This is a genomic window from Collinsella sp. CLA-ER-H2, assembly GCF_040092405.1.
In the GTDB taxonomy this organism is placed as follows: Bacteria; Actinomycetota; Coriobacteriia; order Coriobacteriales; family Coriobacteriaceae; genus Collinsella.
This window is the reverse complement of sequence record NZ_JBBNLO010000017.1, coordinates 1-53,509: the sequence shown is the minus strand read 5'-3', so window position 1 is coordinate 53,509 and position 53,509 is coordinate 1. Positions and strand designations below refer to the sequence as shown.

50 protein-coding genes and 1 tRNA gene are annotated in these 53,509 nt (G+C 60.9%); 12 read left to right on the top strand and 39 right to left on the bottom strand.

Translation table 11 applies throughout. From position 1 onward, the window contains the following. Nucleotides 1-427 (top strand): IS3 family transposase (locus AAAX59_RS06365; protein ID WP_349071160.1); only part of this gene is annotated, 427 nt, incomplete at its 5' end. A gap of 131 nt (nucleotides 428-558) precedes the next feature. On the opposite strand, the gene AAAX59_RS06360 is transcribed toward AAAX59_RS06365, so the two are convergent. The 6 genes from AAAX59_RS06360 to larC form a co-directional block, all read right to left on the bottom strand. Beyond that, nucleotides 559-1,560: a hypothetical protein gene (locus AAAX59_RS06360; RefSeq protein WP_349071158.1), complete on the bottom strand. Its 1,002-nt coding sequence runs from the start codon at nucleotides 1,558-1,560 to the stop codon at nucleotides 559-561. Between the two features lie 20 nt (nucleotides 1,561-1,580). Further along, nucleotides 1,581-2,342: a hypothetical protein gene (locus AAAX59_RS06355; protein ID WP_229028219.1), complete on the bottom strand. Its 762-nt coding sequence runs from the start codon at nucleotides 2,340-2,342 to the stop codon at nucleotides 1,581-1,583. 196 nt (nucleotides 2,343-2,538) lie between these two features. Next, complete coding sequence (gene eno, locus AAAX59_RS06350) at nucleotides 2,539-3,828, bottom strand: phosphopyruvate hydratase (protein WP_161144569.1); 1,290 nt, start codon at nucleotides 3,826-3,828, stop codon at nucleotides 2,539-2,541. Nucleotides 3,829-4,017: 189 nt separating this feature from the next. After that, on the bottom strand, nucleotides 4,018-4,878 hold the full coding sequence (mazG, locus tag AAAX59_RS06345) for a nucleoside triphosphate pyrophosphohydrolase (RefSeq protein WP_349071157.1): 861 nt from the start codon (nucleotides 4,876-4,878) through the stop codon (nucleotides 4,018-4,020). 2 nt (nucleotides 4,879-4,880) lie between these two features. Next, nucleotides 4,881-5,429 carry a phosphodiesterase gene (yfcE, locus tag AAAX59_RS06340; protein ID WP_195622297.1) on the bottom strand — a complete coding sequence of 183 codons (549 nt, stop codon included), beginning with the start codon at nucleotides 5,427-5,429 and terminating at the stop codon, nucleotides 4,881-4,883. Between the two features lie 60 nt (nucleotides 5,430-5,489). Continuing rightward, nucleotides 5,490-5,975: a nickel insertion protein gene (gene larC / locus AAAX59_RS06335; RefSeq protein WP_349071155.1), complete on the bottom strand. Its 486-nt coding sequence runs from the start codon at nucleotides 5,973-5,975 to the stop codon at nucleotides 5,490-5,492. A 382-nt stretch (nucleotides 5,976-6,357) separates the two neighbouring features. Here larC and AAAX59_RS06330 point away from each other — a divergent pair, with 382 nt between their 5' ends. The 3 genes from AAAX59_RS06330 (at nucleotide 6,358) to AAAX59_RS06320 (ending at nucleotide 11,376) form a co-directional block, all read left to right on the top strand. Further along, entirely contained in the window at nucleotides 6,358-9,924 is a 3,567-nt protein-coding gene (locus AAAX59_RS06330; RefSeq protein WP_349071153.1) for an ATP-binding cassette domain-containing protein, read from the top strand. Next, nucleotides 9,925-10,344 carry a nitrous oxide-stimulated promoter family protein gene (locus AAAX59_RS06325; RefSeq protein ID WP_349071151.1) on the top strand — a complete coding sequence of 140 codons (420 nt, stop codon included), beginning with the start codon at nucleotides 9,925-9,927 and terminating at the stop codon, nucleotides 10,342-10,344. It begins immediately after the preceding gene. A gap of 120 nt (nucleotides 10,345-10,464) precedes the next feature. Beyond that, the gene (locus tag AAAX59_RS06320) at nucleotides 10,465-11,376 is read left to right on the top strand and encodes a PHP domain-containing protein (protein ID WP_349071150.1); all 912 of its coding nucleotides are present in this window, start codon (nucleotides 10,465-10,467) and stop codon (nucleotides 11,374-11,376) included. Between the two features lie 29 nt (nucleotides 11,377-11,405). Here the strand turns inward: AAAX59_RS06320 and hisE are convergent, their stop codons facing one another. The 27 genes from hisE to AAAX59_RS06185 all read right to left on the bottom strand — a co-directional run bounded on the left by hisE (nucleotide 11,406) and on the right by AAAX59_RS06185 (nucleotide 34,339). Beyond that, nucleotides 11,406-11,723: a phosphoribosyl-ATP diphosphatase gene (hisE, locus tag AAAX59_RS06315; RefSeq protein WP_117583614.1), complete on the bottom strand. Its 318-nt coding sequence runs from the start codon at nucleotides 11,721-11,723 to the stop codon at nucleotides 11,406-11,408. Between the two features lie 15 nt (nucleotides 11,724-11,738). After that, nucleotides 11,739-11,966: a hypothetical protein gene (locus tag AAAX59_RS06310; protein WP_349071148.1), complete on the bottom strand. Its 228-nt coding sequence runs from the start codon at nucleotides 11,964-11,966 to the stop codon at nucleotides 11,739-11,741. Then, nucleotides 11,963-12,304 carry a phosphoribosyl-AMP cyclohydrolase gene (gene hisI, locus AAAX59_RS06305; RefSeq protein ID WP_349071147.1) on the bottom strand — a complete coding sequence of 114 codons (342 nt, stop codon included), beginning with the start codon at nucleotides 12,302-12,304 and terminating at the stop codon, nucleotides 11,963-11,965. Before hisI ends, AAAX59_RS06310 begins: the two co-directional genes overlap by 4 nt. Before the next feature lie 149 nt (nucleotides 12,305-12,453). After that, the gene (gene hisF, locus AAAX59_RS06300) at nucleotides 12,454-13,236 is read right to left on the bottom strand and encodes an imidazole glycerol phosphate synthase subunit HisF (RefSeq protein ID WP_349071146.1); all 783 of its coding nucleotides are present in this window, start codon (nucleotides 13,234-13,236) and stop codon (nucleotides 12,454-12,456) included. A gap of 3 nt (nucleotides 13,237-13,239) precedes the next feature. Beyond that, entirely contained in the window at nucleotides 13,240-13,983 is a 744-nt protein-coding gene (locus tag AAAX59_RS06295) for a HisA/HisF-related TIM barrel protein (protein WP_349071145.1), read from the bottom strand. Next, on the bottom strand, nucleotides 13,980-14,699 hold the full coding sequence (locus AAAX59_RS06290; protein ID WP_349071144.1) for an imidazole glycerol phosphate synthase subunit HisH: 720 nt from the start codon (nucleotides 14,697-14,699) through the stop codon (nucleotides 13,980-13,982). The genes AAAX59_RS06295 and AAAX59_RS06290 overlap by 4 nt, the downstream gene beginning before the upstream one ends. Before the next feature lie 79 nt (nucleotides 14,700-14,778). After that, nucleotides 14,779-15,366: an imidazoleglycerol-phosphate dehydratase HisB gene (hisB, locus tag AAAX59_RS06285; protein WP_117736027.1), complete on the bottom strand. Its 588-nt coding sequence runs from the start codon at nucleotides 15,364-15,366 to the stop codon at nucleotides 14,779-14,781. Beyond that, nucleotides 15,367-16,482, bottom strand: a complete 1,116-nt coding sequence (gene hisC, locus AAAX59_RS06280; RefSeq protein ID WP_349071143.1) for a histidinol-phosphate transaminase — start codon at nucleotides 16,480-16,482, stop codon at nucleotides 15,367-15,369. 1 nt (nucleotide 16,483) lies between these two features. Beyond that, nucleotides 16,484-17,920 carry a histidinol dehydrogenase gene (hisD, locus tag AAAX59_RS06275; RefSeq protein ID WP_349071142.1) on the bottom strand — a complete coding sequence of 479 codons (1,437 nt, stop codon included), beginning with the start codon at nucleotides 17,918-17,920 and terminating at the stop codon, nucleotides 16,484-16,486. Between the two features lie 105 nt (nucleotides 17,921-18,025). Then, nucleotides 18,026-19,741: an ATP phosphoribosyltransferase gene (gene hisG / locus AAAX59_RS06270; protein ID WP_349071141.1), complete on the bottom strand. Its 1,716-nt coding sequence runs from the start codon at nucleotides 19,739-19,741 to the stop codon at nucleotides 18,026-18,028. 169 nt (nucleotides 19,742-19,910) lie between these two features. Further along, nucleotides 19,911-20,747 carry a sugar phosphate isomerase/epimerase gene (locus tag AAAX59_RS06265; RefSeq protein WP_349071140.1) on the bottom strand — a complete coding sequence of 279 codons (837 nt, stop codon included), beginning with the start codon at nucleotides 20,745-20,747 and terminating at the stop codon, nucleotides 19,911-19,913. A gap of 83 nt (nucleotides 20,748-20,830) precedes the next feature. Beyond that, nucleotides 20,831-21,667, bottom strand: coding sequence for a PTS system mannose/fructose/sorbose family transporter subunit IID (locus tag AAAX59_RS06260; protein ID WP_117564887.1), 837 nt, complete (start codon nucleotides 21,665-21,667; stop codon nucleotides 20,831-20,833). Continuing rightward, nucleotides 21,657-22,448: a PTS sugar transporter subunit IIC gene (locus tag AAAX59_RS06255; protein ID WP_349071139.1), complete on the bottom strand. Its 792-nt coding sequence runs from the start codon at nucleotides 22,446-22,448 to the stop codon at nucleotides 21,657-21,659. Before AAAX59_RS06255 ends, AAAX59_RS06260 begins: the two co-directional genes overlap by 11 nt. Nucleotides 22,449-22,456: 8 nt before the next feature. Next, nucleotides 22,457-22,927 (bottom strand): PTS sugar transporter subunit IIB, encoded by a 471-nt coding sequence (locus tag AAAX59_RS06250; protein ID WP_117564885.1) that lies wholly within the window; start codon nucleotides 22,925-22,927, stop codon nucleotides 22,457-22,459. Between the two features lie 17 nt (nucleotides 22,928-22,944). After that, nucleotides 22,945-23,361, bottom strand: a complete 417-nt coding sequence (locus AAAX59_RS06245) for a PTS fructose transporter subunit IIA (protein ID WP_117743676.1) — start codon at nucleotides 23,359-23,361, stop codon at nucleotides 22,945-22,947. A gap of 87 nt (nucleotides 23,362-23,448) precedes the next feature. Next, nucleotides 23,449-24,510, bottom strand: coding sequence for an SIS domain-containing protein (locus tag AAAX59_RS06240; protein ID WP_349071138.1), 1,062 nt, complete (start codon nucleotides 24,508-24,510; stop codon nucleotides 23,449-23,451). 170 nt (nucleotides 24,511-24,680) lie between these two features. Then, nucleotides 24,681-25,895, bottom strand: coding sequence for an MFS transporter (locus tag AAAX59_RS06235; protein ID WP_349071137.1), 1,215 nt, complete (start codon nucleotides 25,893-25,895; stop codon nucleotides 24,681-24,683). Nucleotides 25,896-25,986: 91 nt separating this feature from the next. Next, nucleotides 25,987-26,820, bottom strand: a complete 834-nt coding sequence (locus tag AAAX59_RS06230; protein ID WP_195622533.1) for a PTS system mannose/fructose/sorbose family transporter subunit IID — start codon at nucleotides 26,818-26,820, stop codon at nucleotides 25,987-25,989. After that, a complete protein-coding gene (locus tag AAAX59_RS06225) occupies nucleotides 26,801-27,574 on the bottom strand; it encodes a PTS sugar transporter subunit IIC (RefSeq protein ID WP_349071136.1) in 774 nt (257 codons plus the stop codon). Before AAAX59_RS06225 ends, AAAX59_RS06230 begins: the two co-directional genes overlap by 20 nt. A 58-nt stretch (nucleotides 27,575-27,632) precedes the next feature. Next, nucleotides 27,633-28,115: a PTS sugar transporter subunit IIB gene (locus AAAX59_RS06220; RefSeq protein ID WP_099432286.1), complete on the bottom strand. Its 483-nt coding sequence runs from the start codon at nucleotides 28,113-28,115 to the stop codon at nucleotides 27,633-27,635. 57 nt (nucleotides 28,116-28,172) lie between these two features. Next, a complete protein-coding gene (locus tag AAAX59_RS06215; RefSeq protein ID WP_035137739.1) occupies nucleotides 28,173-28,592 on the bottom strand; it encodes a PTS fructose transporter subunit IIA in 420 nt (139 codons plus the stop codon). A 46-nt stretch (nucleotides 28,593-28,638) separates the two neighbouring features. Then, nucleotides 28,639-29,700: an SIS domain-containing protein gene (locus AAAX59_RS06210; protein WP_271747061.1), complete on the bottom strand. Its 1,062-nt coding sequence runs from the start codon at nucleotides 29,698-29,700 to the stop codon at nucleotides 28,639-28,641. 60 nt (nucleotides 29,701-29,760) lie between these two features. Further along, entirely contained in the window at nucleotides 29,761-30,876 is a 1,116-nt protein-coding gene (locus AAAX59_RS06205; protein WP_349071134.1) for an SIS domain-containing protein, read from the bottom strand. 193 nt (nucleotides 30,877-31,069) lie between these two features. Continuing rightward, complete coding sequence (locus AAAX59_RS06200) at nucleotides 31,070-31,750, bottom strand: GntR family transcriptional regulator (RefSeq protein WP_349071164.1); 681 nt, start codon at nucleotides 31,748-31,750, stop codon at nucleotides 31,070-31,072. 17 nt (nucleotides 31,751-31,767) lie between these two features. After that, the gene (locus AAAX59_RS06195) at nucleotides 31,768-32,535 is read right to left on the bottom strand and encodes a GntR family transcriptional regulator (RefSeq protein WP_349071132.1); all 768 of its coding nucleotides are present in this window, start codon (nucleotides 32,533-32,535) and stop codon (nucleotides 31,768-31,770) included. 38 nt (nucleotides 32,536-32,573) lie between these two features. Beyond that, nucleotides 32,574-33,062, bottom strand: coding sequence for a hypothetical protein (locus AAAX59_RS06190; RefSeq protein ID WP_138374554.1), 489 nt, complete (start codon nucleotides 33,060-33,062; stop codon nucleotides 32,574-32,576). Between the two features lie 248 nt (nucleotides 33,063-33,310). Then, nucleotides 33,311-34,339: a LacI family DNA-binding transcriptional regulator gene (locus AAAX59_RS06185; protein WP_117584258.1), complete on the bottom strand. Its 1,029-nt coding sequence runs from the start codon at nucleotides 34,337-34,339 to the stop codon at nucleotides 33,311-33,313. A gap of 183 nt (nucleotides 34,340-34,522) precedes the next feature. Here AAAX59_RS06185 and murB point away from each other — a divergent pair, with 183 nt between their 5' ends. Continuing rightward, on the top strand, nucleotides 34,523-35,485 hold the full coding sequence (gene murB, locus AAAX59_RS06180) for a UDP-N-acetylmuramate dehydrogenase (protein ID WP_349071162.1): 963 nt from the start codon (nucleotides 34,523-34,525) through the stop codon (nucleotides 35,483-35,485). A gap of 231 nt (nucleotides 35,486-35,716) precedes the next feature. Here the strand turns inward: murB and AAAX59_RS06175 are convergent, their stop codons facing one another. Continuing rightward, a complete protein-coding gene (locus AAAX59_RS06175) occupies nucleotides 35,717-36,922 on the bottom strand; it encodes a hypothetical protein (protein ID WP_349071130.1) in 1,206 nt (401 codons plus the stop codon). A gap of 265 nt (nucleotides 36,923-37,187) precedes the next feature. On the opposite strand from AAAX59_RS06175, the gene galE reads away from it, so the two are divergent. The 3 genes from galE (at nucleotide 37,188) to glgP (ending at nucleotide 42,372) form a co-directional block, all read left to right on the top strand. Beyond that, nucleotides 37,188-38,249: a UDP-glucose 4-epimerase GalE gene (gene galE / locus AAAX59_RS06170; protein ID WP_006235870.1), complete on the top strand. Its 1,062-nt coding sequence runs from the start codon at nucleotides 37,188-37,190 to the stop codon at nucleotides 38,247-38,249. A 208-nt stretch (nucleotides 38,250-38,457) separates the two neighbouring features. Continuing rightward, nucleotides 38,458-39,975 (top strand): 4-alpha-glucanotransferase, encoded by a 1,518-nt coding sequence (malQ, locus tag AAAX59_RS06165; RefSeq protein WP_349071128.1) that lies wholly within the window; start codon nucleotides 38,458-38,460, stop codon nucleotides 39,973-39,975. A gap of 129 nt (nucleotides 39,976-40,104) precedes the next feature. Then, the gene (gene glgP / locus AAAX59_RS06160; RefSeq protein ID WP_349071127.1) at nucleotides 40,105-42,372 is read left to right on the top strand and encodes a glycogen/starch/alpha-glucan family phosphorylase; all 2,268 of its coding nucleotides are present in this window, start codon (nucleotides 40,105-40,107) and stop codon (nucleotides 42,370-42,372) included. Nucleotides 42,373-42,668: 296 nt separating this feature from the next. Here glgP and ugpC read toward each other — a convergent pair whose 3' ends face one another. The 5 genes from ugpC to AAAX59_RS06135 form a co-directional block, all read right to left on the bottom strand. Next, nucleotides 42,669-43,868, bottom strand: a complete 1,200-nt coding sequence (gene ugpC / locus AAAX59_RS06155) for a sn-glycerol-3-phosphate ABC transporter ATP-binding protein UgpC (RefSeq protein ID WP_320677966.1) — start codon at nucleotides 43,866-43,868, stop codon at nucleotides 42,669-42,671. Nucleotides 43,869-43,936: 68 nt separating this feature from the next. Next, on the bottom strand, nucleotides 43,937-44,776 hold the full coding sequence (locus AAAX59_RS06150; protein ID WP_022095055.1) for a carbohydrate ABC transporter permease: 840 nt from the start codon (nucleotides 44,774-44,776) through the stop codon (nucleotides 43,937-43,939). Then, nucleotides 44,776-45,630, bottom strand: coding sequence for a sugar ABC transporter permease (locus AAAX59_RS06145; RefSeq protein WP_055285610.1), 855 nt, complete (start codon nucleotides 45,628-45,630; stop codon nucleotides 44,776-44,778). The genes AAAX59_RS06150 and AAAX59_RS06145 overlap by 1 nt, the downstream gene beginning before the upstream one ends. 87 nt (nucleotides 45,631-45,717) lie before the next feature. Continuing rightward, complete coding sequence (locus AAAX59_RS06140) at nucleotides 45,718-47,034, bottom strand: ABC transporter substrate-binding protein (protein WP_195568732.1); 1,317 nt, start codon at nucleotides 47,032-47,034, stop codon at nucleotides 45,718-45,720. Nucleotides 47,035-47,340: 306 nt separating this feature from the next. After that, nucleotides 47,341-48,060: a GntR family transcriptional regulator gene (locus tag AAAX59_RS06135; protein ID WP_349071126.1), complete on the bottom strand. Its 720-nt coding sequence runs from the start codon at nucleotides 48,058-48,060 to the stop codon at nucleotides 47,341-47,343. Nucleotides 48,061-48,289: 229 nt separating this feature from the next. Here AAAX59_RS06135 and AAAX59_RS06130 point away from each other — a divergent pair, with 229 nt between their 5' ends. From AAAX59_RS06130 to AAAX59_RS06115, 4 genes are all read left to right on the top strand, one after another. Then, nucleotides 48,290-50,740 carry a PTS transporter subunit EIIC gene (locus AAAX59_RS06130; RefSeq protein ID WP_349071125.1) on the top strand — a complete coding sequence of 817 codons (2,451 nt, stop codon included), beginning with the start codon at nucleotides 48,290-48,292 and terminating at the stop codon, nucleotides 50,738-50,740. 125 nt (nucleotides 50,741-50,865) lie between these two features. Further along, entirely contained in the window at nucleotides 50,866-51,879 is a 1,014-nt protein-coding gene (locus tag AAAX59_RS06125) for a polyprenyl synthetase family protein (RefSeq protein ID WP_349071124.1), read from the top strand. Nucleotides 51,880-52,017: 138 nt separating this feature from the next. Then, nucleotides 52,018-52,923, top strand: a complete 906-nt coding sequence (locus tag AAAX59_RS06120; protein ID WP_022094145.1) for a peptidoglycan-binding protein — start codon at nucleotides 52,018-52,020, stop codon at nucleotides 52,921-52,923. Between the two features lie 38 nt (nucleotides 52,924-52,961). After that, nucleotides 52,962-53,036 (top strand) — tRNA-Gln (locus AAAX59_RS06115). Nucleotides 53,037-53,509: the final 473 nt, after the last annotated feature.

Genomic DNA, 53,509 nt, shown 5'->3' with positions numbered 1-53,509 from the left:
CGCAGCCGTGATAGACGCCTTCTCCCGCAAGGTCGTGGGCTGGTCGATGTCCGAGCGCATCACCGAGAAGGTCGCGATCGACGCGATGGAGCAGGCGGTCGGCAGGGAGGGTCCGCCAGATGACGGCAGCCTCGTCTTCCATGACGATCAGGGCGCGCAGTACACCTCCCGTTCCTTCCAGCGGTGTCTGGACTCGCATGGCATAGTCCAGTCGGTATCAAGGCCCGGCACGCCGCTGGACAACGCGGTGGCCGAGTCGTTCTTCAAGACGCTGAAAAGGGAATTGGTGAAAGAGAGGAGCTATGGGACGAGGGACGAGGCCAAGCAGGACATCTTCAAGTACATAGAGCTCTATTACAATAGGGTGCGCATGCATTCCACCCTGGGCTACATGTCTCCAGTGGAATACGAGCGGCAATACGCTTGAGGATCCTTAAAAGAAAGTCCAGTTTATCCTTCCCACTCCATGGATACGCCTAGGCGCGGTCCAAGAAATCGTCCGCACCCCCTTTACCAGCTTATTTAGGAACTATTTCACCGCAACTCAGAGGAAGACGGTTAAAGAGCACTCAGGCTCGGGGTCCAGCCGATGGTGGGAGTCGCGCCGTCGAGGGTTTCGTTGATAGTGGCGGCCATGCCGGCGAGGAGGCTGTTCTCGCTTACGGTGAGCGCATCGTAGCCGCCGGCACGCATGAGCTCGCGGATCACCACGGCGCCGGCCAGAATCACGCCCGCGCGCTTGGGCTGCACGCCCGGCAACGCGGCAATGCCTGCAACATCCAACGCAGACATGCGCTCGATAGCGGCCGAAACCTGATCCAGCGAAAGCTCGCGCAGGTGCACAAAGCTCGAATCGTACGGTTCCAGCTCATGAACGAGCGCCACGGATGTGGAGACGGTGCCACCCACTGCGACCAAGCGTTCGGCGCGCTCAAAATTGCTCGGCAGGCCCTCAAAATAGGCAGCGAACTGCTCGCCCGCCCACGCGGCAGCGGCAGTAAGCTCGCCGCGTGCGGGCGGCAGTGCCGAGAAAAATCGCTCCGTCACACGGCGACAACCGATGTCCAGCGAACGCGTGCCCTCCAGCGCAAAGACCCCACGCTCCGGCGCATAGACGCCCGTCGCGAGCTCCGTGGATCCGCCGCCCGAATCGGCAACAATGATGCGCTCGCCGGCAAAGTCGTGCGCCACGCCAAAAAACGTCAGGCGCGCCTCGACCTCGCCCGGAATCACCTGCGGTTCGAGCCCCAGCTCACGCAGACCGTCCAGCAGCAGTGCGGCATTGGATGCATCGCGCGCGGCGCTCGTGCATGTGGTGCAAATGCACGCGGCCCCAAAGGCACGCGCCTCGTCCACAAACATGCGGCATGCAGCGAGCACGCGCTCGACCGCCGCCTCGCAAAAGCGACCCGTCGCGTCCACACCCTCGCCCAGGTCGGTAATCTCGGTATGCTTGGACGATTCCACGATCGCCCCGCCCTCGACCTGCGCCAGCACCAGTCGCGACGACACCGTTCCCAGATCGATCGCCGCCACCTTATATCGTTTGCAATCTGCCATTGCGGGCTCCCCTCCGGGCGCTATTTGCCGTTGGACACGACCGTCTGGCCCTCGACACCGTTAAACCCAAACAGCATGTCGAGCGCCTGGATGTACCACGGGGCGTCCTTACCGACTTCTTCGATTTCCTTGGCAACTTCGCTGGCCTTCTTGGCGTTCGACGACTTCTTGCTCGAAGACGAATCCGAATCGTCGTCCAGGCCCTGCACTTCAACCCTCTTCTCGCCGGGCATCACCAGGCCCAGATCCTCGGACGCCGCATCCTTAATGCCCTCCTCCGAGAGCAGTTTGTCGACGCTTTTTTGCAGCTCATCATTGTATTGCTGACGAATCTCGACCTGCTTGGCCAAGATATCGCTCGAACGCTTTGCCACGTACAGATCGCGCACGGGGAAATACAGGCTCACGAGCACCAGGGCAACGACAATGCCGATGAATAGCCCTCGCTGAGGACCGTGGGTAAAGTCGTAGATCGCCTTGACCACCGCGTTGTCGTTGGCGTAGTGCATAAAGTCCGAGCCCGAAAAACGGTTCGAAGGCCTGCTCGACCTATCGTGCGTTTGAGCCGACGAGCGCTGAGCATGCGACGAACGTGCCGGGCGCACTGGTCCATCTGTCGAAGTATTCACTTGAGCATTGGGGCGCGAGGTACTTGTCGGGCGCTGCATGGAGCGGTCGGCGCCGGCGTAGGCGGACCCACCGAGCTGCACCGTGCGCGCACGGCGAGGCGACGGCTCACGCGAACCGGCGGAATAGTACCTGTTGTCGTAAATCTGATCCATGTGCGCCTTGTGCGGTTGAGGTTTGTTTGCGCTAAGTATTCTAGTTATAGCACGAGCGCCCGCACCGCCTTCGCCAGCCTTTGCTCGACATAAAAAAGGCGCTGAGTCATATGGCCCAGCGCCCAATGGTGCTCAACAGCGCCCGGCTGGAGCAAGGCAAATCCGAGTCTTCCCCGCCCCCGCGACCTCCGCGTGCCTAGCGAATGTTGTAGAACGCGGCCTTGCCGGCGTAACGCGCGCTGCCCTCGAGCTCGTCCTCGATGCGGATGAGCTGGTTGTACTTGGCGATACGGTCGCTGCGGCACGGGGCGCCCGACTTGATCTGGCCGGCGTTGACGCCCACGACCAGGTCGGCGATCGTGGAGTCCTCGGTCTCGCCGGAACGGTGGCTCACGATGCAAGCGTAGCCGGCCTCCTTGGCGGTCTCGATGGCCTCGAGCGACTCGGTGAGCGTGCCGATCTGGTTGACCTTGACCAGGATCGCGTTGGCGGCACCCAGCTCGATGCCCTTCTTGAGGCGCTCGGTGTTGGTGACGAACAGGTCGTCGCCCACCAGCTGCACCTTGTTGCCAATGCGACGGGTGAGCTCAACCCAGCCGTCCCAGTCCTCCTCGGCCATGCCGTCCTCGATGGAGATGATGGGATAGGTGTCGACGAGCTTCTCCCAGTAATCAACCATCTGGGCACTCGTGTACTCCACGCCCTCGCCCTTGAGCTCGTACATGCCGGTCTCGGCGTTGTAGAACTCGGTCGAGGCCGGGTCCATGGCGTACATGAAGTCGATGCCGGGCTTAAAGCCGGCCTTCTCCACGGCCTTGGTGATGTACTCGAACGGCTCGGCATTGGTCTTAAGGTTGGGGGCAAAGCCGCCCTCGTCGCCCACGCCGCCGCCCAGGCCGGCCTCGTGCAGCACGCCCTTGAGGGTGTGGTAGACCTCGGCGCACCAACGCAGGCCCTCGGCAAAGCTCGGGGCGCCCACCGGCATGATCATGAACTCCTGGAAGTCGACGTTGTTGTCGGCATGCACGCCGCCGTTGAGAATGTTCATCATGGGCGTGGGCAGCAGATGGGCGTTGACGCCGCCCAGGTACTGGTACAGTGACAGGCCCGCCGACTCGGCAGCGGCGCGGGCGACGGCCAGCGACACGCCCAGGATGGCGTTGGCACCGAGCTTGGTCTTGTTGGGGGTACCGTCCGCGGCAATCAGCGCGGCATCGACGGCGCGCTGGTCGAAGGCGTCGAGGCCCACGACGGCGTTAGCGCACTCGTTGTTGACATGCTCGACGGCCTGCGAAACGCCCTTGCCCAGGTAGCGGCCCTTGTCGCCATCGCGCAGCTCGCAGGCCTCAAAGGCGCCGGTCGAAGCACCCGAAGGCACCATTGCGCGGCCAAAGCTGCCGTCCTCGAGCACGACCTCGACCTCGACGGTGGGATTGCCGCGACTGTCGAGCACCTCGCGACCGTAGACGTCCAAAATATCGCTCATGTTGTCTCCCTCTCACTTGGAAACGTAGTGGATGCAAGCGACCGGCTGACCGTGCACCATCGGTGCGTCTCCGTAAGTTAGCCATGTCGCACTTTTTGCATTATGCCCTAAGTTAGCCGAGGGATACACTTGATTTTCGAAAAATTTAGCGGGAACGATGAGGCGTGTCAGCCCGTCGTTCCAGCAGTCTTACTCCTCCGCCTTTGCGGCATCCCACAGGTCGTTGAGGCCGTGGGTCGAAAGCTCGGCAAGATCCACGTGAGCATCGGCCGCCATCTGCTCCATCGCGGCCCAGCGGCGGCGGAACTTTGCCGTGCTGGCGCGCAGGGCGCTCTCGGCGTCGATCCCCTCTTTGCGCGCGACGTTGACCAGGGCAAAGAGCAGATCGCCAAACTCCATTTCGCGCTCGGGCGTTCCGGGGGCCTCGGCCTCAAACTCGGCACGTTCCTCGGCGACCTCGTCCCACACGTCCTGGACCGTCTCCCACTCAAAGCCCACGGCAGCCGCCTTGCGCGACACCTTCTGAGCCTGCATCAGCGCCGGCAGATGCGTGGGCACGCCGTCGAGCAGGCCCTCGGGCGCAGCCTCGCCCGCCGCCACGGCCTTGTCCTTGGCAGCCCTCTCGGCAAGCTTGACCTCGTCCCAAATCTTGAGTACCTCGTCGGAGCTGTCGGCATCCACATCGCCAAACACGTGCGGATGACGGCGAATGAGCTTGGCGTCGATATCGCGCGCCACGTCGGCCAGCGTAAACTCGCCGGCATCCGCCGCAATTTGCGCATGCAGCACCACCTGCATGAGCACATCGCCCAGCTCCTCGCGCAGATGCGCCGCGTCGTCCGCCTCGATGCAATCGAGCGCCTCGTAGGCTTCCTCGATCATGTTCTTGCCAATGCTGCGGTGCGTCTGTTCGCGGTCCCACGGGCAGCCATCGGGCTGACGCAGACGCCAGATGGTCTGCACCAGATGCTGCAGCTCGGCCGACGCGTCGACCAGCGTGGACAGATCGCGCGAGCCCTCGGCATTTTGCTGAGCCATATGCTGCGCCATGGCTACTCCCCCTCCATGACCACGTGGCGGAACGCGCCGCCCTCGTAGATGCCGTAGCTGTGCGTACCGTCCTTGGGAATGCTCACGCTGCCGGGGTTGAAAAGCCACAGGCCCGGGTGCGCGGCGCTCTCCTCGTTGATCTTGATGTGCGTGTGACCGTAGACGAGCGCGGAGCCCTCGGGCAGCGCGGGCGCGTGGTCGACGCTGTTGTGCATGCCGGCGCCAAAGACATGGCCGTGCGTCAAGAACAGCTCACGGCCGGTTTCGTCAAACAGCGTGGCGTAGTCAGTCATGACGGGGAAGTCGAGGACCATCTGGTCGACCTCGGCGTCGCAGTTGCCGCGCACCGCGATGATGCGGTCGGCTAGGGCGTTGAGCAGCGGAATCACGCGCTTAGGAGCATAGTCGCGCGGCAGGTCGTTGCGCGGACCGTGGTAGAGCAGGTCGCCCAGCAGAACGATGCGGTCGGGCTGCTCGGACTCGATGGCGGTGACCAGGCGCTCGGTCCAGTATGCCGAGCCGTGGATGTCGGAGGCGACGAGGTATTTCATGGGGAGATCCTTTCGAATGGGGTTGATATGGCTAGACGCAGGATGTCGCCACCAGCCGCGTTATTCAAATCGCAGTGCCGCGCTCTGGGCCGCCTGCATCACGCGCTGGAGCGGCACATTACGCTCGCGAGCGAGACGGGCGCAGTCCTCGTACTCGGGCGCTGCACGCTCGCTGCCATCGGGCAGGGTTGCCACCTTAACGGCCACCTCGCCCCATGGCGTCGTCACCTGCTCAAAGCGGCGTGGCAGGCAGACGCGTTCCATGACCTGGCGACGAATGCCGTTGGTCGTGGTTTCCAAAAAGATGATCATCTGCAGACGGTCAATGTCCTCGCGGGCGCAGATTACCTGCAGCTGCCATCCGGGGCGGCCCTTTTTGCAATAGAGGGGCAGCCAGTGTACCTCGCGGGCGCCAGCCTCGCGCAGGCGTTCGGCGGCGTAGGCGAGCACCTCGGGCGATGCGTCGTCAATATCGCACTCCAGCTTGACGATGGTCTCGGGCGCATCGGTCTCGCGGGACAGCGGAGATGTACTTCCACGTTGCATACGGTCCGGATCCTTTCCGCACGGGCTCGTTTTATTCACCCAAACGCTAGCACATCGGACGTGGCACAGGCGTGACTTTCGTCCGTCGCCGTCCTCGCCCCCATCCAAACGTGTACGTCAGCCTCCAAACATGTCATTTTTTGTCGGTTTTGGAGGCTGACGTACACGTTTTGGAGCGAGCCGCACCCGATCAAAATTGCGCCCGCATTCCGTCCACCACAAAGTTCGCCGCACTCAACAATTTTGAACTTTCTACGCAGTTCATCGGCTAAAAATTACCCTCGGCATACTTACCCGCTGCACGATGTTACTCTAGTTGCATTTGGCTAACTAAGCGGCTGCCGAGGACCCCACCCGGCACCGTTACGGCATAGGAGGTTTCATGTTCGAGAAGCGGCTCTTCTCCCTGGTTCCGCAGGCAACGCCCTACATTATGGCAAGCGTCCTGTTTAAGTGGATCGCGCTCATGGCAAACATCACGGTGATGTGGATGCTTGCGCGCATCTTGGGCGGCATCGTCACGAACGGTCTTTCCGCCGCGCTCGCCGTCGATGCCCTCGCACAGGCGGCCTTGCCGCTCGCCGCCGCCATCATCGTGCGCGCCGCCTCCATCTACCTGGCCCAACGCGCCGGCGACAAGGCCGCGTTCGAGGCCGTCCGCCGCGTGCGCTCGCTCGTCTACGACAAGCTCACCGCACTCGGCCCCTCCTACACCGAAACCGTCCCCACCGCCGAGGCCGTGCAAACCAGCGTGGAGGGCGCCACGCAGCTCCAGGTGTACTTTGGCGGCTATCTGCCGCAGCTCTTCTTTGCCGGCCTGGCACCCATCACGCTGTTCGTGCTGCTCGTAGGCCAAGCGGGACTTCCCGCCGCGCTGCTGCTCGCCTGCGTTCCGGTCATCCCCATCTCCATCATGATGGTCATGCGCAACGCCAAAAAGATCGGTGCCGAGTACTGGGGCAGCTATGTCGATCTGGGCGGCATGTTCCTGGAGGCCGTGCAGGGTCTCACCACCCTTAAGGTCTACCAGGCCGATCGCAGCTGGCACGAGCGCATCAACGCCGAGTCCGAGCGTTTCCGCACAGCGACCATGCGCCTGCTGGTGATGCAGCTGCGCTCCATTTGCGTTATGGACCTGGTCGTCTATATGGGCGCCGCGCTCGGCATTATCGTAGCCGTGCTGCAGCTCGCCACGGGCAAGATTGGCTTTGAGGCGGCCTTCCTCATCGTCTTTCTGTCGCAGGAGTTCTTTTTGCCCATGCGCCGCTTGGGTTCGCTGTTTCACACGGCCATGAACGGCATGGCGGCCTCACGACGCATGTTTGGCATCCTGGATACGCCCGAGCCCGAGCGCGGCGATGTTGAGCTTGACGGTCGCGGCGATATCGAGCTCGCGGGCGTGAGCTACGCATACGGTGACCGCACGGTGCTGGACAGCGCCAGCGCGACCATTGCGCACGGCTCGCTCGTGGCACTCGTGGGCGAAAGCGGCGGCGGCAAGTCCACGCTCGCGGGGATTATCGCGGGCCGCAAGGGTGCCTACCGTGGCAGCGTGCGCATCGGCGGCGTCGAGCTGCGCGATGTCACGGCCGCCTCACTCATGCGCGCCGTCACCCTGGTGCCCACCAACGGCTACCTGTTTGCCGGCACCTTGCGCGACAACCTGCTGCTCGCCCAGCCCAATGCCACCGATACCGAGCTTTTGCGCGCGCTCGACCGCACGCGCGTGGCGGCCTTTGTGCAGGCCAACGGCGGGCTCGACATGGTGATTAACGAGGGCGGCACCAACCTTTCGGGCGGCCAGCGCCAACGCGTGTGCATGGCCCGCGCCCTGCTGCACGACTCGCCGATCTATGTGTTTGACGAGGCTACGAGCAACGTCGATGCCGCAAGCGAAGCCGCGATCGGCGAGGTCATCGCGTCGCTTGCCGGCGGGCACACTGTAATTGTGGTGGCACACCGCCTGTCGACGATCGTAGACGCCGATCAGATCCTGGTGCTGGAGCGTGGCCGTATTGCCGAGCACGGGACTCACGGCGAGCTCTTGGCCACCGCGGGCGCCTATGCGCGCATGTGGAACAGCCAGGAGCAGCTCTCGGCATATGCGTATGCGGAGGATGATGCCGAGGATGCCGGCGCGGTTGAGGCTGTTGGCGACAGTACTGCCTGTACCGATGGCCTCAACGGTGCCGGCTCGTCTTCCGCTACCGCGGCGCCCGACTCCGGCCGCGCCCGTCGCTCGGCGCCGTCCATCATATGGCGCATGATGGGGCTCGTCCGACCGCTTGCCGGCTGGCTTGTGCTAGCCGTCGCGCTGGGCAGCATTGGTATGCTCACCGCCGCGTTCGTGCCGGCCTTTGGCGCCCTTGGCCTTATGGCCGCGCTGGGCCGCAACGCCTTGGGGCTTGGTCTGATCGCAGCATGCGCGGCCTGTGCCGCCTGCGGCATCGCACGCGGGCCGCTCCACTACGGCGAGCAGCTCTGCAACCATTACATCGCGTTTCGCCTGCTCGCGCACATTCGCGACCTGGTGTTTGGCGCCCTGCGCCAGCTCGCCCCCGCCAAGCTCGAGGGCCGCGGCAAGGGCGAGCTCGTGAGCCTGGTCACCTCGGATATCGAGCTGCTCGAGGTCTTCTACGCGCACACCATCTCGCCCATTGCCATAGCTCTGGTCTGCACCGTTGTGTTTGAGGGCTTTTTGCTGGCTGTGAGCCCCGAGCTCGCGGGCATCGCGCTCGTGGCCTACGCGGTCCTGGGCGTGCTGCTGCCCCTGATCTCGGCCAAGGCATGCGGCACCACCGGCCGCCAGAGCCGCGAGGGCGCCGGTAAGCTGGGCGCCTTTGTGCTCGACAGTCTACGCGGCGCGTCCGAGACTATCCAGTTTGCCGGTGGCGCCGATCGCAGCCGTGCCCTGGGCAATCTGACCGAGCAAGTCGGCGCCGTGGACGCGCGCCTCAAGCGCCGCCAGGCGGCCAGTGAGGCCGTAGCCGATGCGCTTATTCTTGCGGCCAATCTGGTGATGCTCGGGCGTGCGCTGCAGCTGGTGGCTGCGGGAACGATTGACTTTGCCGCAGCGTTTGTCGCCGTCTTTACCTTTGTGTCGTCGTTTGGCTCGGTGATGGCCGTGAGCCGCCTGGGCACCTCACTGCAGGAGACGCTCGCCTCGGGCGCACGCGTGCTCGATTTGCTCGACGAGCAGCCCCAGTGCGCCGAGGTCGCCGATGGACAGGACGTTGAGTTTGCCGGCGCCGCAGCCGAGCATGTGAGCTTTAGCTATGCGGACGGCGTGGACGCGGGCGGTGCCGACGCCACAGAGCAGGCCGCGAATGACCTCGCTTCGAGTCTCATCCTCGACGACGTGACCTGCACCTTTGCGCCCGGCACCATGACCTGCATCATGGGGCGCTCGGGCTCGGGCAAGTCGACGCTGCTTAAGCTGCTCATGCGTTTTTGGGACCCCGCAGCCGGCACCATCACGGTAAGCGGCGTCGATGCCCGCCACATCAACACGGCGAGCCTGCGCAGCCACGAGGCCTATATGACCCAGGACACACATCTGTTCTGCGGCACCGTACGCGAGAATCTGCTGGTTGCGCACGCCGACGCCACTGATGCCGAGCTGCTCGACGCTTGCCGCTCCGCTTCGCTTACCGCCCTCATCGACCGCCTGCCGCAGGGTCTCGACACGCCCGTTGCCGAGCTGGGCGACTCGCTTTCGGGCGGCGAGCGCCAGCGCATCGGCCTTGCGCGCATCTTCCTCAACGACGCGCCTTTCATCTTGCTCGACGAGCCCACCAGCGCACTTGACGCTCTCAACGAGGCAGCCGTAATGCAGGCCGTTGACGAGCTCAAGCGCCGCGGCAAGACCATCGTGCTCGTAAGCCACCGAGCCAGCACCTGCGCGTTTGCCGATTTCTCGCTTTCGGTCGAGCACGGGAGGCTGAGCTAGATGGCGCGCACCGCCGACACGCCGGAGCTGGCACGCAAACGTGAGCGCGAGGCCCAAATGGTGTCGCAGATGATCGCGTTGTGGTGCCGCGGGCATCATGGCGGCGGGCATGTGGTCGAACAGGCTGGCGACGATGAGTCCGTGCGCGTGAAACTCGGCCTTCGAACCATTACGCTCTGCCCCGAATGCGCCGAGCTGCAGAAATACGCCATCGCGCGCATTGAGCACTGCCCGCACATGGGCACCAAGACATTTTGCTCGGCATGTCCTTCGCATTGTTACCGGCCTGCCATGCGCGAGAAGATCCGCGAGGTTATGCGTTGGTCGGGACCGCGTATGATCCGCTATCGCCCCATCACCGCCGTGAGACACGCGATGGTAACAGTGCAGGCCAAACGCGCGGCGGCACGAAGCAAGTAGTCGCCGGCGCCGGCACGCGCCGCCCCGCCTTTCCACTCGATTTCGGCACCCGGCGTGCGCGGCGTGTTGAGAGCTGCACCATTACAATGGAGCGGATTCACCAAATGCAAAGGAGTCGCCATGCCCGCCTGCCCGCTGGTCGATTGCCATACTCATACCTCGTTCTCGGACGGGCACGCCTCGTTCGAGGACAACGTCCGTGCCGCTGCTGCCGCCGGCTGCCGCGTCATGGTCTCGACCGACCACCTTACCCTGCCCGCCAGTATGGATGCTAACTGCGAGGTGCAGGTCGTCGAGGGCGACTTGCCGGCACATCGTTTGGCCTTTGAGGACGCCCGCAAACTCGCCGCGCAGATTGCGCCGGAGCTCACCTTTATCTACGGTTTTGAATGCGATTGGTACGAGGGCTGCGAGCCCTTGGTAGAGCACTGGTCCCAGGGCGCCGTCGTACGTCTGGGCAGCGTGCACTGGATTGGCAACCCGGGCGATATTGCGGCAGGCGCCGCGGGCACGGCAGGGACAGAGGACGTCGCGCGCCCCGATACACCCGATTCCCTTTGCGGTTGGATCGACGACGATACCAACCTGCATGTTTGGGAAAACTTAGGCGTGCGCGGCGTGTGGGAGTGCTACGTCGACGACTGGTGCCGTGCTTGCGAAAGCTCACTCAACTTTGATGTGATGGCCCACCCCGACCTGGTCATGCGCTTTTCGAAGGAAGGCTTTGCGCCCGACTTTGACCCCGCGCCGTTCTGGCAGCAGATGGCCGAGTGCGCCCACGACACGGGCCGCCGCGTTGAGGTCTCGACAGCCGCGCCGCGCAAGGGGCTCGACGATTACTACCCCACGACCGGCCTTTTGCGCTGCTTTGCCCACGCCGAGGTGCCGATCACTTTTGGCTCGGACGCACACCGCGCCTGCGACATCTGCTGGAACATCCGCGAGGCTCAGGCCCACGCCTACGACTGCGGCTACCGGGCCTTCGATATCCCCCACCCCACCGGCGAATGGCAACCCACACCCCTCGCCTAAGACTAGTCACTGGGGACGTTCTTAAATGACTAGTGGCGGCGAGCGTTGAGTTCGCCGGCCAGCTCGTCGAGGGTGATGCCGTAGCGCTCGAGCGTCACGAGCAAGTGGTAGATCAGGTCGCCAGCCTCGTAACGAATGTGGTCGTGGTCGTTATCCTTGCAGGCCATGATCACCTCGCTCGCCTCCTCGGCAAGCTTCTTGAGCAGCTCATCCTCGACGTCGGTCAACAGACGCGCGGTATAGCTCTCCTGCGGCGACGCGTCGCGACGGCCATGAATCACCTCGGCCAGCCCCGTCAGTGTCTCACCGATATTTCCCGGCTGCACGTTAGCTGTTCTGACTCCCATGGTTATTTCCTCTCGTTACTGCAGCGTAAAGTAGGTACCGGTCTCATCGAACCGAGGCTTTGCGCCCTTTTTCTCAAAGAACTCGACGATGACGGCATGGGCCTCATCGAGCCTTTCCTTCTCGGCCTCGAGCCAAAGCGACTGCGCCCCGCAGGCATCAGTCAGGTGCACGTGGCATGGCACGCCCGCGCGGAGGAGCTCGGTGTTGCAGTCGGCGACCTCGAACGGCGTCACGACTTTCATCGCACACCCCCTTCCACGCGTTTAAAGAAGCAGGTACGGTTGCCGGTGTGGCAGGCCGGACCCGACGAGTCGACCTTGACCAGTAGCGTATCGCTATCGCAATCGGCCCAGAGCTCCTTGACCTCCTGCATGTTGCCGCTCGTCGCACCCTTGTTCCAGAGCTCCTGGCGGCTGCGGCTCCAAAACCACGTGGTGCCGGTCTTGAGCGTCAGCCCCACCGACTCCTCGTTCATCCAAGCAACCATAAGCACCTCACCGGTGTCATACTGCTGAACCACACAAGGAATCAGCCCGCGGGCGTCGTATTTAAGATCAGACGCTTCTATTACCTCAGTCATCATTTCTCCCAAGTAATTACCGTAAACCCCACAGGTCGGCGAGGGTTGTCCAGGTGCCCGAGATTCCGAGCGACAAGCCCGACGACGCGTACTTAAGTACGCGAGAAGGGTTGGAGCCGGAAGGTCGGGTGCCTGGGCAAGCCGCAGCATTAGAAGTCCAGCCTCACAGGAATACCTTGAGAAGCCATATACTCTTTGACTTCGCGAATGCTGAAGATTCCAAAGTGAAAGACGCTCGCCGCCAGCACGGCATCGGCCTCGCCCTCGATCACACCCTCGGCAAAATGCTCGAGTGTGCCCACGCCGCCGCTCGCGATAACGGGAATCGGCACCGCGCGGGCCACGGCGCGAGTAAGCGCCAGATCGAAGCCGGCCTTGGTACCGTCGCGGTCCATGCTGGTCAGTAGGATTTCGCCGGCGCCACGACGAGCCGCCTCCTCGGCCCACGCCACTGCGTCGATACCCGTAGCGTTGCGGCCGCCCGCCGTAAAGACCTCCCACTTATCGGCGCCCGGCTCCCCGGGCAGCCCCACGCGCTTGGCATCGATCGCCACGACCACGGCTTGGCTGCCAAACGCCGCGGCGGTCTGGCTGATCAACGACGGATCGCGCACGGCGGCAGAGTTGAGCGACACCTTGTCAGCACCGGCGGCAACCATGGTGCGCATGCCCGCCAGGTCGCGAAAGCCGCCGCCCACGGTATAGGGAATGGCCAGCTCCTCGGCCGCATGCGCCGCCATCTCGATAGTCGTCGCACGGTTATCGCTCGTCGCGGTAATGTCCAAAAATACGACCTCGTCCGCACCCTCGCGGTCGTAGGCGCGGGCCAGCTCCACCGGATCGCCGGCATCGCGCAAGCTCACAAAGTTGACGCCCTTGACCACACGGCCGTCCTTGACGTCCAGGCAGGGAATTACGCGCTTGGTAAGCATGGGCTACTCCTCCCCTCGAGCGGCGGCCAGCGCCTGGGCCAGCGTAAAGTTGCCCTCGTAGAGCGCACGACCGGTAATGGCGCCTTCAATCGCGCCCTCACCCACCGCGGCCAGCGCGCGGATGTCGTCGAGCGTCGAGATACCGCCCGACGCCACGACGGGAAAGCCCGCGACCTGCGCCACATGGCGATACGCCGCCACATCGATGCCCGTCTGCATGCCATCACGCGCGATGTCGGTATACACCAGATGCTTAAAGCCCAGCTCGGTAAGCTGCGCCACGGCATCGTCGAGTGCCACGCCCGCGCCGTCGCGCCAGCCGTTCACCTTAACCTGGCCGTCGCGCGCGGCAATGTCGGCGACCAACAGCTCGCCAAAGCCCTGGGCTGCCACCTCAGCAAAACCCGGCTCGGTCACGAGCACGGTGCCCAGCGCAATGCGGCGAGCACCATAGCCTGCCAGCTCATCGATGCGTGCGAGTGAGCGAACGCCGCCGCCCACGTCCACGGACAGACCGTCGACGCCGCAGATGGCCTTAATTGCCGCCGAGTTGGCAGCGCATGTGTCCTCGTCCTCGCCAAAGGCAGCGGACAGGTCGACGACGTGCACCCAGTTTGCGCCCTGCTCGGCAAACGAGTGGGCGACGGCCACGGGGTCGTCGGAATATACCTTGCAGCGGCTGCGGTCTCCGCGCTCCAGGCGCACGACCTTGCCGCCGATCAGATCGATTGCGGGAAACAGGATCATCGGCCAACCTCCTCGACGATGCTGACGAAGTTCTTAAGGATACGCTGACCCAGCGCGGAGGATTTCTCGGGATGGAACTGGCAGCCCCACACGTTGCCGTGGCGCACGATGCACGGGAAGCTCCGTGTATAGTGCGTGCGCGCCAACACATCGGCGGCATCGACGTCGTCGGCCACCGCGTAGCTGTGGGTGAAGTACATATTGGCGCCCTCGGCAAAACCGGCGAGCAGCGGATCGGCTGCGCCGGCAGGCGTCATGTGCACCTGATCCCAGCCCACGTGCGGGACCTTCAGACGGCTCGACTCCAGGTGCGTGCACGAGCCACGCATGATGCCCAGGCCATCGACCCAGGGACCGCCGGCCTGCTCGGAGGCATCGTCGTCCGCGTCCGCGTCCACGTCCGCGTCCACGCCCTCGTCCGCAGGCACGCCCTCGTTGCCACGCTCAAAAAATAGCTGAAGACCCAAGCAGATGCCGAGCAGCGGAGTTCCGGCGGCAACGGCATCGAGCACGGCCACCTCCTCGCCGCTCTGGCGCATAAAGGCGATCGCGTCATAGAACGCGCCCACGCCCGGGATGACCAGGCCGTCGGCGTTGCGGATCTGCTCCGGATCGTCCGATGTGCAGGCGGCGGCACCGGCGCGCGCAAGCCCGCGCACGACGCTCGACAAGTTGCCCTTGTGGTAGTCGACCACCACGATCTTCGGTTCGCCCACGCGACCCCTCCACTTCTCATCATCCAAAACCACCACAAAGGTGCCTGTCCCCTTCGTGGTGGTTTTACCCTTGTGACGGTTATAGCGAGCCCTTGGTGCTGGGGATGCCCTGCGCGCGGGGATCGAGCTCGCAGGCGTGGCGCATCGTGCGGCCCACGGCCTTAAAGGCGGCCTCGATAATGTGATGCGAGTTGCCGCCCGCCAGCTCGCGCACGTGCAGCGTAAGTTTGGCATCGCGCGCAAAGGCATAGAAGAACTCGACAGCCAGCTCGGTATCGAAGCTGCCCACGCGCTCGGTCGGCACGGGCAGCTCGCAGTAGGCCTGGCCGCGACCCGAAATGTCCACGGCGGCCATCACGAGCGTCTCGTCCATGGCGATCGCCGCATCGGCAAAGCGCGTAATACCCGCTTTGTCGCCCAGAGCCTGGCAAAACGCCTCGCCCAGCACAATGCCCGTGTCCTCGACGGTGTGGTGCGCATCGACCTCCACGTCGCCCACCGCGTGCACCGTCAGATCGAACAGGCCATGACGGCCAAAGGCGTTGAGCATGTGGTCGAAAAACGGTACGCCGGTCGAGATATCGCACACACCGGATCCATCCAGGTCGAGCTTGACGACAATGTCGGTCTCGCCCGTCTTGCGGGTTACCTCGGCATAGCGGTCCATCTACATCTCCTCCTTCACCAGCGCGGCAAACGCGGCCAGCACCTCGTCGTTTTCCTGCGGGGTGCCCACGGTAACGCGCAGACAATTCGCGAGCCCCGGCGCGTAGCTAAAGTCGCGCACCAGAATCGAATACTCGTCGCGCAGACGCTCGCGCACGCGCGTGGCATGCGGCGTGCGCACGAGCACAAAATTCGCCGCGCTCGGCCATGCCTCCACGGGCATGCCCTCGGCAGCCATTGCGCGCAGGGCGCACAACTCGCGCTCGCGCTCGGATGTAACTTGCGCCACCACGGGTGCATACGCATCGCGAGCACGCACGCAGGCAAGCGCTGCGGCCTGGCTCAGCACGTTGACCGAGTAGATCTGGCGAATCGCCGCGAACACGTCGATGACCTCGGACGCCGCGATCACATAGCCCAGACGCGTGCCGGCGGCGCCAAACGCCTTGGACAGCGTATGCAGAATCACCAGGTTGGGATGCTCGGCGATAAGTCCCTGTGCCGTGGTGGCCGCGCCAAACGAATCGTCGGCAAACTCAACGTAGGCCTCGTCGACCATCACCATGCCGGGGCACGCATCGCACAGCGCCGCGACAAAGTCGAGCGGTGCCACGTCACCCGTGGGGTTATTGGGCGAGGTCACGATCGCCAGATCGCACTCGGGAGCCGCCGCAAGCACCGCCGCCTGGTCGAGCTCAAAGGTCGTCGGGTCGCGCCACACGTCGCGCACTTCGGTCTGGCACAGCGACGCAAAGAACGCGTACTCGCTAAAGCACGGCGGGCAGTTGAGCAGGGTCCGCCCCGCGCCGCCAAACGCCAGCAGGTAGTTATAGAGCAGCTCGTCGCCGCCGTTACCCACGCAGATATTCTCGCGCGTCACGCCATGCCAGGCGGCCAGCTCGTCGCGCAGGTCGTTGGACATGGGATCGGGATAGCGGTTGAGCGGTGTGGCGGCAAGCGCCGCATCAACCGCCTCGCGCACGCCGGCCGGCACGGGATAGGTGTTCTCGTTTGCCGAAAGGTTGATGCGCGTGGGCGTAAAGTTTGGATCGTAGGGCTCAATACCGGCCAGATAGGGCTGGACGAGCTCCTTCATGCGGGACGTCAGCTCGGCCATATTAGGCCTCCTTGCCGGTCGGGGCGCCATCCTCGCCCGCAGCCGCCGCCAGGTCCACGCCCTCGGCGACCGTCGCGGTCGCATCGCCCGGCCAGGCGACCTTGGTCAGGTCGGCCGCGGCCAGCGACTCGGCACTCACGGCATCCTCGCCCTGCTCCAACACGCGGCGGCGCAGTGCGGCCGAAAGAGCGTGTGCCCACAGGCCCTCGGCCTCGGCCAGGCGCTGCGTAGCGGGAGCGTCAGAGAGCAGGCCCTCGGGCGTATAGCAAATGACGCTCGAGCGCTTAACGAACTCTTCGACCGAAAGCGGGTTGGAGAACATGGCCGTGCCGCCGGTCGGCAGCGTGTGATTGGGGCCAGCAACATAATCGCCGAGCGGCTCGGAGCTCCAAGCGCCCACAAAGATGGCGCCGGCGTTGCGAATGCCGCCGAGCAGGCTCATCGCGTCCTTGCAGTGCAGCTCAAGGTGTTCGGGTGCCACGGTGTTCACGGCCTCGACGGCGGCAGCCATGTCGGCGGCCACCACGATGGTGCCCTCATTGTCGAGCGAGGCGCGCGTAATCTCGGCGCGTGGCGACTGCGCTACCAGAATATCGATACCCGCCTCGACCTCACGCGCAAACTGCTCGTCGCAGGTCACCAGATAGCAGGCTGCCAGTGGATCGTGCTCGGCCTGGGCCATCAGGTCGGCCGCGACCACCATGGGCTTGGCCGTGGCGTCGGCCAGCACGCAGACCTCGGAAGGACCGGCGACCATGTCGATACCCACGTCACCCGAGACAATCTGTTTGGCAGCGGCGACAAAGGCGTTGCCCGGGCCGGTGATTTTGTCGACGCGCGGAATGGTCTCGGTACCGTACGCCAGTGCGGCCACGGCCTGGGCGCCGCCCACCATATAGATCTCGTCCACGCCGCCGAGCTTTGCCGCGGCGAGCGTGTAGGGGCTTATCAGGCCGTCCTTTTGCGGCGGGGTCACCATGACCACGCGCTCAACGCCGGCGACCTTGGCGGGAATGGCGTTCATGAGCACCGTGGAGGGATACTGCGCGCGGCCGCCCGGCACATAGATGCCGGCCGCAGCAAGCGGGGTCACCTTAACGCCGAGCATCGTGCCGTCCGGGCGCGTGGTAAACCAGCTCTGCTCGACCTCACGCTGGTGGAACTCGCGAATCTGGCGTGCAGCCTTTTCGAGCGCCGCGACAAAGGCCGGATCGAGGCCTTCGAGCGCGGCATCGATCTGCTCCTGCGGCAGGCGAAAACTCTGCAGCTCAACACCGTCAAAACGCTGACAGTAATCGCGCACCGCGGCATCGCCGTTGGCGCGCACGTTTGCCACGATATCGCGGGCGGCGTCGACGATGTTTTGCGGCAGCACGCCCTTGCGATTGAGCTGATTGGTAACGAGGCGCTCGCCGGGAGCAAGCTTGATGGTCTTCATATCGGTATCCCCTATCGGTCGAGGTTATGTTCGAAAAACGAGAGGCCGGGCGGCGGCGCCAGTCGACCCGCAGCCCAGACGTTGGGGCGCCCGTGCGTGCTCGCGCTATTGTGCCGAGCCCGCAACGGGCTCAAAATGCCTGTCCTTCACGGCTACCGCCAAGCGATCAGCCAGATTGCGTACGCGCGGATCCAAGCGCGCGGCACCTGGGTTGACGAAGAAGCGGGCCGTACAGTCCATGATGCGACCGGTGATGACCAGGTCGTTGTCACGCAGCGTGGCGCCCGTGGCGGTAATGTCCACGATGCGGTCGGTCATGCCGACAATGGGACCCAGCTCGATGTTGCCGTGCAGCGAAACGATGTCGGCGTTCACGCCGCGCTCGGCATACCAGGCACTCGCGATGCGCGGGTACTTGGTTGCCACGCGAAGCGACCCACGGCGGGCATAGTTGCGCTCGGCCTGACCGGCGCGCCACGCGGGCTCCGCCTCGATAAACGTGCACAGGCCGTAGCCCAGGTCGACCAGCTGCAGCAGGTTGAGGTCCGCCTCGATAAGCGAGTCCCAGCCGCAGATGCCGCAGTCGGCACCGCCGCAGCCCACAAAGGCGGGCGCGTCGCTGGGACGCACGATGACAAACTCGATATCGCCGACCGCGCCCTCACCGGCACGCGTGTCGCGGCCGCGCACGATGAGGTGACGGCCGGGGTCACGCAGCTCAGAGACGTCCAGGCCCGCGGCCTCGAGTACGTCGAGCGTGTCGGCCTTGAGCGAGCCCTTGGGCACGGCAATGCGAAGCGGACCCTCGGCGCCACGGCCCACGGCGTGGTCGCCATCGGAAGCGGCGTCCTCGACCGAAGTTCGCGCGGCTTCCAGACGCTCGAGCGAAAAGGCAAAGCCCGCCGCCGGCGCCTCGATGCCGTCGCCGAACGCACCGGTAAAGATGGAGTCGTAGCGACCGCCCGAGCCCACCGGATCGGGCAGGCCACCGGCATAGGCCTTAAAAACCAGGCCCGTGTAGTAATCAAAAGAGTTCATGATGGAGAAGTCGAAGGACAGCACCTGGGCGTCCTTGGGAGCCAGGCCATCGACCAGGGCACGCATCTCGCGCGTAAGCGGCGCGACAATGCCCGCCGCCGCCAGCAGCGCGTCGACGCGATCGAGCACCTCGGCACCACCGTGCAGGCGCGGCAGCTCGCTGATGGCAGCCTTGACGGCCTCGGGCTCGGCGCTTGCCGCCACACGGGCATCGAGGCCCACAAAGTCGTTGGCGTGTACGCAACGCAATGCCTCGGCAGCCAGTTCGCGATCCTCACAGGCCGCGAGCAGTTCCTTAAACGGACGAACGCTGCCCGCAATAATGCGCGCATCGGGCAGCGCCAGCTTGCGCATGGCCTCCGCCACCAGCGAGACGATCTCGACATCGCCCGCGGTGTCGCCCACACCGATAAGCTCAAAACCCAACTGCGTAAACTGACGCGAGCCGCCGGCATTGCGCTGGCACTCGCGAACCACCGGCGCCTCGTAGCGAAGGCGCAGCGGCAGATCGGCCGCGCGCATGCGAGTCGAAACCAAGCGCACGATCGGCAACGTGTTGTCGGGACGGACCACCAGCAGGCGACCGTCATCATCAAAAAGCTTAAACGGCGTGTCCGCGATGCGGCCGCCTTCCTCGAGCGAACCCTTGTCCTCGAGCAGCGGCGTCTCGACCGGAAGGTAATGATGCTCCCTAAAGCAGCCCTTCACCGTCAGCGCAATCTCCTCGCGCGCCTGAGCCTCCTCGGGCAATATGTCCCGGAATCCCCACGGTGTGGCCGTCATCTGGTGAGCCTCCTCATGCTGTGTTTCGTATAGAACAGAAGACCGGCATAGCTCCGCCGGTCTTCTGGGTACTTTAGCATACTAGAGTGTTTGCGGGGAAAATCCATCGCAGCCGCTCACGCCGTATTCATTTGGAAACATAGGGCAGATCGCCGCAACCCAAACCCGCCTAGGCGCCAATCGCACGACGATACTCTGCCATTACCTGCGCATCGGCAGCTGCGGGGTCGGCAAAATAGCGCCCGTCATAGGTCTCGGCCGAAACAACTCCGCGATAGCCGCGCGCCACCAGCCTATCCAGGTCGGCGCGCATATCGCGGTCGCCGTCACCCCAGGCAAGATGCGTCGTGCCATCTGCCGCAACATCGACAAAATGCACGTGGGCGACATCATCGCCAAGCAGATCGAAATAATCGTCGATGGTATCCCCCGCCACCGCCATAGCGCCCAAATCCAGACACGCCTTAAGTGCCGGATGATCAACCGCCTCGATCATGTGCTTCGTATCGGCCGCCGAGTTCACGATCATCGACTCAACCGGCTGTAGGGCCTCGAGTACCAGTCGCACGCCGCGCTCTCCCGCATGCTCGGCAATCGCACGCAGCATCGAGGCGCTGCGACCCCACGCGTCCTCGATCGGCTCGTTCAAAAATGCCCAGCCGCTCGAGACCATGACCTGCTCGGCTCCAAGTTCCGCCGCAATATCTACAACGTTCTTAAAGTACGCGAGTGTGCGGGCACGTGCCTCATTCCCGCGCGCCGCGATATTCCACGGCTTGGGGTTGTTCTGTTCGGGACAAAGCCCCACAATCCGAACCCCATACCGCTGCGACAGCTCCCGCACCTGCTCGAGCGAATCGTATCCATGGCAATCGACATACAGATGCATCGCTCCGGTCCAAAGCTCGCAACACGTGTAACCCGAGGCCGCTGCCGAAGAAAAGAATTCCTCAAGGTCAAAATAACGATGGCTGATATTCATGACGGCAAGCTGCGGATACTCCATCTTGTCCACCTTTCGGCAAAAGGGCGCCGCAGCACAGTGTGCGCGACGCCCCCTCTTACATTGTTCTCATTATGACGGATACTCTACTGGACACCAAGCACTCCAAAGAACGCACCAGCGATACTCACGAGCAGGATCACGAGCATGATGAGCAGCGGATTCATCTTCTTCTTGAGCATGAGATAGACGATTCCAAACAGCCCCATCGTGACAAAGCCCGGGAAGATTCCGTTGAGCAGCTCGGCCAGCGTCTGAGCACCATCGCCCGCGCCGACCATGAGCGGAATGTCCACGGTGACCATCTCCATGGTCATAGCACCGATCACCATGGCGCCCATGATGGAGGCCATCTTGACGATCGTGTCCATAATGCCCGATTCCTGGACCTTGCTGATCATGTCCGAGCCAAAGCGATATCCCACAAACGTCAGCAGGTAACGGATGATGTAGTGAGGGACGTTGAACACGAGCAGGAACAAAATCGGGCCAAGAATAGAGCCCTGTAGCGCCAGCGACGTGCCGACACCCGTTGCCAAAATTCGCAGCGTGCCCCAGTAGAAGGCATCGCCCACACCGGACAGCGGTCCCATCAAAGCAAGCTTGACATTTGAGATCGCGCTCGTGTCAAAGCTATCGTCAGTAGCGTTGACCTCTTCCATTGCAGCGGCGATGGACATGGGGAGCGTCGAGATGTACGGCGTGACGTTATAGAGCTCCATATGGCGCTTAAGGGCGGCCTTAAAGTCCGCATCCTGCGGATACAGCTTGCGAAGAATCGGCATAAGGGCCCACATAAAGCCGATATGGCCCATACGCTCGTAGTTCCAGGAATGCTCATAGGGAATCGAGCGCCAGAACAGCTTCTTAAGGTCTGCGCGGGAAATCAGCCCGTCGTAAGAAGACTCAAACTTAAAACTCATCGAACCCACTCCCAATCGCAGGATCCTCGGTTGCCACTGCGGGCTGCTCCGCTTTTTTCTTATCACCCAAAACCGTCATCGCGACGACGATGATCGCGGCAAAGATCGCCACGCCCGTCGTGCTAATGCCAAAGTAGGCGACGAGGAAGAAGCCAGCGAAGAAGAACGGAGCCACCGTTTTGTTCATAATCATCTGCGCCAGCATCGCAAAGCCGAGTGCGGGCAAGAAGGCGGCGGCGACATCCATGCCGGTCTGAACGAAATCGGGGATGATGTTGAGCAGGCTGGCAACAGCATCGGCGCCAAAGAAGAATGCCAGGGGAATAATCAGCAGGCCGCACCAGCTCTGCGCGTAACCGGCGATGAGCATGTTGCGCGTGATGGCCTTGATGTCTCCGTCCTCGACGTTTTTGTCGATACGGTGCACCAGCAGCAGCATCACCGGCTGGCCCAGGGCGGTATCGAGCGCCAGGACGATCGTTGCGATAGGAATGCCCAGGGTCAGGGCCGCCGAAGCGTCCGCGCCGGCCTGCATGGCAAGAGATACGCCCAGGATAGTGCCGGAAATCGTATCGGGCGGGTTATAGGCGCCGACCGAGATGGCGCCGACCATGGCAAGCTCCATCGTGGCGCCCATGATCGTGCCGGTCACCATGTCGCCCATGACAAGGCCAACCAGAGGTCCGAGCACGATCGGGCGCTGGAGGTAGCTCGTGCCCGTCAGCCACTCGGAATAACCCAAAAGGGCAATAAGGAAAATCAGGATTGTCTTGATAACCATGGCAGCCCCTAACCGATGACCTTCGCGGCGTCAGTCTTCGCATCTGCCGGAATCATCTGAATGAACAGCTCGTAGCCCTCGCCGAGTAGCTCTTTGACGTATGCCTCGTTTTCGGGCGTAAGGAACACGCTCGTCGAGACCTGGCGGGCATTCTCGCTAAAGGCAACATTGCCGAGGTTGATCTTCTTGACTCCCATCGCCTTGGCGACGGCACCGGCCTGCTGGATCGTCTCGCAAACCACGAAGAGCTTGTACTTATCGGTCACACCGCTCTGGAGCGCCTTGACGGCGTCCTCAGTGTTTTTGACGACGACCTTGCAGCCCTCAGGCTTTGCAAGGGACAGGGCCTGTAGACGAAGCTTGTCATTGAGGACCGTGTCGCTCACCAACAGGATGCAATCGGCACCCAGAGCCGAGGTCCAGCTAACGGCAACCTGGCCGTGAAGCAGTCGATAATCTACACGAATCATCTGAATCATGATGTGCTCCCTAGTGGTTAAAACTCATCGAGCTCGGCCTGCCCCAGCAGGTCGTTGACGTACTTGACCTTGGTGTCGTCCGCCTCGACGATCTGGCGAATGGCCTCATCGATCGGGGTGGATTCGGGCACGAACAGCAGCTGAATAAGGAGCGGCAGGTTCATATTGGTCACCAGATGCGTGTTGGGACGCGTCTGGACGATCTTGGTGAACTCGTTGTTGACACTGCCGCCAAAGAGGTCGGTGCAAACGACGACCTCATCGTCCGCGGCAAAGCCGTCCAGAATCGCTGCGGCCTCCTTGGTCAGGTCCTCGTTTCCGTCGACATACATAGAGAGCGCATGGACGTTTTCGCGCTCGCCGGAAAGCAGGCCGATGCTCTCGACGATTCCAGACGCAAAATGAGCATGGGACGCCACGATAAACTGCCTCATTCGATTCCCCTTCCTAGCGAATTTCGGCATAAAAATGCCCGGACGCATGCGCCCGGGCAGGGTGCTTCTTAAATGAGTGGTCAACTATTAGTAGTCGAACTGGTGATAGTAACGACGGTAGTTGAGGTTGTGCTTGGTGACCGTCTCGTAGTAAGCGGCAAGGCGATCGGTGATCAGCGAGGAGAGGATCCACGGAGACACGATGACGCGGAACTCGTCGTCAAGGCCGGGAATCGCGAACTCGGCGGTGTCGATGATGTTGATGTCGGTGTCGCCGGTCACGCCGCGGTTGAGGAAGGCGCGGACGCGCTCGTCGAGCTTGCGGTTCTCGTCCTCGCCCATGAACAGGAAGACCGGGACGCCGGGCTCCACGAGCTCGAGGGTGCCGTGGAAGAAGTCGGCCGAGGTGATGTAGCGGGTGCGCTTCCACTGCATCTCCTCGAGGATGCACATCGAGAACAGGATCGTCTCGCCCCACAGGGCGCCGGAGCCGATGAACATGGTGTAGGGGGCCAGGGCGTACTTCTTGGCGAGCTCCTCGGCGCGCGGCTCGAAGCTCTTGCGGATGTCGACCAGGTGGGTCCAAACGTCCTTGGTCTGCTCGATGAACTTATCGAACTGCGGGAAGCAGCCGCGGCGGTTGAGCAGGCGCAGGCCGAAGCAGTCGGCGAGGTAGTAGCCCATCTCGCAGCCACCGTTACCATGATCGGAAGCCATCTTGACGCAATTCTCGGCGCCCACAGCCTGGCCAATGAGACCCTCGGGCTTGGTCATGGCGTAGACACGAATGCCCTTGTCCTTCATCTTCTTGACGGCCTCGAGGACCTCGGGGGTGGTGCCGGACTCGGAGGCGGTGAGCACGACGGACTTCTCGGTCATGCGCTTGTGGCCCATGGCGTTCCACTCGGCGGCGTGGATCAGGTAGACCTCGAGGTCGCGGTCGCCGAACTTGTTCATGAGGTACTCGAGCTGCATGAGCTCGTCCCAGGTGCCGCCGACGCCCATCAGGAACACGGCGTCGTAGCCCTCGTCGGCGACCTTGTCGGCGAGCGCGGTCATCTTCTTGCCGGCCTCGTAGACGTTCTTGCCGTCCTCGACGTAGCCCTCCTGGCTAAAGTGCATGATCTCGATCTTCTCGGTTTCCTTCATGGCTTTTCCTTTCTGTCCTGCACGCGAATCTATACATCGCGTTTCTTTTCGATACCAATTATAGACATACACCCAACGTGTTTTTAATACCACTTTTCAATCTGTTCCAATCCTCGGTGAACGGTCGAAATTCTCTGGTGAGTGGTATTAAATTAGAATTGGATGTATAGCTAACGCCCCCGGCGTCTCCCTTGTGTGACAAAGAACAGCGTTCCTACCAGCGCAATAATGGTCGATGCTCCAAACAGTACCGTCTGGACGCCCAAAGCCTCCGCCAAAAACGGAGCCGCCAGCAGCGGCACCACGCCGGCGCTCATCAGGCCAAAGCGCACAAAGCCGGTAATGCGACCCAGGTATTTGATGTCGGCGCGCTCCTGAATCAAGATCATCTGCAGCGGCTCCAGGAACCCCCAGGCCAGACCGTTAATCGCCTGACCGACAATCGCGACCCCCAGCATATCGGTGCCCACGTACACCATGGACCCAATGCCCACGGCCATGAGCGCGCCGAGCAGCAATCGTAGGTTGACATGGCGAGCAGAAAGCTTGGTCAGGATGAACGCGCCCACCGAGGAAGTGAGGCCCACGACCGAGGACAGCCAGCCCAGCCAGACGATATCCACGTTGAGCACATCACGGTAGAACAACGACTCAAGCGAATCAAACGCGCCAAACGCAAAGAATCCCAAAAAGCCCGAGATAAAGATGAGGCGCAGGTCGTGGTCGCGAAACGTAAGTCGCGCACCCTCGGCCATGCCGCCCAGAATACCGCCCTTCGGCTTTTCCCCTTTTGCGGGAACAACGCACTCGTGACAGCCCAAGGAGAGCACGGCCGCCACACCCATCATGCCCGCCATGAGCAGGTAGACCGATTGCGTGGCAAAACAGCTCACGATGGCACCGCCGAGCAGCGGGCCAGCGGTATAGGCGATATTGCTGTAGAACACCATGAGACCGTTCACGCGGGTACGGCCCTCGGTGGTCGACTCCAGGTATCCCGGAAACGCATGCGTGCAGGTGTTGATAAAGCCGCCCGCAAGTCCCAAGACGCACGCGGCAAACACAAGCCCGGGGACAGACAACGGCGCTAACCCCACGCCAAGCGATAGCACTGCCGTAATCACGCACGTCACAAACGACGTCCGGCGCGGTCCAAAGCGATCGATGACCGAGCCCGACACCATATTGCCCACCGACGTCATAAGATTGCGCACGAGCGTAATGGCGGCAACCAAAAAGGCCGTGCCGGCCAGATCATACGTGGCCGCACCGATAAGCCCCAAAAAGTAGACCGCGTTGTTGGCGCACCACTGCAGGGACTCAATGAGAATCAGCCTGACCTCTGCCGGCGTCAGGCGCATTGCTTCGCGATCCTTCGCGAACATACGAACTCCTTCTATACAAAAAGGGGATGGAGGGCATAGGCCTGCTCCATCCCCTTTCCAGGTTGCAACGAAAATCTATGCAGCCGGGCCCTTACGCCAGCACGCCGAAGAACGCGCCGATGATGCCCACGACCATGGTGGCCACGATCAGCACCATGGGGTTGATCTTCTTGGACAGCAGCCAGTAGTACAGCCAGAAGGCGATCATGCCGAGCATGCCGGGCATGATGCCGTCCAGGATGTCCTGGAGGGTCTGGGCGTCCTCGCCCGAGCCGATGGCGACCGGGATGCTGGCCCAGAACATGTCCTTGCACATGGCGCCCACGACCATGACGCCCACGATGCCCACGCAGGTCATGATCTTCTGCATGAGGCCGGTCCTCTGGGCCTCGTCCAGGAAGCCCACGCCCAGCTCGTAGCCCTTGACGGCGCCCCAGACGCGCAGCGCGAAGCCGGGGACGTTGTAGATGAGCAGGAAGGCGATGGGGCCGAAGGGGTTGCCGGCCTGGCACAGGCTGATGCCCACCGCGGCGGCGACCACGCGCAGCGTCGACAGGAAGATGGAGTCGCCGATGCCGGACAGCGGGCCCATGAGGGCGGCCTTGACGTCGTTGACGCTCTCGGGCTCGATCTCGCCGCGGGCGACCTTCTCCTCCATGGCCATCGCGATGCCGCCGACGAACGGGGCGAACTGGACGGTGATGTTGAAGAACGCGCAGTGGCGGTGCAGGGCCTCGGCGTAGTCGTCGGGGCGGCCGGCGTAGATCTTCTTGAGCATGTTGGCGACCATCAGGCAGAAGGCGATGTTCATCTGCTTGTAGTAGGTCCAGGAGAACTCCATGCCCAGGGCGCCGACGTTGACGGCGCTCTTGACGAGGTCGGAGCGCGTGATCTTGTTCTCGGGACTAGAAGTCATCGTCCTCATCCCCTTCCGCGGAGAGCTGGGGCTGGGCTCCGCCCAGGCCGAGCAGGTCGAACTTGTCGATGCCGATGATGATGGCGATCAGGGCGACGCCCAGGACGGGCACGTTGGCGTAGGAGCACAGCAGGAAGCCCAGGAAGTAGAAGGGCACGAGCTGCTTGGTGAGCACCAGGCGGCCGAGCATGGCGAAGCCCATGGCCGGCAGGATGTTGGCGGCAACGCCAAAGCCAGCAAGGACAAAGGGCGGGATGAAGTCGAGCAGGCCCTGGATGGCGTCAGCACCCAGATAGAACGACAGCGAGCACAGCAGGAACGCCATGATGATACCGGTCAAACCGATCAGGAAGTGCATCGCATAGACACCCTTAAGGTTGCCCTGGCCGGAGAAGACATCAGCGCGGTCAACCAGAATCGGCAGGGCGGCGTTGAGGATGTTCTTGATGGCAAGGCACAGCGTGGCGATGGGCATAGCGAGCGCGATGGCTGCCTCGGTGCTCTGGCCCAGCTGGATAGCGAAGGCGCAGGCGAGCACGCCGCCGATCGTCTCATCAGGCGGCACGTAGGCGCCGATGGAGATCGAGCCCATGAACAGAAGCTCCAGGCTGGCGCCGATCGCGAGGCCGGACTGCAGGTCCCCCAGCACCAGGCCCACGAGCGGGCACAGGACAATGGGGCGGAACGCATAGAGCGTACCGAGCTGGCAGTCGAACTTACCAAATGCGGCGATAAGTCCGATGAGGATTGCTTGGGTAAGCATATATCCCCCTTTCCTAATAGGACACTACGAAGAGCTCAGACTCTTCGAAATTGAACGCCTAGAGCACGCTGGCGCAGTCAACCTTGGGGTCATCGGCCAGGGGTCGAATCTCGACCTCAACGCCACGATCCAGCATCTCGCGCACATCGGCTTCCTCGGCCGCGGTCAGGAAGATCTGACGAGAGACCTGACGAGCATCGGGACGCTTCTCGTCCTTGGGCTTGGTGTTGCCCAGGTTGACCGACTTGATCTGCGGGCAGCCCTCAACAAGCTGCTTTGCCTCAGCAATAGTGGCGACACAGATGATCATCTTGTACTTGTCGGTCACGCCCGAGTTGATAGCTTCGATTGCATGCTCCATATCTTTGATGACGAGCTTGCAGCCGGCAGGCTTGCCCATCTTAAGCGTCGTCTTCCACACCGGGTCGTTAGCGACCTTATCGCCCACGCAGAAGATGCAGTTGGAGCCAAGGCCCTGAACCCAGGAAACTGCGACCTGGCCATGAAGCAGGCGATGGTCAACGCGAAGTAGCTGAATCATAATGTGACCCCCCAAAGGTCTTGTGCCGTCTTACGGCGTGTCAGTAGGTGCTGCGGATTAGAACTCTTCTTCCTCGTCGTCATCGACCAAAAGATCGTTGACAAACTTCACGCGCGTATCGTCCGCAGCGACGATGGCGCGAATCGTCTCCTCAACCGGCGCCGACTCGTCAGAGAACAGCAGCTGGATGAGGAGAGGAAGGTTCATGTTGGTAACGAGGTACGTGCGGGGACGCGTCTGGACGATCTTGGTGAACTCGTTGTTGACGCTGCCGCCAAAGAGGTCGGTGCAGACAACGACATCATCGTCAGCAGACATGCCTGCCAGCAGTTTTTGGGCCTCCTCGGCCACGTCCATGCGGCCATCGACGAACATCGAAAGATCGTGGACGTTGTCGCGAGCGCCCGAGAGCAGTTCGACGCTCTCCTTGATGCCGGTAGCGAAGTGCGCATGGCTGGCGATGATGTACTGTCTCATTCTGTGTTCCTCTCAATAGCCCGGCACGTTCCCGCACCCGTTTTCTTTAGTAGTCGAACTGGTGATAGTAGCGACGATACTTGAGGTTGTGCTTGGTGACCGTCTCGTAGTAGCGAGCCAGGCGGTCGGTCACAAGCACCGTCAAAATCCACGGGGAGACGATGACGCGGAACTCGTCGTCAAGGCCGGGGATCGCGAACTCGGCGGTGTCGATGATGTTGATGTCGGTGTCGCCGGTCACGCCGCGGGTCAGGAAGGCGCGGACGCGCTCGTCGAGCTTGCGGTTCTCGTCCTCGCCCATGAACAGGAAGACCGGGACGCCGGGCTCCACGAGCTCGAGGGTGCCGTGGAAGAAGTCGGCCGAGGTGATGTAGCGGGTGCGCTTCCACTGCATCTCCTCCAGGATGCACATCGAGAACAGGATCGTCTCGCCCCACAGGGCGCCGGAGCCGATGAACATGGTGTAGGGGGCCAGGGCGTACTTCTTGGCGAGCTCCTCGGCGCGCGGCTCGAAGCGCTTGCGGATGTCGAGCATGTCCTTCCAGATGTCCTTGGTCTGCTCGATAAACAGATCAAACTTGGGGAAGCAGCCACGGCGGTTGAGCAGGCGCAGGCCGAAGCAGTCGGCGAGGTAGTAGCCCTTCTCGCAGCCGCCCGAACCATGGTCAGAAGCCATGGCGACGCAGTTCTCGGCACCCACAGCCTGGCCGATGGGGCCCTCGGGCTTGGTCATGGCGTAGACGCGCACGCCCATGTCCTTCATCTTCTTGACGGCCTCGAGGACCTCGGGGGTGGTGCCGGACTCGGAGGCGGTGAGCACGACGGACTTCTCGGTCATGCGCTTGTGGCCCATGGCGTTCCACTCGGCGGCGTGGATCAGGTAGACCTCGAGGTCGCGGTCGCCGAACTTGTTCATGAGGTACTCGAGCTGCATGAGCTCGTCCCAGGTGCCGCCGACGCCCATCAGGAACACGGCGTCGTAGCCCTCGTCGGCGACCTTGTCGGCGAGCGCGGTCATCTTCTTGCCGGTCTCGTAGAGCGCCTTACCGTCCTCGAGATAGCCCTCCTGGTCGAAATGCATGATCTCGATCTTCTCGGTTTCCTTCATTTGTCTCTCCTTTCTGGGGTTGTTTCCACATCCCCCATGCCAACGGGCATCAAAACCCGCTTACATTCCGTAACACTCGGCCGCTTTGGCCTTAAGCGCATTGACTGACTCTTCGTAGCCCTCTGCCTTGACCTCCATTTGCTTGGAGACGGCATCGAGATACGGGTGCACGTCCCATGACTTCAGACGCTCGGCGATCATTGCCGCAATCGTCTGGAAGAACACAAGATTGGGAATTGCGCTGAGCAGCGGAGCCACCTGAGGCACCGCAACCTCGTGAGCCTTGCCCTTGGGATGGGCCGTGAGCAGCACCGTTTTTGTCGTAACGTTCGATAGCGCATCGGCGATATTCGCAAGACGCTCCGACCCCTGCGGATCGTCGACAATAAACACCAGATAGCCCGGAACAATCTGCATCTCGGGACCGTGGACGAACTCCTCGCCTTCGTGATGCATGGCAGGAATCTTGATGGTCTCGCTCAGCTTGAGGGCCGCCTCCTCGGCAACACCGTAGTTGGGGCCGTTGCCGACGACCATGGCGGGCATGTGCTCAGAAAGCTCGAGCATGCGGTCTTGGACATATGCCTCGGCGGTCTTGCACATCACGGCATTGGCATGGATAGCCTCGCGCAGGTCGTCAAGACGCTGGGCAATGCCCTTGGCGTCAATCGTTCCGCGCGCCTGACCGCCGAAAATACCAAAGAGCACCAGGTACTCAACGAGAACCTCGACGCCCAGAGTCACAAAATCCACCGACTCGACGCCCACACCGTAGTCAAGAACGATGTCAGTGTGCTCCTTGATGGGCGCCTCGACGTTCGCCGTGAGCGCAACTGCAGCCATATCGTGTGCGCGCATGTAATCGAGCGCCGCAATCGTATTGGTCGAATAGCCACTCTGCGAGACGGCGATGTTGAGCGCATGCTGCGGATAGGTGTGTTCAAAATCGACGAAGGCCTCGGGCGTCACAACAGACACCTGCATCTGCAGCGCATCTTGCAGGTAATCGCGGGCGCAATCGGCGGCATGACGCGACGAACCCGAAGCAACGATGCGCAGCGCGTCAAAAGAACCGGACTGGAAAATATCAACGAGCTGCGCCACCAGCTCAGACGAACGCTCGAGGTTCTCCCCCATACGCACATGGGCAAGCTGAACGTAATCGAGCATCTTCATCGTCTCACCTCGAAACAAATCATTAGTATTTGATACCAATCACAGTTACATGTTACGGCCTTTTGATACCTCTTTGTCGATCAATTTATTCCCTTCGGCGAACGGTCGATTTTGAGCCCTGTAAGGTTGTACTTACAGCCGGTCAAATTGCCCAAACAGACCGGCTGTTACCGCGCGTGATGCAAAACACCAGCTAGTACGTATAGGTATATCCACCCGCATCACCGCGGTTAAACGATTTGACGTACTCGATCGCTTGGCCGCCCGCATCGAAGCTTACGCACTCCAGCGTCAAGGCAAGATCGCCCTGCTCCAGTCCAAGCAGGCCGGCATCTCGCGCGCCCAGCGCTTCGATATCGAGCTTTTCCTGTGCCATAACTGGCTTTCGGCCCAGCATCTCATAGGTCTCGTACAAACTGAAGACCGACACGTCAATATCTTCGATGGTTGGAAACAGCAGGCACGGGATGAACGCCATCTCAATCGATACAGGGTCGCCGTTGACGCAGTTCAAACGCCGAATCGAATACAGCAAATCATCCTCGGCGATGCCAAACAGGTCGGCGTAGTATGGCCCCGCATAACGCTTGGAACGCGCGAGAATACGGACGGACGGCTCGCCGCCCAAAGCACGGACCGATTCACGGAAACCGCCCGTGCGTTCAAAAAAAGCAGGTACTTTCTGCGCCACAAAGGCACCTTTTCCCCGAACACGGCGAATCTGCCCGCGCCGAACCAGCTCATCGACAGCGCTTCGGATGGTCAAGCGTGTCGTACCAAATTCCTCGGCGAGGTCTTTTTCGGACGGAATCATGGAACCCGTGGGATATATACCGCGCTCGATACGCTCCTCGATGCGGCGTCGAATGCGCATATAGACCGGGGTGGCATCTACTGTTTCAGCCATTGTTCACCTGCCACGCTCCTCATGCCGTTCTCTTCGCCGTTATCGGCAAAGCGGAACTTTGTGGGCAAAATCACCGATTTGCAATGCTCCACAAAACGCATGTCCTTATCCAATTCGATCGTGCTCTCATAGAACACCGGCGTTCCCTCTTCTTGCTGGAGCAGCTCGGCCTCTTCGGCGTTCAAACGCGAGATGGAGATATGCTCACGTCCATGCTCAACACGCACGCCACCTTCTTTGAGCAAGACATCGTAAAGGCTCTCGCACTCAAAATCGTGCTCGATAAGCGATGGGCACAGGGACAGGTTAACGTGAGCCGTCTCGATTGACGCCGGCTCGCCCTCAATAAGTCGAACGCGCTGCATGCGAAGCAAAGGAGCGCCTACAGACACCCCAAGCTTGTCGGCAAGTGCCTCATCCGCCTCGATGGTCCCGATGGAAACCAGACGAGAAGAGGGGTGCAGGCCGGCAGTCCGCACAGCATCGGAGAAGTTATACGTTTCCTGGAAGATGTTCAGCGGCTTGGGAGGGCACACATACGTACCCGATCCGCGACGGCTCTCGAGCGTTCCACACGAGATGAGCCGCGTGATACCGGCGCGCAACGCCGTGCGCGAAACGCCGATCTCTTCGCACAGCACGCGCTCGGCCGGCAGGCGATCGCCGCCGGCAAGCTGGTGGTGCTGGATATACCAAAGAATTCCCTCAACAGCACGATCTTTGGGGGGAATTGCATAAGATTCGCCTGCCATTGCACAGACCCCTCATTCAGAAACGTATGCCGCCAAAATTAGACCAGCCCTCCCATGGCATCAAATTCGGCCTTGATCTTCTCGGCAACATTCCGATACGACTTATATAGACTTGAATCGCGTTTGACTTCGTCGGTCATAACGGGAATCTCTAATTTGGAAACCTCGTCTTTTCCCGTCTGAACCGCCACAACAACGCCCATACCAAGACACATATTACGCTTGGCAGCGTTTATTTTCGCCGCCTTGGCAGGATTTGCCAGGATACGCTGGGCAAATTCCTGTTTTGAGACCACTTCCTCGGCCTCCGGATCGCCCGCCTCGGCCACTTCGCACTGCAACACGTCCGCATAGTCAAAAATCTTCGGCTCGCCGCCGCGCTGATGCACGGCCCACTTGCGACGCGTGGCATCCTGGTAGATAGCCGGCAAAAACGTAAACCGCGGCGGGTCCAAAATCGTATCCGTGATGGTAAACACATCGGGATCAAAGGCATCCTGCGGGTTTTTCTTCTTGAACAGCCCCATATCAGCCTCCCGTACTAGCATTAAACAACTCAAGCCGAATATAGCACCAATTTCAAGCTCATGCTTTAGCAGATCGGTGCGCGGCGTCTATGGCTCGCCCAGCGGAAGAGCTTACGGACGAGGGCCGGGGTGCCTGCTTTGTTTTGAGAAGTTCGCGAAGCCCACCTCTCAAAACAAAGCAGGCACCCCGGCCCCGCCGGCAAATAGCGGACACTCCGCATGCAATCTATGCAAACAAACAAGTGCGCTTAGCTATATTCGGTAAGGTCAAGCACGCTGCCCTTCACGATAAGCGCCGGCTCCAGAACGACCTCTTCGGCACGTCTACCGCCCCTACCGGCAAGACGCTTGGACATGCAGCCAAAAGCATGCTCCGCGAGGACACCAGGGTCCTGCTCAATCGCGGTCAGCGCTGGTTCAAAGAGAACATCGGCGGCCGAGTTGTCATAGCTTACGACCGAGATATCGCCCGGGATGCTTTTCCCCATCTCGTGCAAGCGCTTGAGCAAACCGAGGGCAATGTTGTCCGAGCTTGCGAACACGGCAGTGGCGTCGGTTGCGAGCACCGCCTCCGAGGCCTCGTAGGCGCTCGGAATGTAGTACTCGCTCTCAAACTCCAGGCGCGCGTCGATGGGCAGCCCCACCTCGCGCAGCGCGCGTTCGTAACCGGCGAGTCGTTTGCGACCCGTATTGGAGCGACGCGCGTTAACCAGACAGGCGATGCGACGGTGGCCTTGCTCGATCAGATAGCGGGTGGCCATGTAGCCACCCATCTCGTGGTCGAACATCACCTTGTCGCACTCGAGGCCCTCAATGGCGCGGTCGACCATCACGGCAGGGATAGGCAGATGGCTCACTTCCTCGCGCAGGGCGCGATCGTCGGAGAACTCGTCGCCCACGACCAGGAACACACCATCGACGCCGCGCGTCACCAGCTGGCGTAGCAGTTCCAGATCGTCATCGGCGCTTCCACCCGAGCTGGTAATAAAGAGTGCATAGCCGTCCTCGCGACAGCGCTTTTCCAAGCTGCCGGCGAGCGAGGCAAAAAAGCGGCTCTCGATATTGGGAACGATAAGGCCCAGCGTACGCGACTCGCGCATGACCAGGCTGCGCGCGATCTGGTTAGGAACATAGTGGTTGCGCGCCGCAACCTCCTTGATGAGCTTGCGGTTTTCTTCCGAGATGCGACAGGGCCGATTATTGAGTACAAGCGAAACCGACGAAGGGGAAAGCCCCACCTCCTGGGCGATCTGCTTGAGGGTGACTTTGTTGGCCATCTCGCTCCTTCCGGGTTTACGCGCAATCTCTTGAAAGTATAGCGACTGCCCATCTACCTCGGTGATAAACACTTTACCAATCCGGTGGACGGCTGTTTTATCGCCGTCAGCGCACCAAATCCGTCCAGGTGGGGTATATTGCAATCGATTGATGACAACAACCACCAAAAGGCGGATATTCGTATGCACGAGAACGACTTTTTTAACGAGGACCTGCTTTGCGCGCTCGCCGGCGTTGCCGGCGAGGACAACGTACTCATGAGCGAGCCCATGCGCGAGCACACCACGTTTAAGATCGGCGGCCCGGCCGATGTCTTTGTCACGCCCGACACCGAGCAGGGCCTCGTCGCCACGCTCGATACCTGTTATCGCTGCGATCTGCCGCTCACCATCGTGGGCAACGGCTCCGACCTACTCGTCGGTGACAAGGGCATCCGCGGCGTCGTCGTAGCGCTGGGCAAGGGCCTCTCCGACATTACGGTCGACGGCACGCACGTCACGGCGGCAGCCGGCGCCTTGCTTTCCGATGTCGCCGCGGCAGCAGCCGAGGCCGACCTCACCGGCATGGAACCCATCTCGGGTATCCCTGGATCGGTCGGCGGCGCCTGTTACATGAACGCCGGTGCCTACGGTGCCTGCATGGCCGATGTGCTGGAATCTGTACGCGTCTACAAGCCCGCTCGCATGCTCGACGACGGCACCCGCGGCAGCGGCAATATCATCGAGTTCGATGTCGACGAGCTCAACCTGGGTTATCGCAAGAGCCGCATTGCCGACGACGGCTTTATCGTGCTCTCGGCAACCTTCAACCTCGCCCCGGGCAACGCCGCGATGATCAAGGCCGACATGGACGACTACCGCCAGCGCCGCGAAGACAAGCAGCCGCTCGACATGCCGAGCGCCGGCTCCACCTTCAAGCGTCCCGAGGGCCACTTTGCCGGCAAGCTCATCATGGACGCCGGCCTGCGCGGCCACGCCGTCGGCGGCGCCCAGGTGAGCGAAAAACACTGCGGCTTCATCGTCAACGCCGACCACGCCACCGCAGCCGACATCGACGAACTCATCCGCCACATCCAAACAACCGTCAAAGAGCAGTTCAACGTAGACCTAGAACCCGAAGTCCACCGAGTAGGCGAATTCCTCTAATAAAAAAGAAGGCCCCGAAAGGGGCCTTCGCCATATTTATTCAGATAAACCAGTCCGGTGTGTGACGTATTGGACCCGAGAGGTCCGTGGCTGCCCGAAAGGCATTAGGTTGATCGCGAGTTCCGCACGAGCCGGAGAGCACTTAATGTGCTCTCCGTGCGAGCAGGACTGTCCGAGCAGGCAACCTAATGCCTTTCGGGCAGCCACGGACCAACTTACTTCAAACCGCAGCTACGACAGCGCAATACCGCCGAGCCAGCCCCAACGTACGCCAGAGCCCGTACCATAGAAGCCGATAAATGAGTCGAGCGACCTCGATGTAATGGCGCCCTCGTTACTCATAACGATACCGCCGCCAACGTAGATGCCCACATGACCGTAAATCAGGCCCGGGGCGCCAGTGCCGCTGTGGGACGAATCGGCAACGATCATGCCAACCTGAAGCGCAGAGCGATTGGAGCTATAGCACCAAGCGTTGAACATATCGCATGCGTTGCCGCCGTAATAGCCCACGCCGGCATTGCGGAAGACGTTGGTAACCCAGGCAGCACACCAGCCCTGGCCGGGAGAAGGCGTCGAGTAGCACGCATTGACGACGGCCTGCTGCTTGCCCGAACCGCCCGTCTGTTGCGGGGTGCCGCTGGCATACGAGCCGCCGCCCGAGCTCGAACCACCCGAAGAAGAGCCCGTGTTCGCAGAGGCCGCGGCTGCCGCAGCCGCCTTCCTAGCGGCCTCCTCGGCCTGGGCGGCAGCGAGGATCTCGGAATCGCGCTGAGCCATGAGCTCCTTGACGTCGTCGGAAAGACCGTTCAGCACGGTCTGGACTTCTTGCTGCTTGGCCTGCATATCCTGCATCTGAGCCGTCTGCTGGTCCTTGAGTTTCTCCAGGTTGGCCTTTTGTGCTTCGAGCTCGGTCTTCTGCGCGTCGAGCTCAGCCTGAATCGTCTGGATATCCTCGATGGCATCGCGGTCGCTCTTGTTGATCTTCTCAACGTAATGCGCGTTGGCGACGAGTTCCTCAAACGAGCCAGAGGCCAGCAGCAGCGACAGGATGTTCGTGCCGCCGGACTTGTAGCTGGCGGCCACGCGATCGGAAAGGTCGTTGCGCTTCTTCTTGAGTTCGGCCTTCTTTTCATCGATCTGGGCCTGCGTGTCGTCAATCTTGCCCTGGACATTCTCGATGTCGTTGAGGGTCTGGGCATTCTTGTTGGCCAGCGCCGCATAATCATTTGCGATGCTGTCGAGCTGGGCCTGAACCTCGTCGAGTTGGGCCTGGGCGGCATTCAATTTATCGGTGGTTTCTTTGGAAGCCTCCGCCGCATGGGCGCGAGTGGGCAGGCCAAAAAGAACTGCCGCAGAAGCGGCGCCGAACAAGGCCTTGAGGGCAGTGCGGCGCGAGAGCTCCTGGGAAAGGATGGAATCGCTGTTTGGTGACATATGTACTCCGTTACATGCTTATTTATATGTCGCTCAACTCATACATATTAGCGTACATATGGCGCGTCCCAACGATTTCCACGAACGGCAGGAAACTGCAAGGTCGGCGGCTCGTAAGCAATTGTCAAATTTGAGGTAACAATTGAGCAAGCTCTTATATGAGTACGTTAACATAATCCTCTGCTTTTCCTCGGCGCACGATTTGGGCGTCCCCGCCTGCGCTATACTCCCCTCTAGAAGTGTTCCTGATTCGATAGGAGACTACATGTCCAAAGCACTCGACCCCAAAGACACCTGCGTCCTCGTTACCGGTGGCGCCGGCTTTATCGGCTCGCACACCGTCGTTCAACTGCTCGAGGGTGGCTACCAGGTCGTCATCGTCGATGATCTCTCCAACTCCAGCGCCGTCGCCGTCGACCGCGTCAAAACCATCGTGGGCGACGAGGCCGCCAAGAACCTCACCTTCTACGAGGCCAACGTGCTCGACCGCGATGCGATGAACAAGATCTTCGATACCCATCAGATCGACCGCGTCATCCACTTTGCCGGCTTTAAGGCCGTCGGCGAGTCGGTGAGCAAGCCCGTCGAGTACTACCACAACAACATCGAGAACACCCTGGTGCTCATCGACGTCATGCGCAACCATGGCTGCAAGTCCATCATCTTCTCGAGCTCCTCGACCGTCTACGGCGACCCGGACAACCCGCCCGTCACCGAGGAAGACCCCAAGAAGCCCGCAACCAACCCCTATGGCTGGACCAAGTGGATGATCGAGCAGATCCTTATGGACGTCCACACCGCCGACCCCGAGTGGGACGTCGTGCTGCTCCGTTACTTCAACCCCATCGGCGCTCATCCGTCGGGCCTGATCGGCGAGGACCCCAAGGGCATCCCCAACAACCTGGTGCCCTATGTCGCCCAGGTCGCCGTGGGCAAGCTCGAGGCCGTTCAGGTCTTTGGCAACGACTACCCCACCCCCGACGGCACCGGCGTGCGCGACTACATCCACGTGTGCGATCTGGCCTCTGGTCACGTTGCCGCCCTTAACTGGATGAACGGCAAGACCGGCGTCGAGATCTTTAACCTGGGCACCGGCACCGGCACCTCGGTACTCGAGGTCGTCGCCGCCTTCTCCAAGGCTTGTGGCAAGGAGCTGCCCTACGTGATCCGCGAGCGCCGCGCCGGCGACATCGCTGCCAACTGGTGCGATGCCTCCAAGGCCGAGCGCATGATGGGCTGGAAGGCCCAGTACGACATCGCGGACATGTGCCGCGATAGCTGGAACTGGCAGAGCCACAACCCCAACGGCTTCGCCGACGCCGAGTAGAAAAAACCTACATACCGTTCTTGCCCCGATCTCACGTTGTGAGGTCGGGGCTTTTTCATGGCATGTAGCCATTCGCCGAAAATCGACCAACTTTTTTATCTTGCCTGTACATGTTTAAACAACATGTTTTACAATAGGCGTATCGAATCAGAACATCGGAGGCGGACTGCATACCCATCGGCAGGCCGACCCCACAACAAGAAGGTTGGTGAGCGCATTCATGGAGCGTGCAAGCGGCGTCCTCATGCCCGTCTCATCTCTGCCCGGACCATACGGAATCGGCGGCTTTGGCTGGAATGCCTACGACTTCGTCGATTTTCTCGCCTCGTGCAAACAACATTACTGGCAGATTCTGCCCCTTACGACGACCAGCTATGGCGATTCGCCCTATCAGTCGTTCTCGGCCCGCGCAGGCAACCCCAACTTTATCGACTTTGCCGAGCTTATCGAGGCAGGGTATCTGGAGCAGCGCGATATCGATGGCGTGTATCTGGGATCCGACCCCAGCAATGTCGACTACGGTGCTATCTTTGGCGGCCGCCGTCAGATTCTCGACCGCGCCGCCGAGCGCTTTGCTGCCGACAAGCCGGCCGATTTCGATGACTTTATCCAGGCCAACGAGGACTGGCTCATCCCCTACTGTGAGTTCATGACCGTCAAAGAGGAGTGCGGTCTCAAGGCGTTTTGGGAGTGGCCCGCGGAGCTCCGCACCCGCGGCGAGGCTTCCGCCAAGGTCTGCGCCGACCATCCGGCGCGTATGCTCTACCACCAGATGACGCAGTACTTCTTCGATCGCCAGTGGAGCCGCCTCAAGGCCTATGCCAACGAGCGCGACATTCTCATCATCGGCGACCTGCCCATCTATGTCTCGCGTGACTCCGTCGAGATGTGGGCGACACCCGAGCTCTTTAAGATCGACGCCGCCGGCAATCCCGTGAGCGTCGCCGGCACGCCGCCCGACCAGTTCTCGGCCACCGGCCAGTACTGGGGCAACCCCATCTACGACTGGGACGCCATGGAGGCCGACGGCTTCTCCTGGTGGGAGGGCCGCATTCGCGCCGCCCTCGACATGTACGATGTCATCCGCCTGGATCACTTCCGCGGCTTCGAGGCCTATTGGGAGGTGCCGTTCTCCTCGCCCGATTCGTCCTACGGTTCGTGGACGCAGGGTCCCGGCCTCAAGTTCTTCAAGACGCTCGAGGAAAAGCTCGGCACGCTGCCCATCATCGCCGAGGACCTAGGTTTCCTCACCCCCGGTGTCATCGACATGCGCGACAACTCGGGTTTCCCCGGCATGAAGATCCTGCAGCTCGCCTTTGAGGGCACCAACTCGTACTACCTGCCGCATAACTACATCGCCAACACCGTCGCCTATGTGGGCACCCACGACAACGAGACGGCGCGCGGCTGGTTTGAGGGAACGGCCACCCCGCGTCAGCGCGAGCAGGCAGCCCTGTACACCCATCAGCAGGCCGGCGAACCCATGGCAGATGCACTCAATCGCACCATCGCCGCCAGCGTGAGCGACACGTGCATCTACACCATGCAGGACCTGCTTAACCTGGGCAATGAGGCGCGCATCAACACCCCTGCCACCCTGGGCGGCAACTGGACCTGGCGCATGCTCGACGGCGCCATCACCCGCGAGCTCGAGCACAAACTCACCGACTGGACCGAGACCTACTTCCGCATCCCGTCGGAAGCCGAAATCGAGCTTCCTCAATAGGAGCTACCGCGCCCGACCCCTCCCCACCGTGCGGACGCGCTTGCTTTTCCCGCGCGAGGCCACCCCAATCCCCTCGCGCGGGATTCTTTTGAATTTCTGACATGTAGTCAACTCACCACAGGAGGAAACATGCCCCGCATCAATCTCGCGGATCTTGCCGAACAGTCCTTTGGAACTTCGCTCGAGCAACTCGATGACCGCCGCATTTACAAACTGCTGGTCAAGCTCGTGCAGGAGCGCTCTGCCGCCTGCCCGCTCAACAACGGCAAGAAAAAGCTCTATTACATTTCCGCCGAATTTTTGATCGGCAAGCTGCTCATCAACAACATGATCGACCTCGGCATCTACGACGAGGTTAAGGACCAGCTCACCGCCGCAGGCCACGACCTCAACAAGATCGAGGAGTTCGAGGTCGAGCCGTCGCTCGGCAACGGCGGCCTGGGCCGCCTGGCCGCGTGCTTCCTGGATTCCATCGCCACGCTGGGCTTGACCGGCGATGGCGTGGGCCTCAACTATCACTACGGCCTGTTCCGTCAGCGCTTTGTCGACAATCAGCAGAAGGCCGTCCCCGACGAGTGGCTCGGTGAGCAGGACATCCTAGTCGACGACGACCGCTCCTACACTGTCGAGTTTGGCGATTTTGCCGTCACCTCCAAGCTCGTCAACATCGACGTGCCCGGTTACGGCCAGCCCACCAAGAACCGTCTGCGCCTGTTTGACCTGGCAAGTGTCGACGACAGCCTGGTCCCCGGCAGCTCCATCGACTTCGACAAGACGAAAATCGCCAAGAACCTCACCTTGTTCCTCTATCCGGATGATTCCGATGAGCAGGGCCGCCTGCTTCGCATCTACCAGGAGTACTTCATGGTGAGCAACGCCGCCCAGCTCCTGATCGACGAGGCCGTCGAGCGCGGCAGCAACCTGCACGACTTGGCCGACTACGCCGTGGTCCAGATTAACGACACGCACCCCACCATGGTCATTCCCGAGCTCATCCGCCTGCTCACCACCGAGCACGACATCGAGTTTGACGAGGCCGTTACCATCGTGCGCTCCATGGTCGCCTACACCAACCACACAATCCTTGCCGAGGCGCTCGAGAAGTGGCCGCTCGCCAGCCTGCAGAAGGTTTCGCCCGCCATCGCCGATATCATCGTCAAGCTCGACGAGATTGCCAAGGCCGAGCACGACGACCCGCGCGTCGCCATCATCGACGAGCACGACACCGTCCACATGGCCCACATGGACATCCACTTTGGCTTCTCCATCAACGGCGTCGCCGCACTCCACACCAAGATTCTGGAAGACACCGAGCTTCACCCGTTCTACGAGATCTATCCCGAGAAGTTCTCCAACAAGACCAACGGCATCACCTTCCGCCGCTGGGTCCAGGGAGCCAACCCCGCGCTTGCCAGCCTGCTCGACGATGTGATCGGCACCGATTGGCGCAGCACCGGCGACCTGAGCAAGCTTGCCGAGTTCGTTGACGACAAAGATGTTCTTGAGCGCCTGGCCGCCACCAAGGCCGAGGCCAAGACCATCATGCGCGAGTTTATGGCGCTCGAGCAGGGCGTGACGATCCCCTCCAACGCCATCATCGATGTTCAGGTCAAGCGTATCCACGAGTACAAGCGCCAGCAGATGCTCGCGCTCTACATCATCTGGAAGTATCTCGACATCAAGAACGGCAATAAACCCGAGCACCCCGTCACCATCATCTTTGGCGGCAAGGCGGCACCTGCCTACACCATCGCCCAGGACATCATCCATCTGATCCTGACGCTGTCACAGTGGATCGCAAACGATCCCGATGTGGCCCCCTACCTGCAGGTTGTCATGATCGAGAACTACAACGTCACTGCTGCCGAGCGTGTGATCCCCGCCGCCGATATCTCCGAGCAGATCAGCCTGGCCTCCAAGGAGGCGAGCGGCACCTCTAACATGAAGTTCATGCTCAACGGCGCCCTGACCCTGTGCACGCTTGACGGTGCCAATGTCGAGATCGCCGAGCTCGTGGGTGACGAGAACATCTACACCTTTGGCGCTTCCTCCAAGCAGGTCGAGCAGCTCTACGCCGACGGCAGCTATGACGCCGGCGCGCTCTACCGCAAACCCGGTATCAAGCTGCTGGTGGACTTCATCACCAACCCGGCCTTTATGGCGACCGGCAACGCCGAGCGTCTGCAGCGCCTGCACGACGACATCAAGGGCAAGGACTGGTTTATGGCCCTGCTCGACATTGAGGAGTACATCCAGACCAAGGAGCGCGTGCTGGCAGACTACGAGGACCAGGACACCTGGATGCGCAAGGCGCTAATCAACATCGCCAACGCCGGCACCTTCTCGTCCGACCGCACCATCTCCCAGTACAACGACGAGATCTGGCACCTGAACTAATTTCGCTTCCCTTACCCATCCTCCTGAGAAACGGAGTCGTGGCAACACGGCTCCGTTTTTTGTGCCCGCACGTTACCCTGTGACCCGACTCGACCAAACAATCTCAATCTATAACAACTACTCAATCAAAACGGCCCTACCCGTTACAGATCGAGACAAACGACCGGCCAGACAACCCCAACACAAAGAAAGGCTCCCCTCTCGCCCAGTGGACGGGAGGGGAGCCTTATATGTGACCGCGGCAAAAGGATGGCAATACCGCAGTCGCCCAAAGGGAGGGCCCGGATGCACCGGGCCTAGATAAGGTTCTTGCCAGAGACCTTATCGAAGAGGTGGGTCGCGTTCTTCTCGAACTTGAACCAGATGGGGTCGCCCGCCTTGAGCGCACCCTTGGCCTCAAGGTCGACAACGGGAATGATCAGGACGAACTGGCCATCGGGAGCAGTCACGTGGACATGCTCGGTCGAACCCATGAGCTCGGTCACCTCGACGGTACCCTGGAGCGCGCCCTCCTCGTCCTTGTCGGCAAGCAGAATCTGCTCGGGGCGCACGCCAGCCGTGATCTCCTTCACGTCGCCGCCGTCCCAGTTGAGGGCAAGCTGAGCGCAGGTCTCGGGGGCGAGCGCCACGTTCATATCCTCGGTCTTGACGGTAAAGCCGTTGCCCGAGCGCACCAGCTGGGCATCGAAGAAGTTCATCTGCGGCACGCCGATGAAGCCGGCGACGAAGATGTTCGCGGGATGGTTGAAGACCTCCTGCGGGGTGGCGATCTGCTGGACGACGCCGTCCTTCATGACCACGATACGGTCACCGAGGGTCATAGCCTCGGTCTGGTCGTGAGTAACATAAATGAACGTGCCCTTGATCTCGTGGCGCAGCTTAATGAGCTCGGCACGCATCTGGTTACGAAGCTTGGCGTCCAGGTTGGACAGCGGCTCGTCCATCAGGAAGACCTTGGGGTCACGCACGATGGCGCGGCCGATAGCGACACGCTGGCGCTGGCCGCCGGAGAGCGCCTTGGGCTTACGGTCGAGGTACTCGGTAATGCCCAGAATCTCGGCAGCAGAACGAACCTTGCGGTCGATCTCGTCCTTGGGAACCTTCTTGAGCTCGAGCGTAAACGCCATGTTCTCGTACACCGTCATATTGGGGTACAGAGCATAGCTCTGGAACACCATGGCAATGTCGCGGTCCTTGGGCGCCACGTCGTTGACGCGCTTGCCGTCGATGAGCACGTCGCCCGAAGTGATGTCCTCCAGGCCAGCGACCATGCGCATCGTCGTGGACTTGCCGCAGCCAGACGGGCCAACGAGAACGACAAACTCCTGGTCATGCACGGTGAGATTAAAGTCCTCCACCGCGAGCACGCCGTCCTCGGTAACCTTGAGGTTGTGCTTCTTCTCCTCGGTCTTCTTCTTTTTGCCAAAGAAGCCCTTCTTTTTGGACTCGTTGTTGGGATACACCTTCTGAACATGTTTGAGAACGATCTCGGCCATGTCTTTACCTTTCGATATGCGGCGCCGCGCTGAGGGGCGCCGCAGAAACTTGCAAAACAGTTACGGCATCAGCCCTTGACGGCACCTGCCACCACGCCGTCGATGATGTACTTCTGACAGAGGATGTACATGATAACGATGGGGATAACGACCATCATGATGCAGGCCATCATGGGGCCGAGCTCGACGTGGCCGTAGCCGCCGCGGAAGTACTGGATCAAGATAGGAATGGTCTTGTACTTGGTGGAGTCGAGCGTAAGGTAGGGCAGCAGATAGTCGTTCCAGACCCACATGGTCTCGAGGATGCCGACCGAAAGATAGGTGGGCTTCATGATGGGAAGGACGATCTTAAAGAACACCTGGACCGGGTTGCAGCCATCAATCATGGCCGCCTCCTCGATCTCGAGCGGGATGTTCTTTACAAAACCGGCGAACATAAAGACCGCCAGGCCCGCGCCAAAGCCGAGGTAGATAAAGCAGATGTTAAACGGCGTGTTGAAGCCGATGCGGTCCGCCAAATTGGACAGCGTGAACATGAGCATCTGGAAGGGCACGACCATCGAGAACACGAACAGGTAATAGAAGAAGTTCGAGATCTTGTTGTTGACACGAACCACGTACCAAGCGCACATGGAGCAGCACACCAAGATCAGCACGACCGACGTGACCGTGATGATGAGCGAGTACATAAATGCCGAGGCAAAGCCCTGCTCGTTAAGGGCGTGCATGTAGTTTGCGAGGCCGTTGAACGTCTCGGGCGTGAGCAGATCGAATGCCGTGGTGGTGCTGATTGCAGTCGCTTTCTTAAAAGAATTAAGCGCAATCATGAACACGGGGTAGATCCACGCGAGCGACAGGATCGTAAAGAAAATCGAGAGCGCGCGGTTGATAACCTTATCGCGTTTCATTACTGCTGCACCTCCTTGGACCTCGTGGCCTTAAGCTGGATCATGGAGATGGCCACGACCAGGATGCAGAAGATAACCGCCTTGGCCTGACCAATGCCCTGCCATGCGATACCGGCACGCGAATAGAACGTGTTGTAGATGTTCAGGGCGAGCATCTCGGTGGAGTGCGCGGGGGCGCCGCCGGTAAGGGCGAGGTTCTGGTCGAACAGCTTAAAGCCGTTGGTGATGGACAGGAACAGGCAGATGGTGATGGTCGGCATCAGGTTAGGGATCTTAACCTTCCAAAACGTCTGCCATGCCGTAGCGCCGTCGACCTTGGCGGCCTCGATGTAGTCGGACGGAATGGACTGCAGACCAGCGATGTAGATGATCATCATGTAGCCGACCTGCTGCCACAGGGTCAGGATGATAAGGCCCCAGAAGCCAGCAGCAGAGTTAAGGGCAATGAGCTGGGCGCCCACGTTGGAGAGTAGGCAGTTGATCAGAATCTGCCAGATGTAGCCCAGCACGATGCCGCCGATCAGATTAGGCATAAAGAAGATCGTACGGAAGATATTGGTGCCCTTGAGCGCTTTGCGGGTGAGCGCCTGCGCAATGGCGAGGGCGATCACGTTGATGAGCACCGTCGACAGGAAGGCAAACGCCACGGTAAAGAAGAACGACGTGGCAAACTGCGGATCGGACAGTGCGCGCACGTAGTTCTCGATACCGACAAAGTGCGTATTGTTGATGGTAATAAACTGGCAGAACGAGAGATAGAAGCCCTGGATAAAGGGGATCACGAACCCGATCATAAACGCCAGGCACGTGGGCAGCATAAAGAGCGGCCACCAGCGCTTGAGTGCTTTGCCCATAGAAGGGTCCTTTCAATATGCAGGGGGCGGGCAAACCAACGTCTGCCCGCCCCCTGTCGCTAATCAGATAGCTTGGGCAGCAACTACTTACTCGGAAGCAGCCTTCTCGGTCTTCCAGCCATCGACGAAGGCGTTCTTGACGCCGTCCCACTTGCTGTTGTCGGCAGCATAGGCGATCAGAGCCTGCTTGAGGTTCTTCTTCCACTCCTCAGAGGGGATGTAGACGAAGTCCCAAGCGACGGTCTTCTTGCCGTCCTTGGCCATGGCGACGGCCTGCTGCGAGAAGACATTGGTGGTTTCCTTGGCGCTCTTGAACGGGGCAGTCAGACCCATCTTGTCAGCGATGATGCTGGTGGCGGTGTCAGAAGTGACGCACCAATACATGAAGTCCTCGGTGGCCTTCTGGGCATCCTCGGAAGCCTGGGAGCTGACGCACCAGTAGTTCTCGCCGCCGGAGCACAGGCCCTGGTTCTCCTCGCCGTCGACACCGATGTAGATGGGCATCATGCCAATCTGATCGTCGGTCATGCCGGCCTTGACGAGGTCAGAGTAGGCCCAGGAGCCGTTCTGATAGAAGACGGCCTTGCCGGTTGCGAACTCGTTGGTGGCGTCGTCGCCGGTCTTGGAGGCAAGCTGCGAAGGATCGCAGGTGGAGTCGGTGATGTACAGGTCGAAAATCTGCTTGAAGTTGTCGAGATACTCGCCCTTGATCTCGTCGTCCTCCTGGTTGTGCTCCTTCTCGAACTCGTAGTAGAGCGGGAGGTTGGCGAGGTGGGTGGTGTAGCGCCAGCTGGAGGAGTCATCCATGCCAGCAGAAGTGAAGGCACCCTCAATGCCAAGCTCGTCCTTGCGGGCCTGGATGTCGTCGGCACAAGCCTTCAGCTTGTCGAAGGAGTTGATGTCCTCGGCCTTGTAGCCAGCCTTCTCGAGCAGCTGCTTGTTGTAGATGATGCCGTAGCTCTCCTGGACCCAGTCGATACCCAGATCCTTGCCATCGGACTGCAGAGCCAGGGAGTCGTCAATGAGCTCACCGCGGAGCTTGGTATCGGACAGGTCGGCGCAGTAATCCTTCCAGTTCTTAAGGCCGGTGGGGCCGTTGACCTGGAACAGGGTCGGAGCGGAGCTCTTGGACATCTCGGACTTGAGCTTCTCCTCGTAGGTGTTGGAGGCAGCGGTCACGATCTTGACCTCGACGCCCTTCTCCTTCTTATAGGCCTTGGCGATCTCCTTCCACTCCTTGTCGACCTCGGGCTTGAATTGGAGGAAGTAGACCTCGGCAGCGTCACCAGAAGCAGAGGAGCCGGAGCCGGCAGAACCACCGCAGCCCACGAGACCCAGACCAAGAACCGCAGCCGCGGAACCAGCAAAGCCCAGGAACTGCCTTCTGCTCATTTCGTTCTTCATTACAATCCACCCTTTCACACCGTGGCGGCACCCTTTGCCGCCGCCTTCGGAGATTGGCTCGGGGACTTTGCCCCTTTTGCTGATTTGTACGATACGCTATTTGGCTAGTTGTTTGAACAAGTATTACTAGAGCGGTAGAAAAACTTCGGTGAACGGTAATTTCAACTTGATACTTGACAAGTTTTGTATAAACAATTATTTGTTATCGAATGCAGAGAAAACGCCCGGTCAAGCCGATGCATCGTCGGTTTGACCGGGCGTTTTCTCTTTGAGGGCATGAGCCTCGTCAGGCTGCGAGCTAGCCGGCTATCGCTTGGAGTTGACGCGGTAGTGGAAGATCTCAGGATGCGTACGGGCGTGCGTAACCTCGAACAAAATGCCATCCGAGGTGTATGACTGGCTCTCCATGACGGCGACACAGTTGTATTTGCCAAGGTCCAAGTAGCTGCAGTCCTCATCGTTGGCAAGCTCGACGCTCACTGTACGGCGACTCGCCATCACCTTGACGCCGCGTTTGTGCTCCAGATAGTCGTAAATTGACTTTGCGGCGATCTCGGGCGTCAGACCCTTGGCGATCGACTCCAAAAAGTAACCATGGTCTACTTGGCGCGCATTGCCGTTAAGGCTTCGGACACGCACCACGCGAATCAACTCCTCGCCCACCTTAAAGCCCAGGCGACGAGAGAGCTGCTCGGTGCAAATCAAATGCTCAAAAGACTTAACGTCCGTCGATGCAACGGCATTGTTGCGCTTTGCAAATTCGCCAAACGACTCAACTTCCTCGAGTGCGCCCAACATGTCGGTTTCGCCCTTAAGCCAAATAACGCGCACGCCCTTGCCGTGTATGGGCTGCACAAACATCCCGTCGGCCAGCATGCTCAAAGCGCGGCGGACGGTATTGCGCGTGCAGCCAAATTCCGCGGTCAGCTCGGCTTCGGTTGGCAGCATCTCCTGAAACGCATAGGTCCCATTAATGATGCGCGAGCGTATTTCTCGGTAGATTCCTTCGTATATTGCTTTTGGCATTGTTTCACCTCTACATTATTTATTTCCGGCTAGGCACGATAGCATTTCTTAAAGTTGTTTAAACCGAATATCGGTAAAGCGACAGGATTTAACCGTTGACGGTTTCTGTCGTGCCCAAATCGGTTTCGCTCAAAACTGCCGGCACGACAATCGTCTGGTCCTCTACAATGAATCCATTGTTTAAACGTTTCCCCACGCGCAACGCGCCTCGATATGCGGAAGGCAGAACATGCTGCAAAAAATCCAACGCTTTGGCGGGGCAATGTTCGCTCCCGCCATGCTGTTTTCTATATCAGGCCTCATGGTCGGCGTCTCCGCTCTCGCAACGACTGCGGACATCGTCGGCGATCTAGCCGTATACGGAACCCCTTGGTACGTTTTTTGGGCCATCATCCAGCGCGGCTCATGGACGGTCTTTAAACGCCTCCCGCTCCTTTTTGCCGTAGCGCTGCCTATCGGTCTTGCCCAAAAGCAACCGGCACGCTGCTGCCTCGAGGCACTCGTGGCCTATTTTGCCTATTGCTTCTTTTTGAGCGAGATCATTAAGCTGAGCGGAGACAACCTTGGGCTTAAGTACCCGTCATCTTTGACCCCCGCCAACGGTATCACCGTCATCGACGGCATCAAGACGCTCGACACCGGCATTATCGGCCCGCTGGTGGTATCGGCAACCGTCGTCGCCATCCATGACCGCTTCTACGATGCCAAGGTTCCCGATTGGCTCGGCACCTTCTCGGGCTCCTCGCTGGTCTACCTCATCAGCTTTTTTGCCGTGTTTGCCCTTGCCGCTATCTCGGCCGCCATCGTGCCCTCCGTATACGCAATGACCGAAACGCTGCGCCATGCACTTACGAGCGTCGGCCCCTTTGGCGTGGTCATCTTTGTGTTTTTGGAGCGAGCGCTCGAGCCCATGGGGCTGCACCACCTGCTCTACATGCCGATCTACTACGACAACCTGGTCATTAACGACGGCATCTACGCCACATGGAGCAGCTTGCTCCCCATCCTCTCCCATAGCACGCGCCCCCTTAATGAACTTGCGCCGTGGGCCGGTTTTACCGCCACCGGCTGGGTCAAGCTCTTTGGCCTTCCCGCCATCGCAGCCGCGTTCTATTCCACCGCAAAACCAGAGCGCCGCGCCGGCCTCAGGGTCATCCTTGTTCCCGCCATCATCGCCTCGGTGGTTTGCGGCGTTACCGAGCCACTCGAGTTTCTCTTTATGTTCACCCACCCCGGGCTCTTTTTTCTCTACGCCGTCTTATCGTCTTGCCTTGCCACAGCCATGAATCTCTTTGGCATCGTCGGCATCTTCTCGGGCGGCCTCATGGAGATGGCAGCCTTCAACTTTATTCCGCTCATGCGCACGCATGCCGGTGCCTATCTTTTGGCGCTCGGTATCGGCCTTGCCTTTAGCCTCATCTTTTTTGTTAGTTTTCGAGCACTCATCTTGGTCTATGACCTTAAGACGCCGGGCCGCGAGAATCATGTCGCCAATCGCGCGGCAATCGATTGTTTAACGGGAAGCGACTTTGCCAAAGAGCAATCTCCCAATGACGAGGTCAATAGTCGATCCGATCAAGATCACGTCCTCGCTGAGCGGGTAATTCAGCTTTTAGGTGGCGTTGGCAATATCGTGGGCGCAACCAACTGCGCCACGCGCCTGCGCGTCGAGGTCGCAGACCCTTCCATCGTTGCAGATAACGCGTCGTTTGTCGCGGTGGGCGCCAAGGGCCTCATCATTACGGGCAAGACCGCCCAGGTGATCATCGGCATCTCCGTTCCCCGCGTTAAAGAGCATTTTGACCAGATCATGGGCCTCGAGCCGGGATTTGTGCCCACCACCTCGGCCTCCCCTGCCGCCAGCGCAGCCCATAAGCGCGGCGATATCTGCTTCTTCGATATCGACGGAACGCTCGCCTGGCAAGACCCTCGAGTGGCACAAGAGCTTCCCGAGAGCGAGCGTGACCTGTCCCCTTATCCCAACGAGGCGGTCTCGCAGGCCATCCGCGATTTCGTTGCAAACGGCAACATGGCCTTTATCTGCACAGGACGCACCCTCAGCTGCATCCACCCCAAACTTCTTGAGCTGCCCTGGACCGGCATCGTCTGTCTTGCGGGCGGTTACGCCGAGATCGACGGACACGCAATTCGCGATCTGTCGATGACGCCCAGTATGCTGCAGCGTCTTGCCCCCTACCTTGAGCAATCGGGCGAGGTCATCCGCTTTGAGGGCCTCAACGGCGTCGTGCGCATGAGTGCCGATGCCCCCGATGCTCCCGGATACGCGCGCACCCTGGGCGACGCAGTCACGCAGCTGCAACATTACAGTGTCTACAAGATCTTGATGTCTACATCGCTCGCCAACCACATCGCTCAAGATAAGGCACTTGAGCCGCTGCTGTGCTTTAACGAGCTCGAACTCGAGGTAACCGAAATCTCGCCCCGCGAATGCACGAAGCGCGGGGGCATCCAGTCTGTACTCGACGCCCTCGATCCCCACCACGGAACCGTGTACGGCATCGGCGACGCCAGCAATGACGTCTCGCTGATGAACGCCGTCGATGTCGGTATCGCCATGGGCAATGCGCCAGACTATCTCAAAAAGCGCGCCGACTACATCACCGACTCGGTCGACAAAGATGGCGTCGTCAAGGCGCTCGAGCACTTTAGGCTTATATAAGCAGCCGGCACGCGCACGCGTCCCGTTTCTCCAAATCGCCAAAACAGACGCGCCGGCAACTCCAATGTGGCAATATGGTATCTGCACACCGCAACGATGTAACCCAAGAAAGAATGCGAGAACCCGTGTCCAGTCCGTTTACCAGCTTTTTAGCCCAGCACTTTGACCAGATTAACGACTATCTGGCCACGTTCTTTGACGGACAGGCGACCTCTGCCGATATCGAGCGCTACCTGTATGCGCCGCTCTCGGCTTTTACGGCCAACGCCGGCAAGCGCCACCGCCCGCTTATCTGTATGCTCGCCGCAACCGCAGTGGGCGGCAGCTTTGAGAGCGCCCGCAGCGCCGCGGCAGCCATCGAGCATTTCCAGTCGGGCGCGCTGATCCACGACGACATCGCCGACAACGGACAGCTTCGTCGAGGCAAGCCCTGCATGCACCTTACCGAGGGCACGGGCCTTGCCATCAATTGTGGCGACCTGGCGCTCACCATGGTCACCAAGACGGTTCTCGACGACCCTACGCTTGAGTCCGACGTGAAGCTGCGCGTGCTCCACGAGCTTACCGAGATGATCGTCCGCACCATCGAGGGTCAAGCACTCGACCTGGGTTGGGTCCGTGACAGGCGCTTTGATATCTCGGTTGATGACTACCTGGACATGGCAACGCACAAGACCGCGTTTTACAGCGGAGCCACGCCGCTTGCCGCCGGAGCCATTATCGGCGGCGGCAGCGATAAGCAAATCGAAGCGCTGCGCGCCTTTGGCCTGCACACGGGCCTTGCCTTTCAGATTCAGGACGACCTGCTCAACCTTGTCGGCACTAAGGAAGCCGCCAACAAGGACTTCCGCACCGACATCACCGAGGGCAAGCGCACGCTTGTCGCCGTACATGCCCTCTCTGATGAGCGCTACCACGACGAGGTCGAGGCGATTCTTTCCTCGGGCACCGATGATCCCGCGCAGCTCGCACGCGCCGTGGAGATCTTCCAAGAGACCGGCTCCATCGATTACGCCCACACTTACGCGCTCGACCTGACCGCTAAGGCCAAAGCGGCCATCGAGAACGTTGAGCTTGATCCGCACGCACGCGAGCTGTTCCTCTCCATGGCAGATTTCTTTGTGGAGCGCCTTAACTAACGGGGGTTATAAAACCTGTCAGCAGCGTATTTAGGCACAACTTGCTACACTGTTGAGTGCATGTTTATGCATCCCTTTGCGTTGTCTATCCGACAGACGCTCAAATAGTACGAATGGTACGCCGAAAGGGGTTCGTTCATGGAACCTATTACAACGGGCATGCAAGGAGCAGCCGTCGAGGACGTGCAGTCTCGTCTCCTGCAGCTCGGCTACACGATTGATGCCGCCGAAGTCACCGACAAGTACTTTGGAGCCACCACTGAGCAGGCCGTCAGCACCTTCAGGCTCGACAGCGGCCTTGCTGCCGGTCATGCCGTCGATATCCCCTGCTGGAGCGCCCTTGTAGACGCTTCGTATAAGCTGGGCGACCGCACTCTCTATCTGCGCATGCCCAATTTCCATGGCGCCGATGTGCAGGCCCTGCAGCGCGCTCTCAACGTTTTGGGCTTTGCCTGTGGCGAAGACGACGGCTACTTTGGTCCGCATACCGAGGCCGCCCTGCAGCAGTTCCAGGAAAATGTCGGCCTGTTTGCCGACGGCATGGCCTTCCAGGACACCTACGCCTACATCAACCGCCTGCACCATGTGTGGGAGGGCAAGCCCTCGGTCACCGAAGCCGAGTCCCGCATCGGTTTTGCTCGCGCCGCCAACGTGCTCGAGCGCTTCCAGATTGCCGTTATCGGCGAGGACCCCATCGCACGCAGTGTTGCGTCGCGCATGTGGAATATCGCCACGGCAACGACCGACAACAGCGGCATGATGCTCTGCGACTCCGAGGTCCCAACCGACGTTGACCTGGTGCTCGAGATTGCAAGCGACGAGCTGCCCGCCGACGCCGCACCGCGCGCCACGATTGCCCTCGCCGAGTGCCACAACCTGGCCCAGCGCATCCGCACTGCCAATGTCGCCGCGCAGCAGAAGCCGGCTCGCATTCGCATTGAGCTCACGGGCATGACGCGCTACAACGGCACCTTCACGGCCAGCGACGCGCAGACACTCGCCGTACGCCTGCTCGATGGCGTTTGCGATGCCCTCGCAGATTAGGTAAACTAAACGAGTTGCTTTTGGGCAACACTACACATTGGGACGTAGTTCAACGGTAGAACTCCGGTTTTTGGTGCCGGCTGTTGGGGGTTCGAATCCCTCCGTCCCAGCCAAAGAAACAAGCCTCTCGAACGCATAGCCGATCGGGAGGCTTTTCTTGTGAGCAAGCGGAGGGATTCGAACCCGTAAGGGTGCAGAGCTGAGGAAACGCGAAGTGTTTTCCAGCGCAGCACGCAAGGAGCGAAGCGACGCAGCGGGGCGCGGCCGCCGAAAAGGCGGACGCGGAATCCCTCCGCCCCGTATCAGCCGAGAGTGCCTCGCATCAAGAAATATCAGCCCCGTTCCGAAAAGCGAGCCGTAATCTACAAAATGACGTGTGGCCCCGACGGGCCGGGCATTAAGTTTGTCGCGAGTTCCGCACGCAGAGAAGGCCACATGACCTCGATGTTTTGGCAACGACAGACACTATGACCCAATCCGAGGGCACTGAAAAGATAGGAGCCCCCGCTCGTGACCGCGGGTCGGGGCTGCGACAATGATGTTGAAGTGCCATAGGCGCAGCCGCGCCGCAACGAGGTTGGGAGGC

Excerpts from the sequence above, each read along its gene's own strand:
- AAAX59_RS06230 (WP_195622533.1), bottom strand. The coding sequence starts at position 26,820 with ATGAGGACGATGACTTCTAGTCCCGAGAACAAGATCACGCGCTCCGAC.
- hisD (WP_349071142.1), bottom strand. The coding sequence starts at position 17,920 with ATGAAGACCATCAAGCTTGCTCCCGGCGAGCGCCTCGTTACCAATCAG.
- AAAX59_RS06250 (WP_117564885.1), bottom strand. The coding sequence starts at position 22,927 with ATGATTCAGATGATTCGTGTAGATTATCGACTGCTTCACGGCCAGGTT.
- AAAX59_RS06310 (WP_349071148.1), bottom strand. The coding sequence starts at position 11,966 with ATGAAAGTCGTGACGCCGTTCGAGGTCGCCGACTGCAACACCGAGCTC.
- AAAX59_RS06145 (WP_055285610.1), bottom strand. The coding sequence starts at position 45,630 with ATGGGCAAAGCACTCAAGCGCTGGTGGCCGCTCTTTATGCTGCCCACG.
- AAAX59_RS06225 (WP_349071136.1), bottom strand. The coding sequence starts at position 27,574 with ATGCTTACCCAAGCAATCCTCATCGGACTTATCGCCGCATTTGGTAAG.
- AAAX59_RS06190 (WP_138374554.1), bottom strand. The coding sequence starts at position 33,062 with ATGGGGCTGTTCAAGAAGAAAAACCCGCAGGATGCCTTTGATCCCGAT.
- AAAX59_RS06355 (WP_229028219.1), bottom strand. The coding sequence starts at position 2,342 with ATGGATCAGATTTACGACAACAGGTACTATTCCGCCGGTTCGCGTGAG.
- AAAX59_RS06330 (WP_349071153.1), top strand. The coding sequence starts at position 6,358 with ATGTTCGAGAAGCGGCTCTTCTCCCTGGTTCCGCAGGCAACGCCCTAC.
- AAAX59_RS06320 (WP_349071150.1), top strand. The coding sequence starts at position 10,465 with ATGCCCGCCTGCCCGCTGGTCGATTGCCATACTCATACCTCGTTCTCG.
- eno (WP_161144569.1), bottom strand. The coding sequence starts at position 3,828 with ATGAGCGATATTTTGGACGTCTACGGTCGCGAGGTGCTCGACAGTCGC.
- AAAX59_RS06215 (WP_035137739.1), bottom strand. The coding sequence starts at position 28,592 with ATGAGACAGTACATCATCGCCAGCCATGCGCACTTCGCTACCGGCATC.
- AAAX59_RS06120 (WP_022094145.1), top strand. The coding sequence starts at position 52,018 with ATGGAACCTATTACAACGGGCATGCAAGGAGCAGCCGTCGAGGACGTG.
- AAAX59_RS06135 (WP_349071126.1), bottom strand. The coding sequence starts at position 48,060 with ATGCCAAAAGCAATATACGAAGGAATCTACCGAGAAATACGCTCGCGC.
- mazG (WP_349071157.1), bottom strand. The coding sequence starts at position 4,878 with ATGGCGCAGCATATGGCTCAGCAAAATGCCGAGGGCTCGCGCGATCTG.
- AAAX59_RS06360 (WP_349071158.1), bottom strand. The coding sequence starts at position 1,560 with ATGGCAGATTGCAAACGATATAAGGTGGCGGCGATCGATCTGGGAACG.
- glgP (WP_349071127.1), top strand. The coding sequence starts at position 40,105 with ATGCCCCGCATCAATCTCGCGGATCTTGCCGAACAGTCCTTTGGAACT.
- AAAX59_RS06195 (WP_349071132.1), bottom strand. The coding sequence starts at position 32,535 with ATGGCAGGCGAATCTTATGCAATTCCCCCCAAAGATCGTGCTGTTGAG.
- galE (WP_006235870.1), top strand. The coding sequence starts at position 37,188 with ATGTCCAAAGCACTCGACCCCAAAGACACCTGCGTCCTCGTTACCGGT.
- hisG (WP_349071141.1), bottom strand. The coding sequence starts at position 19,741 with ATGACGGCCACACCGTGGGGATTCCGGGACATATTGCCCGAGGAGGCT.
- AAAX59_RS06205 (WP_349071134.1), bottom strand. The coding sequence starts at position 30,876 with ATGAAGATGCTCGATTACGTTCAGCTTGCCCATGTGCGTATGGGGGAG.
- hisF (WP_349071146.1), bottom strand. The coding sequence starts at position 13,236 with ATGCTTACCAAGCGCGTAATTCCCTGCCTGGACGTCAAGGACGGCCGT.
- AAAX59_RS06260 (WP_117564887.1), bottom strand. The coding sequence starts at position 21,667 with ATGAGTTTTAAGTTTGAGTCTTCTTACGACGGGCTGATTTCCCGCGCA.
- AAAX59_RS06295 (WP_349071145.1), bottom strand. The coding sequence starts at position 13,983 with ATGATCCTGTTTCCCGCAATCGATCTGATCGGCGGCAAGGTCGTGCGC.
- AAAX59_RS06265 (WP_349071140.1), bottom strand. The coding sequence starts at position 20,747 with ATGGAGTATCCGCAGCTTGCCGTCATGAATATCAGCCATCGTTATTTT.
- yfcE (WP_195622297.1), bottom strand. The coding sequence starts at position 5,429 with ATGAAATACCTCGTCGCCTCCGACATCCACGGCTCGGCATACTGGACC.
- AAAX59_RS06210 (WP_271747061.1), bottom strand. The coding sequence starts at position 29,700 with ATGAAGGAAACCGAGAAGATCGAGATCATGCATTTCGACCAGGAGGGC.
- AAAX59_RS06325 (WP_349071151.1), top strand. The coding sequence starts at position 9,925 with ATGGCGCGCACCGCCGACACGCCGGAGCTGGCACGCAAACGTGAGCGC.
- AAAX59_RS06130 (WP_349071125.1), top strand. The coding sequence starts at position 48,290 with ATGCTGCAAAAAATCCAACGCTTTGGCGGGGCAATGTTCGCTCCCGCC.
- hisI (WP_349071147.1), bottom strand. The coding sequence starts at position 12,304 with ATGACTGAGGTAATAGAAGCGTCTGATCTTAAATACGACGCCCGCGGG.
- AAAX59_RS06140 (WP_195568732.1), bottom strand. The coding sequence starts at position 47,034 with ATGAAGAACGAAATGAGCAGAAGGCAGTTCCTGGGCTTTGCTGGTTCC.
- murB (WP_349071162.1), top strand. The coding sequence starts at position 34,523 with ATGCACGAGAACGACTTTTTTAACGAGGACCTGCTTTGCGCGCTCGCC.
- larC (WP_349071155.1), bottom strand. The coding sequence starts at position 5,975 with ATGCAACGTGGAAGTACATCTCCGCTGTCCCGCGAGACCGATGCGCCC.
- AAAX59_RS06175 (WP_349071130.1), bottom strand. The coding sequence starts at position 36,922 with ATGTCACCAAACAGCGATTCCATCCTTTCCCAGGAGCTCTCGCGCCGC.
- hisB (WP_117736027.1), bottom strand. The coding sequence starts at position 15,366 with ATGGACCGCTATGCCGAGGTAACCCGCAAGACGGGCGAGACCGACATT.
- ugpC (WP_320677966.1), bottom strand. The coding sequence starts at position 43,868 with ATGGCCGAGATCGTTCTCAAACATGTTCAGAAGGTGTATCCCAACAAC.
- AAAX59_RS06235 (WP_349071137.1), bottom strand. The coding sequence starts at position 25,895 with ATGTTCGCGAAGGATCGCGAAGCAATGCGCCTGACGCCGGCAGAGGTC.
- AAAX59_RS06240 (WP_349071138.1), bottom strand. The coding sequence starts at position 24,510 with ATGAAGGAAACCGAGAAGATCGAGATCATGCACTTTAGCCAGGAGGGC.
- hisC (WP_349071143.1), bottom strand. The coding sequence starts at position 16,482 with ATGGCCGAGCTGACGTCCCGCATGAAGGAGCTCGTCCAGCCCTATCTG.
- AAAX59_RS06245 (WP_117743676.1), bottom strand. The coding sequence starts at position 23,361 with ATGAGGCAGTTTATCGTGGCGTCCCATGCTCATTTTGCGTCTGGAATC.
- AAAX59_RS06255 (WP_349071139.1), bottom strand. The coding sequence starts at position 22,448 with ATGGTTATCAAGACAATCCTGATTTTCCTTATTGCCCTTTTGGGTTAT.
- AAAX59_RS06200 (WP_349071164.1), bottom strand. The coding sequence starts at position 31,750 with ATGCGCATTCGACGCCGCATCGAGGAGCGTATCGAGCGCGGTATATAT.
- AAAX59_RS06220 (WP_099432286.1), bottom strand. The coding sequence starts at position 28,115 with ATGATTCAGCTACTTCGCGTTGACCATCGCCTGCTTCATGGCCAGGTC.
- AAAX59_RS06150 (WP_022095055.1), bottom strand. The coding sequence starts at position 44,776 with ATGAAACGCGATAAGGTTATCAACCGCGCGCTCTCGATTTTCTTTACG.
- AAAX59_RS06185 (WP_117584258.1), bottom strand. The coding sequence starts at position 34,339 with ATGGCCAACAAAGTCACCCTCAAGCAGATCGCCCAGGAGGTGGGGCTT.
- hisE (WP_117583614.1), bottom strand. The coding sequence starts at position 11,723 with ATGGGAGTCAGAACAGCTAACGTGCAGCCGGGAAATATCGGTGAGACA.